Below are 57,671 nucleotides of genomic sequence, written 5' to 3'. Positions count from 1 at the left end.
TGCAGAAGTCATTTTACAACACTTAGAAGCCAATAATGGTGTTATTCCGTTTAGTGATAAGAGTGATTCAGATGATATACGAGGAACGTTTCAAATAAGCAAAGCTGCTTTTAAACGAGCCTTGGGTAAGCTAATGAAAGAAGGAAAAGTGGAGCAGAAACAAGGTAATACCTATCTAATTCAGTAATAAACATTAAAAAAGAGCGGATATATTATCCGCTCTTTTATGCTTTCGCATTCGCAAAAGAATCTGTTAAAGCTGTAATAATCAAGCCAATTGCAGCGGCAAATAATGATGCAATACCCCAGCCACCAAAACCAGCTCCCATAATGTCTACCTTGCCAGCCATCGTAGCTAACACTAGAAACACAATTCCTGCTGTAGCAACAACGAAACCAGGGAAGTAGGCAACATAGCTTTTCTTCGATGTTGCTTTAATAAGAACGAAACTAAGCGCAATAAGAATGGCTGCTAAAATTGCTCCAATTGTAAGTACTGGTTGAACCATTGTTTTCACCTCATACAATAAATATATTGCTTAGTATAGTCTACAATTGAACGGGAGTAAAGTCAATTATAGAAATGGATTTTCCGGTTGCGTTTACATAACCTATATGCCGCATTTCTATCTATATATTTTCTCCCTTAGTGTCTACATATGGCAAAGGGTTATACAGGTTCATGTTTCAACCAGTAAGGCACTAGGCTGTCTCAAGAATCTGATGCATACTTTCAATATAGTGTAATTGTTGATCCTTCCCGTTAACTAAAATCGAATGTGTTAAATAGTTTCCATTTCCTGTTTTTATACCATTTAAAAATAGATTGGCTGTTATTCCTGTCGCGGCAAATATGCATTCATCTGTTTGAACCAATTGCGAATGGGATAAGGCTTCATTCGGGTTCGTTATTCCCATTTCCAAACAACGTTCGATCTCTGTCTCATTTCTTGGTATCAGCTTCGCTTGCATCTCACCGCCAAGGCACCTAACTGCAACGGCACCTAATACCCCCTCAGGAGCACCACCAATTCCAAAAAACATATCAATATTTAAATCTTCCATACAAGTAGATGTTGCATAGATTACGTCTCCATCATTGAATAAATGTACATTCGCACCAATATCTCGGATTTCATCAATGTACTCTTGATGTCTAGGACGTTGCTGAATGAATACCGTTAAGTCACTAATCTTTTTATTTTGAGCTTTAGCCACTGCTATCATATTATCTTCCAAAGACGCTTCAATATTAATTTTCCCTTTTGCTCTTGGACCAACTGCTAACTTCTTCATATACATATCTGGTGCGTGAAGCAGCGTACCTTTTGGCGCAGCTGCAATAACAGTAATTGCGTTTGGTTGGCCATTGACCGTCGGGGTAGTTCCTTCAATGGGATCGACAGCAATATCAATTGCTGGACCCCCCCTCCCTGTGCCAACATTTTCTCCGATATACAGCATTGGAGCCTCATCAATCTCCCCTTCACCAATGACGATGGTGCCTTGCATATTCATCGCATTTAATTGTCTTCTCATCGCCGTCGTTGCGGCATCATCAGCAGCAATTTTATCCCCACTACCAACCCAGGGCTTCGATGCAATTGCAGCTAATTCGGTAACTTTTAAGAAATCGAATAATAAAGCTTCCATCAAATGAAACCTCCCATTTAACTACATTGATTACCTGCAGCTGCTTCTTGATAATGATCACGCAAAAATTTATTTTCATTTTCTATAATTTTATCAACTTTTCGTTTTGATCCGTTTGCCCATTCTGCATTTAGATAGGACTCAACCACCTTCTTACCAAGTTCAACACCAATAATTTGAGCGCCCATGGTAAGAATTTGAGCATTATTACTTAATTGAGCTCGTTCTGCTGAATACGTGTCATGAGCAAGCGCTGCCCTTATACCCGGGTATTTATTTGCTGCTATACATACACCAATGCCCGTTCCACATATTAAAATACCACGATCCAAATCCCCCTCACTAATCGCCTTCGAAACATCAAAAGCAACATCTGGATAATCCACTGCATTGCAGGAATGACAACCATAATCAACCACTTCATGCTCTGTACTTGATATGAATTCTTTAATCGCCTCTTTTAATTCAAATCCGTTATGGTCACTGCCAATCCCTATCTTCATGTTGAACATCCTCCCTATTTATTTTTTTCATTTTAAATTAATTTACAACAAAAAACAACTTTAATACTTTCGTTTTTAATCGTTTTTTTTCGTTTAGTTGGATTTGGACGAAAAAAAGAATCAGAAAAAAATCTCTGACCCTATTTTTTTCATTTCCTATTGTTTTCTCTTCTATTCATAATAATGTTTAACTTACTTTTGCTTTTCTTTCTTCAATAAAACTTAAGAAGGTCGCAAGTATGAAGTATACAGAAGTTGCCCCTGGATCTTGTGCACCAACAGAACGTTCACCTAAGCGACTTGAACGTCCTTTCTTTGAGATAAGCTTTTTCGTTGACTCCATCCCCTTTTTTGCATCGTTAACCGCAATTTGAAAAGCGGTCAGGAAATCTTGCGTGTCTGCAAATTGGGATGTCAATGATTCGGCAAATGGTTCCAGCGTATCCACCATTGTCTTATCGCCTACTTCTGCTTGCCCTCGCTCTTTAATTCCATTTGCAAAAGCTACCCAATATGCTGTTAGATCATTATCATGTAGTGTATTTTTATTTTTCAACGTTTTTGCCCCTCGCATAAAGCCGGTTGCATACAGCGGTCCGACAGATGATCCAACCGCACTTAAAAATGTCTTCCCAACAACAAGACTTATTTTCGCAGGGTCTTCTTCGTCAACCAACTCATTTACGAGCTTTTCATTTACAGCTTGCCAGCCAATAGACATCGTAACACCATGATCTCCGTCACCAATTTTACGATCAAGTTCACATAAATAATCCTTTTCTTCTTCAACCATATTTACAATTAAGTGGAAATAATCCTTTAAATCTCTAGATGTTAGCTCCATTATTTGATCCTCCTATTAGGATTTTATTTTTGAACAAACATTGGACAATTCACAGGATGATCAATCGTCTGTTTTAATTCCTCATCTAGCTTCATTACCGTAACTGAACATCCACCCATCTCTAAAGATGTAATATAATCCCCGACATAGGAACGATATACGACGATCCCGCGTTCAGCTAGTAATTGTTCAACTCTTCGATAAATGAGATATAATTCCATTCGTGGTGTGGAACCTAAACCATTTACTAAAACAGCTACTTGTTCCCCTTGATTAATTGGCATATCTTCCAATATATCTTTCACTAAACGCTCGGCAACATGATCAGCGGTTTCTAATGGCCCTTTTTCTATACCAGGTTCTCCATGATGACCCAATCCAATCTCCATCTCATTTTCACCTAATTCAAAACTGGGCTCTCCTGTTTGTGGTAAAGAGCATGGAGACAATCCTACTCCCATAGAACGCGTATTAGCATTTGCTTTTTCTGCCACTCGGATGACATTTTCTAAATCATAGCCAAATTCAGCTGCTGCACCAGCAGCTTTAAAGATAAACAGCTCTCCAGCAATTCCACGACGTTTCTCCTGCTCTTCTTTGGGAGCAGATGCTACGTCATCCGTAGCCAATGCTGCTTGCACTTGAATCTCCTCTTCTAGATCAGCCATTTCAGCCGCCATACCAAAATTCATTACATCACCTGCGTAATTCCCATATAAGTAAGCAACTCCTGCACCCTTATCAATTGCTTTTGTTACTTCTAAAATAGGATCTGGTGAGGGTGATGCAAAAATATTACCAACTGCTACACCATCTGCCATCCCTTCTCCAACATAACCCATAAAGCCTGGCTCATGCCCGGATCCGCCACCAATAAGGATACCAACTTTATCATCTCTTGTTTCCCTTACTGTGACGAGTGAACGTTGGTTTTCAGGTAATTGTTTGATATAATCCGGATGTGCTTTTACATATCCTTCTAGCATCTCTTCTACCACATTCGTTGGGTTATTTAACAGTTTCTTCATCGATGCACACCTCTCATTTAAATAGTTATAATTAAACGTGCAAATACTTCGCTATTATACTTTTCTATTTTTATGAAAAATCAATAATTTTACTATCTATAAGTTTATCATAATTGGTTTATATCCTGTATGGAGAGGTCAAATTTGGGCTCTCCATACAATACTATTATTCCATTACACAACAGAGTGTGCTTCCTCTTTATCTGAACCTTCCAATTGATCTTCTGGTAATTTCAAGAATTTAGTTGAAAATGCTGCCACAAAGTATAATGCAGCTAGTAACCACATTAATCCTTGTGTACCAATCAAGTCATAGAATAAAGTAACTAGAGCTGGACCAACAAACACGCATAATCCTGCCCCTAAATTCAAAATGGACATTGCCGCACCTTTATCCCCATCACCAACTAGAGAAGGAGTTAAAGCAGATAATGGGACAAAGCCAGCTAGACAAGCTCCCCATAACATACCAATTGTCCCAATTAAGAAAACGTTACCTGTAAATACCTGTGGTACGTAAAACATTAATAGCGTAAAGAACCCACAGCCAACAGCTCCAAACCACATAACCGTATTTCTCCAGCCTAATTTGTCGCCAACATAACCAAATATCAAGTTAAAAGCAATATTTGAAATAAAGATCGTTCCCCAAATATTTAACCATACCGTCGTTTCTATCCCTTGATCAGCTAAATAAATAGGTAAGAACAGTGGAAAAGCGTATTGAGAGGCTTGGTTAACAATCCTAACACAGCCAGCAATTGCCACTTTTGGTTCTCTTTTTAAAATGGTTATTCCGTTGATTAGCTCTTTAAATTTACTATCCGCACTATTCTTTTCTTCCAATTCAAATTTATCCCGGTTAACGATCAGTGCAAAGAACGCTCCTACCAGCACCCAAAACACTGCTGTCCACATCGTAGGAATATGTCCAATTGTATTAATTGCAAAACTAGAATAATAAGCACCTAACACACTTAGTCCACCAGTAAATACAAACCAGAACCAACCTACAGCTGTGCCTAATTGATGCTGTGGTGTTCGGTATGTTATCCAAACGAGAAACGCATATGCAAATAATGGATATCCAAACCCACGAATGGCATAGGTAGGTATCATTAATCCGTAATTAAGGTTTGGTATCGCTAAGCCAACAAATAGCACATGGCCAATTAAGTATAAGACTAACCCCGCTGTCATAGTCTTCCGTGGTCCAAATGCTTCTACTAAAACCCCAGATAACCAGGCAGCAATTGCGATTGTAACACCATAAGAAGTGGTAAGAAATGCAGCTTGCTGCACGGAAAGACCTTGGTCAACTAAATATGGACTAATCCAAGCTAATTCTAGTCCATCACCCATCATAAAGATAAGTACCCCAAAGTATCCCCACGCTAAGTTAGCAGGGATACCAATCTTATCTAAAAATGTTTGGTTATTTAAATTTGGCATAACTTTCTCCCCCCTTTTGTCATGGAATCATTAAGGTTTTAATATAATCTTTAACGATTGCTCACCTTTCTTCATTAGTTCAAACCCTTCTTCAAACGCTTCTAAAGGTAATTGATGTGTTACAACACCACTAGTTGGAAAGTCTCCATTTGAAATTCCTTCAATGACAAGTGGATAACAATACGGTCCAAGATGTGACCCTAATAAATCAAGCTCTTTTCGGTCACTTATAATACTCCAGTCAACGGATACCGGTTCTCCAAACACACTGAACTCTACAAATCTACCAAGCTTACGAATCGCATGAAGTCCTTGTTCCACTGACTTAGGATGCCCAGTCGCTTCAATATAGATATCACATCCATACCCCTCGGTCATCTCTTTAATTGCTTTCACGACATCTGTTTTACTAGGATTCAATACGACATCTGCCCCAAATTGTTTTGCTAATTCAAGCCGATCTTCTTTCATATCTAAAACAACTAATTTTTTCGGACCAGCCTTCTTTATTGCTCCTACCATCCCAAGCCCTAACGTACCTGCACCTGATAATACAACGATATCCCCTAATTGCACTTGAGCCCGTTGAACAGCATGGAGACTACAAGCATATGGTTCAATCAAAATCGCATCTTCAATTGGTACATCTTCAGGTACTTTATAATTAATAGCTTCTTTCGTAAACTTCATGTATTCAGCCATACCACCGTTTACATTATTCTGAAATCCGTATAAATCATGTTTCTCACACATCCAATATTGACCACGGTTACAGAAACGGCACTCCCAGCATGGGACAATTTGCTCTGATATCACACGATCACCAATGTTAAAGTCGGTTACTGCATCTCCTTTTTGGACAACATGCCCAATAAATTCATGCCCTGGTATCATCGGTGCTTTTATATAAGCTGGTTGTGTTTCATCACCCCAAAAACTAGGTGCACCGTCATATGCTTTGATATCACCAGCACATATTCCGCAAGCTTCCACCTTGATGATAACTTCTTTGTCATTTTCTAATTTTGGTGTTTCCACTTGCTCCTCAAATTTATAATTTTTTGGGCTATATGCAACAATAGCCTTCATATGTTCAGGTATTTCTTGCTGTTTCACAGCATGTTTCTCCACTGCTTTTTCCATACTTCCATCTCCCTTTAAATCAAATTTTTGGAGTATAAGACATCATTGGAATGATTGAAAACTTTGAAATCGTTTTCAATCTCTAGTTCTATGTTATCATTCATTTTCACATTGTCAATATTATTTTTTGATTTTTTTCGATTTCAATTATTTTGTTTAATTTATATTAAAAACGACAGAAAACAAAAACATAATTGAATTTATATTGATAAATGCAGTGAAATACAATAAGATGAAGGTAGAATAAATATAAGGGTGAAACTTCATGAAAATGTTTGCTAGTGAGCGAAGAAGTAAAATTATTGATCTTCTTCATGAAAGGAAGCGAATTACAGTTAAAGAAATCGCTTCCCAAATCGGGGTATCTGAGGCAACGTTACGAACAGACTTGAATAAAATGGAGAACGATGGGTTGTTAACAAGAACGCATGGTGGGGCAGTAATTAATGAAGATAAAGAAAATGATACAAGCTTTAATGTAAGACAAAAAAAGAATAAAAAAGAGAAAATACAAATTTCAAAAAGAGCACTAGATTTAATAGAAGAAAAACAATGTATCTTACTTGATGCAAGTTCTACCGCTCTGGAATTGGCTCGATTATTAAATTCCACCTCGTTACGGTTAACTGTTGTCACAAGCGGCCTGCAAACAGCGATCGAGTTAAAAGATAATCCGGATATCACTGTGATATTAATTGGTGGTGTCGTTACCAAAAAATCAACATCAATTGAAGGTACTTTAGGAATTGATATTCTTGATTATGTAAATATTGATATTATGTTTACGTCTGCAAATGGATTTTCCTTGGAAAACGGACTAGAGGACTTTAACTTATATGAAGTTCAAATTAAAAAAGAGATCGTAAAACGTGCCTCCAAGGTAATAGCATTGGTCGATTCTTCTAAGATTGGTAAATCATCCAGTGCTGTATTTGCCAAATTTGGTCAAATTGACCGGTTAATCACAGATCAACCAATTGAGTCGCCATTTCTAAACAAGTTAGACGCACATCATATTGATACTATTATTACGAATGAGACTTGAATAGTGGGATAACAAAGCCCACTACTTTTTTGATGAATATTATCTGATTATTTAAAAACTCTCTAACCGATAGTGCTATTTAAAAATTGGTATTCCTTTCTGATATTGATTTCTGCTTCAACGGTCACTTCCAAAAAGGAATGATTTCTCTATGAATTTAAACACACCTTTTTAATTACTTAAAGAGGATTTACATGGAATACAATTTAGAGTAGGACAAATCCCTTGCTTATGAATGAGCGCCAGTTCACATCAATATAAATACAATCTCACCTATTGTTATTCTTACAGAGTTAGAAAAAAAGGGATGGACAGGGGAAAAAGCGAAAAAAGAAATAGAATTTAATTACAGGAGAACAAATTGTCATGGATGGTGGCGTTACCATTAAATAAGCTTCTCCCATTTCATACGAATTGACAAATGCTTTTCGTATTTGAATAATAGAAGGAACAAGCAATGATTAAACAAGCAAAGGAGAAGTCCATGAACTATAAAATTCTATTCCTCGATATTGATGGTACCATCTTAAAGCCAGACCATACATATACACCCTCTACAAAAGAGGCAATTAAGCAAGTACAACAACAAGGGTTACTTGTGTTTCTATGCACAGGAAGACCACTTCATGAAGTCAATGATTTAGCGCATGAATTGGGAGTTGATGCATACATTGGTTATAATGGCTCCTATGCCGTGTATCAAGATACACCGCTTGTCAATGAACCGATGAAACGTAATACTTTAGAGGAATTTCTATCAATTGCCAGCAAGCATCAACATGAACTTGTATGTTATACAACGAAAAAAAATTATTTTACTTCCTTATCCAGTCCAGCTACCAAAGACTTCATAGAAGTTTTTCAGCTAAAACAAAATGAAAAACTCACAGATGATTCACTTGACCATATTCTCGGGGCTTCCATAATGAATGTCAGCCCTGAACAAGTGCAATGGTATGAAGCGATTGAGGAAGATATTCACTTATCTGGAGTCAATGTAAATGGAGTTTCTAACTGTTATGATATTATTCGCGACAGCGTAAATAAAGGAGAAACTGTGAAGAAAGTGCTTGATCACCTTCAGCTATACAAAGAACAAGCGATTGCTTTCGGAGATGGGATGAACGATAAAGAAATGCTGCAAACAGTTGGTGAAGGATTCATTATGGAAAATGGCGATCCTCAACTTTTCCCATATGCCAAACATCAAACGACTTCTGTTGATAATTCAGGTATCTTTAATGGCCTGAAAAAGCTAGGGTTAGTGAAATAAAAAGAGAAAGGTTAGCTAAAGAGCTAACCTTTCAGGCTGTCGAGAACGTATTTGACAGTCTTTTCTAATGGGTGCTAATGTCGTCACCCCCTTCCCCTGGGCAATACGTAAGCCACCGTTCTGTGGGACGAAAACTACGAGACTCCTGTAGAATAACGAGCGAGCCAAGACCCCGCAGCGTGAGTTTCGCGAGGAGACTTGGGCGTTCGCCCACGGAAAGCGAGTGGTTTTCTCCCCGGCGAGACTAAAAAAAGCTTGCAAAAAAACATCTGATTTCACTACAAGCTCTGAAAGGTTAGCTATGAAGCTAACCTTTCTATTTACAAGAAAAACCCGCCATAAATAAGTGCCCCACCGATGACAAATGCTGGGTGTAATTTTACCCGTTCAATTAACAAATAACTAACCACTGTTAGAATGACTGTCTGCCATAAGCCGATACCTTCATAGGATTCACTAAAGAAGCGCCAAGCCATTACTCCTAATAAAATACCAATAACCGGCCGTATATAGAGCGTCATTCGCTTTACTTTCGGTGAGTTTTTATATTTATAAAGTATTCCTAATAAGACAATAATTAATAGTAGGGACGGGGCAACAGTAGCAAAAACACCTATGGCAGCACCCGGAATCCCCGCAACATCATAACCAATGTAACCAGCCATCTTTGTAGCGATTGGTCCTGGCAGTGAATTTCCCAGTGCAAGCACTTCACTGAATTCCTGAACATTCATCCAGCCGTAGCGTGTAACCACTTCATTTTCTACCAGAGGAATAGAAGCCGGCCCACCGCCGTAGCCTAAAATTCCTGGTATGAAAAAGGCCAGAAATATTTCCCAGTAGATCATTAAGAATCACCTTCCCTTTCGGTGACTGCCGTATCTTGCTCAGGATTTTTATCTTTTTTAATAAGCGCTAAGATTAATAATGTTGCTATGATAATTCCTGGATGTATTTGCAGAAATTGCAGCAAAATGAACACAACTAGCAACAAGATACCTGTTTGTACCCATCCCATCCCTTTTCCTGCTTTTTGGACGAATTGCCAAGTTAACGTAGCAAGCATAACTGCAACAACAGGTATTACCGCTGCCGTCATTCCTTGTACCCAGTCATATTCTTTAATAGATGACAAGGAAGATAATAAAATAATCATAAGGACAACCGTTGGAAAAATCGTTGCTAAAACAGCATTGATCATTCCCCATATACCAGATACACGATACCCAATATAACCAGCAAGTTTTGTAGCAATTGGTCCTGGCAATGTATTGCCTAATGCTAATAAATCACCAAATTCCTCTTCACTCATCCATTTGTATTTATCGACTACTTCTTTGTGAACCAGCGGTATGGAACTGGGTCCACCACCATATCCCAACATACCAACCCGAAAGAACGCAATAAAGATATTCCAATGTGTTTTCATATGTCACGTACCTCTTCTAAGTTGTTATTTTTATTTACCAAGCCGCTACCGTGCCATCTGTACGAGATTCTGTTCCTCCAACGAGGACACCTGTATCAGGATCCCTCCAAATAACCTGCCCTCTTCCAAAGCTATTCGGTTCTAATTGGATGCGAATATCATGTCCTTTTTTGGCTAAATCCATTGCGATATGATGTGGGAAACGGTGTTCTACTTCCACTTGTTTATCTTTCATCCACTGCCAACGAGGTGCATCTAATGCTGCTTGTGGGTTTAAATGAAAATCAATCGTATTCATGATGACTTGCACATGTCCTTGCGGCTGCATAAAACCACCCATAACTCCAAATGGGCCAATCGGTTGCGTATCTTTCGTTAAAAATCCAGGAATAATGGTATGATACGTTCGTTTATTTCCTGCTAATACATTGACATGATTCGGATCCAAAGAGAAATTATGACCACGATTCTGCAACGCAATACCAGTTCCCGGTACTACAAGACCAGATCCAAATCCCATATAATTACTTTGGATAAATGAAACCATATTCCCCTCATTATCTGCAGTAGCTAAATAGACGGTACCGCTTAATGAAGGTTCACCCGCTTCTGGCTGCATGGCTGCATCACCAATCAAGCTTCTTCGGTCATTTCCATAAGTTTCACTTAGCAATTCTTCTGCTGAACGTTTCATATACCTTTCCTCTGTTACATGTTCTTGCCCGTCAGAAAATGCCAATTTAATCGCTTCGATTTGTTTATGGTATGTATCTACTGAATCTTTGGCTGTGAAATGAAAACCTTTTAAAATAGTTAAAGCTTGTAAAGCAACAATTCCTTGGCCATTAGGTGGAATTTCCCATACGTCATAACCATGATAGTTGACTTTGATCGGACTCACCCAATCCGGCTGATAGGATGCTAAATCATCCAGATCTAAAAATCCACCATTTGCCTGGGAGAAGTTACTTATTTTCTCAGCCAATTCTCCACGATAGAAAGATTCTGCACCTGTTTCTGCGATTTCCTGCAATGTCTTTGCATGATTAGGCGAGCTCCAAATTTCTCCAGGTTCCGGTGCACGATCATTTGGTGCAAACGTTTGAAACCACTCACGGAACATATCATCTGTTAATTGCGCTTTAAACACATCGTAAGCCTTCTTCCAGAACTTGCTTAATGTTGGTGACACAGGAAATCCATCTTGTGCATAGAGAATGGCAGGCTTTAGCACCTCTTGTAAAGGAAGTTTTCCAAATTGCTTCGAGAGTTCTGCCCAAGCTCCTGGTGCACCTGGGACCGTAACTGGAATCCAGCCATATTTTGGAATTGCTTGATGTCCAGCTTCTTTTACTGCATCGATTGATATTGCTTTTGGAGATCTACCACTAGCATTTAAGCCATGTAGATTTCCCTTCGTCCACACCAAAGCAAATGCGTCCCCACCTATTCCATTTGAAGTAGGTTCTACAACTGTTAAACAAGCTGCTGTTGCAATGGCGGCATCAATTGCATTACCTCCTTGTTTCAAAATAGCAAGACCTGCTTGTGAAGCAAGTGGCTGAGATGTTGCAACCATACCGTTTTTCGCATATGTTGCTTGCCTTGGAGCAGCATATGGGTACGTCTGTGAATTAAAAAATTCCATGTAAGTCATACTCCCCTTCTCTTATCATTGACCGAGTGAATCTTCTCCTGTTTTCTTTCTGTTTTTCATATTATTATAAATTCCATATCCCATTGAAATAATAGAAAGCACAATTAATACTGCAGATAGTGGGCGTGTCAAAAATAAAGATAAATCAGCACTTACAGATATAGCCTGTCGTAAATTTTCTTCAATCATCGGGCCTAATATAATACCTAAAATAAACGGGGCTAGCGGGAACTTATTGGCTTTCATCCAAAATCCGATTATCCCAAAAAACAATAGAACCCAAACATCAAAGATTCGATTGTTTACTGCATAGCTACCTAAGACACATAATAGTAAAACAATGGGAACTAATAGGTGATGCGGTATTTGATTAATTTTCATAAATGCTTTGATTCCAAAACTTTGTACAACCAACATTAAAATGGCTGCTAAGAAAAACGAAATAAATATTCCATATACCAAGACTGGTTGATTCTGCATTAATAATGGTCCTGGTTGAATTCCATGTATCAATAAGGCACCTAACATCATTGCTGTGACCGCATCTCCCGGAATTCCAAATGATAGCATTGGAACAAGTGAACCACCGATAGATGAATTATTTGCAGATTCAGCAGCAATTAAGCCATCTTTGTTCCCTTTTCCAAACTCATGCGACTGCTTTGAAAACTTTTTAGCAATATCATAACTTAATATATTAGCAATACTACCACCTGCAGCAGGCAGAATACCTACCAATGTACCAACAAGACTCGAACGCACAACATTAACTCCAGATTTCCATAAATCGCGTATTGTTTTAAAAATGGGATAAGAAATCGGTGCAGTACTGTCTAATGTTAATTGATTCGGTGGTTTCCGGATATCGTCCATTAACTGAGAAAAGGCAAATATCCCTATTAGTACCGGTAAGAAGTTAAAACCTGCCATCAGTTCTGTAAACCCAAATGTAAAGCGCGATACTGCAGTAAGCGGGTCAGAGCCAACCAGGGCAAACATAATACCTAAGCTTCCTGAAATTAATCCCTTTAACATCGACCCTTCACTTAAACTAGCTATAGCACTGATTCCAAATAACATTAATGCAAACATTTCCCATGGGCCAAATTCTAATGCCCACTCTGCTAATATCGGTGCAGTAAAAATCAAGATGATTCCAGAAATAATGGAGCCTATAAAGGAAGACCATAAACCAATGGCTAGTGCTTTACCTGGCTGACCGTTTTTAACCATCGGATATCCATCAAACGTTGTTGCCATCGCGGATGGTGTCCCCGGAATTCCTAATAAACAGGCGGTTATTAAGCCTCCTGAACTGCCACCAACCTGTACCCCCATCATCAGCGCAATCCCATTCACTGGTTCCATTCCAAAGCTAAACGGTAACGTCAAAGCTACCCCCATCGTTATAGTGAACCCAGGTATACTCCCTACTATAATACCAGCAATGACCCCAATGAATAAAATAAGGATGGTTTTTACATTTAAAATTGCTTCAAAACTTAATAGTATTGATTCCATTTACACGATGCTCCTTTAAAAGAACATTCCAGGAGGTAGAAACACGGATAATGCCTGTTGAAATATTACATATAACAGCAAAATTAACCCGATCATCCCTAAAATGACTAATCCTAATTTATTTTTAGTTGGTGCAAGTACTATGTATAAACTGATCAGGAATAATACAGATGCAATAAAATATCCAATATATGGCAAAAGAAAAACATAGCCTGCAAATAATCCGAAGGTTGCCACCACTTTTTTATTCCGTTTAATCACTTTACGAATAGCTACTTTCTCCATTCTTTTTTCTTTTGTCATACGATACATGCTTATAATCAGCAAACAAATACTTAAAATCGCTAATACAGAAATAACGATCGTTGGGAAAAAGTCTGCTTCTGTTTTCCCAAGACCTTGAATGGGTATTTGTGTTGACCCGAAATAGGCAAACCCACTAAATGCTAACAAGATAATCGCGTTTATAAAATCACGTTTAGCATTTGCCAATGCACAACCTCCTATTTATCTAGTAATCCACTTTTTTCTAGTGAACCTTTCATATCTTCTTCACTTTTTTTTAAGAATTCAATATATGCTTCTGTACCTTTAAAGTTAACCTCCGTACCTAATGAAGCTATTTTTTCTTTAAATGACGGACTATTTGCAACTTTCTCCAATGCTTCATTTAATTTTGAAACAATTGCTTCTGGTGTATCTTTCGGTACAACAATTCCCCTGTTCGCTGCGTTTATTACATCAATTCCTTGTTCCTTTAATGTAGGAACTTCTGGCAGTTCTGGACTTCGCTCCTCCCCTGTATAGCCTAATAATTTCATTCGTTCATCTTCCATATAATCTTTTCCTGCTGCGATCGAAACGCTTCCTAAACTGACATCATTAGCAACAACTGCTTTCATTCGTTTTGCCGTACCATCATACCCGACAATATTAAATTGAATATCTGCTGCAGTTTGAATTAGCGCTGGTTCTAGTTGTGATGTAGAGCCAATAGATGCTGCATAGGTAATCTCTCCAGGTTTTGCTTTCGCATCTTGGACAACGTCTTCCATTGAATCCCAGGGGTTAGATGGATTAGTTGCAACAAGCTGATATGTAGAAGTCATTAAAGAAACAGGCTCAAAATCAAAGTATCCAAAATCAGATTGTCCGGTTAATTGCGACATCGCTACCGAATCATGGATGGCAAGTAAGGTATATCCATCATTGTTTGCTTGCATTGCTTGTTGTGCCCCAATCACACCACTTCCACCAGCAACATTTTTTACAACAACACTTTGGCCAAGTTCCTTTTCTAATTCTTCAGCGACGATGCGATTAATTGCATCTGTATCCCCACCAGCATCCCAAGGCACGACGAGTTGAATATCCTTTGAAGGATAATTTGCAGCTGCTTCTTCTCCACTTCCGCTACTTGGGGAACTACATGCAGTTAATAGAAATAAACCAACTAGAGCGATTATACAAGTCAAACGACTGTACATTTTATTTCCTCCTTTTATTTTTCAGTAATTTCATACTTTTGTTAAATTAGTTAATATAATAATAAACAATTATACAGCTGTCAATATATTTTTCTGACATAAATAAACCTAAATAAAAATTATTCTTCCTATTGAAATTGTAAAGGGATATTTTTCTTACTTTATGTTGCTGTTTACATTTTCAGTATCATCTAGTTTTTCTTACCAAGATATTCTGGTAAACTAGATTTAGCTTGAAAATAAATGTAGGAGCCGAAAACGATGAAACTTGATAACATTGATAAGAAGCTGTTAGAAGAACTTGCTGAAGACGGCCGTTTATCCTATGTCGAACTGGCAGAAAAAGTTGGTTTGTCTCGTGTGGCTGTAAAAGATCGCATTCAAAATTTAAAGGAAAAAGGTGTCATTGAGAAGTTTACGGTTGTTATCAACTCAGAGAAATTCGGAAAACAAGTATCTGCTTTTTTCGAAGTAGATGTAGAACCGATGCAGTTGCAGGAAGTTGCTCAGAACCTGGCTGATCACCCCCAAGTTGCTAGTATCTACCAAATGACTGGTCCAAGTACCCTGCATATGCATGTCCTGGTAGAGGATTTTCAGAAATTAGAAGTTTTTATAAATGAGGAGTTATACTCAGTAGAAGGAATTACTCGAGTTGAAAGCTCCATTATTCTGAAACGCTTTAAGAGTCGAACTGGATTTAAGCTATAAAATAAGCACGTAATGAATGATTTATATTCATTACGTGCTTATTTAACTTATTGAATCATGGTTTCAATTAGACGAATATCAACATTTCCTCCTGACAGTACACAAACAACATTTTTGTTATGGACTGAGATTTTATTGAACATCGCTGCAGCTACCGTAACAGCACTAGAAGGCTCAATCAGCTGTTTCATTCTCTCTAATACTAGCGAAAGCGCCGCTTTTATCTCCGGCTCACGAACTAACACAACATCATCAATATAATGTTGAACGATGGGAAATGTTACATGGCCAGGATGGGTTGTCCGAAGCCCATCTGCAATAGTCCTGGTTGGGGGGATACTAGTAATTTGTCCAGATTGCAAGGAAAGAAATGTATCTTGGGCTGTGTCCGGTTCTACGCCGATGATTTTAATTGACGGCTTCTTTTCCTTTATTGCTGTTAATATGCCGGAGATTAATCCACCACCACCTATTGGTACAACAACGACATCAACGTCCTCTAATTGTTCCAGGATTTCAAATCCAACGGTCCCTTGACCTGCAATTATCAATGGATCATCATATGGTGGAATGACTACTCCTTGGTTTTCTTTTGCTAATGCTTCAGCCCTTGGTAAGCGATCAGCTGATGTATAGCCACATTTTTCAATACTTCCATGGTAAGCCTTAATCGCATTCAATTTGCTTTGGTTTGCATCTTCTGGCACAACAATTGTAGCTGGAATTCCTAGTTGATTTGCAATATAGGCAACTGCTTGCCCATGATTACCTGAAGATGCAGCCGTAACAAGGGAAGCTCCATCCTTCACTGCTTGTTTGACCTTGTTTGTTGCTCCTCTAATTTTAAATGACCCAGTCTGTTGTAGATGTTCCGCCTTAAAGAACATATGATTACCAAATAACTTTGACAGCTGCGTCGAACGTAAAATCGGTGTAGAATTTATCGTATCGGCAATGGTATGTCGTGCAATTTTTATCGCTTCGAATGTGACCATCAACTTCCTCCATATCCAGTTATAATAAATGTCCAACTTTGCATCTCAATTTTTTTAAATATCCTCGGCAATTAACTGCCGAGGATCCATCTTTTACTGCTTTTTTCCAAACGATCTTGTAACAGATTGATAAACTTCATCGAGGTTTTTTTCCATACCCGCTTCCACAGCAGCTACATACGATCCTTCCACAATTGGCGCCTCAATTAATTTCAGATCATCACGACCTGTTATCTCAATCGCCATTTCTGCATTCATTTTCGCACTACCGATATCGTAAAACAGTAAAACTCCTTCACCTTGGTTGGCTTGTTCAATGGCAGCGTTGATTTTTTCAATACTTGTCCCGATCTCACCTTCGTCCGTTCCACCTGCTGTTTCAATTGGAACCTCCTTCATCACTTGACGAATGAGTTCTTTTGTTCCTTCGGCAATGTGGGAACTATGTGAGATGAGTACAATACCTACGAACGCCATATTAGTTGTCTCCTTTCCAAACATCAGCTAAAGCTTCAAATAGATAAAAAGTAGAGACAGCACCCGGATCTAGATGACCAACTGATTTTTCTTTAAAATAGGCTGCCCTGCCTTTGGTTGCCTCTAATTCTTTTACACTTTCTAATGCGGCTTGGGCTGCCTCCATCATATCTTCTGGACGAAAGTCACTTGCTTGTTGGAATGCTTCAGATATGGGCGACCACATGTCAATCATTGTTTTTTCACCCTCTGTGGCTTTCCCTCTTTGCTTTATGCCATTAACAGCTTCGGTTAAAGCTTTAGCAAATAAGTCTCTTTCGACAGTGCCTGCCCCTTTGACTGCTGTAGAGATCTTTAAAAAAGCAGTACCGTACAATGGCCCTGAAGCACCACCTACTTTTGACATTAACGTCATTGCAACATCCTTCAGTACAGCAGAAACCTCATTATATTCGGTATCATTTAATTTATTGACTACTTCTTGAAACCCTCTTGCCATATTAATTCCATGATCTCCATCACCAATAGGCTGGTCAAGTGTGGTTAATTCATCTTTTTTTGCTTGCATTTTCTCATTTGTTTGTTCCATCCATTCTACAGTTTTTAAAACATCTAATTCCATTTTATCCCTCCTACCTTCGAAATGCAGGAGCTTCAGACGGTGCATCAAGTAGTGGCTTTAATTCATCATCTAAATGCAATACCGTAATCGAGCAGCCTGCCATTTCTAATGAAGTCATATATTCCCCAATATAAGTTCGATAAACCTCTATCCCTCTATCACGAAGAATGGCTTGAACTTTCTGGTTTACTATATATAGTTCCATTTCAGGGGTAGCTCCTAAACCATTAATTAAAACAGCAATTTCATTTCCATTGGAAATATCGATATCATCAAGGATACGGTCTGTTAGTTCTTGGGCAATCGTATCCGCTGAAGCAATTGGCTTTCTTTCTATACCTGGTTCTCCGTGAATACCAATACCAATTTCCATTTCATTATCTTCTAATTGGAAACCCGGTTTGCCTGCGGCTGGAACGGTACCTGAAGTCAAGGCCATTCCCATCGATCTTACATTTGCAACTACTTTATCAGCAACTTGCTTAACCTCTGATAACGATCCACCAGCTTCTGCTTTAGCCCCAGCAATTTTATGCACGAAAACCGTTCCAGCAATCCCTCTCCTACCAGTGGTGAAGGAGCTATCCTCTACTGCAACGTCATCATTTACGATTACTTTTTCAACTTGTATCCCTTCTGCTTCTGCTAGTTCTGCAGCCATTTCAAAATTTAAGACATCCCCTGTATAGTTTTTGATGACTAAGAATACACCCTCTCCCGCATCCACTGCTTTAATACCTTCTAAAACTTGGTCCGGGGTAGGAGATGTAAACACTTCTCCAGCAACAGCTACATCAAGCATTCCCTTTCCTATATATCCCGCATGTGCAGGCTCATGTCCACTTCCTCCACCACTGACAAGACCAACCTTCCCAGTGATTGGAGCATCTTTTCTAACCACTGCTAGTGTTTCAGGTATTAATGTCACCTTGTCAGGATAAGCTGCAACAAAACCATTTACCATATCTTGTACTGCTTGATTTGGATCATTTATAATTTTCTTCATATGCACGACTCCTTTCCTTTCTTATTATTGTAATACATTTCGATTAAATACGAAAAAAAGAGGTCATTCTTACCATTTGCGATAATCATGACCCCTTTTTATATCAGTCGTATGTTTTATTTAAATACACGTGTTGCTTCAACTGCCTTCTTCCATCCTGCATATAAATCTTCACGTTGCTGGTCTTCCATGTTGTTTTCAAATGTCTTTTCAACATTCCATTGCTGTGCGATCTCATCTTTGTCCTTCCAATACCCAACAGCAAGACCTGCTAAATAAGCTGAGCCTAGAGCTGTTGTTTCTTGTACGACAGGGCGCTCCACCGGAACTCCTATAATATCACTTTGAAATTGCATCAATAAGTTATTTTTAACTGCTCCACCGTCAACACGTAGTGTTTTTAAATCAATTTCTGAATCAGCGATCATTGCATTTAACACATCTTTTGTTTGGTACGCTAGTGATTCTAATGTGGCACGAATGAAATGATCTTTTGTGGTACCACGAGTAAGACCAAACACGGCACCTCTAGCATCACTATCCCAATAAGGTGTACCTAATCCAACAAAGGCAGGAACCATATATACTCCATCCGTGCTATCAACATTACTTGCATAGCTTTCACTTTCTGGAGAATCTTGGATTAATTGAAGCCCATCGCGAAGCCATTGAATCGCAGATCCCGCTACAAAGATACTTCCTTCAAGTGCATATTCTACTTTTCCGTCTACTCCCCATGCAAGTGTCGTCAAAAGACCATTTTCGGAATTAACGCCTTCTTCACCTGTATTCATCAACATAAAACAACCCGTACCGTAAGTATTTTTAGCCATTCCCTTTTCGAAACATGCCTGACCAAATAACGCTGCTTGTTGGTCACCAGCTATTCCAGCAACCGGGATTTCTTCACCAAAGAAATGGTAAGATACCGTATGTGCATAAACCTCCGAAGATTGTTTTACCTCGGGTAACATACTCTTAGGTACAGTGAGAATTTCTAGTAGCTCATCGTCCCATTTCAAATCATAAATATTAAACATTAATGTACGGGAAGCATTTGAATAATCAGTGATATGCGTAGTTCCACCAGAAAGTCGATAAACTAACCAACTGTCAATTGTGCCGAACATAAGGTCACCATTATCGGCTTTTTCTCTTGCTCCTTCTACGTTATCTAAGATCCATTTAACCTTTGTACCAGAGAAGTATGGATCAATTAATAAACCTGTTTTTTCTCTAAATAGATCATTGTATCCAGCTTCTCTTAACTCTTTACAGATAGCTTCTGTCTGACGCGATTGCCATACAATTGCTTTATAAATAGGTTTACCAGTATGTTTATCCCAAACAACTGCTGTTTCTCGTTGATTGGTAATACCGATACCCGCAATTTGATTTGCTTCTAAATCTGCCTTGCGTAGCACCTCAGCAATACACGCAAGTACGGAGGTCCAGATTTCATTTGCATCATGCTCTACCCAGCCAGGATATGGGAAGAATTGCTCAAATTCCTTCTGAGCTGTCTCTACAATTTCACCATTTTGGTTAAAGATGATCGCACGAGAGCTTGTAGTACCCTGGTCAATTGACAAAATGTATTGTTTACTCATCACTATCTCCTCCTTAAACAGCCTTATTATTTATTTTATCAGAAACCGTTTGCGATTTCTTTAATTCCATACTAGCAGCGCTTACAATTAATATAGCCATGATAACACTTGTAATCCAAAAACCTACTGTAAAATCACCCATGAAAAATGCATTATAAAAGAACGCACCATAGACGCCTCCTAGTATTGGACCTAAAACTGGTATCCATGCATATCCCCAATCAGAGCCACCTTTTCCGGGAATTGGTAGAATCGCATGAGCAATTCGTGGACCTAAATCACGAGCAGGGTTAATTGCATAACCGGTTGCTCCACCTAAGGACATCCCAATCGCAATAATTAATACCCCTACAATAATTGGGTTTAACCCTTCTGTGAATTCGTTTGCACCAATGAATAAAAGACCCATCACTAGTACAAATGTACCTACAATTTCACTTAATAAATTTGAAAAAGGACTACGTATTGCCGGATCAGTTGCAAATACACCTAATTTTGCTGCTTGATCATCCGTTTTCTTCCAGTGCGGTAAGTAATTTAAGAAAACAATTGCCGCCCCAATAATTGCGCCTATCATTTGTGCAGTTATATACATTGGTACTTTTGACCATGGAAATTCTCCTATTGCTGCAAAGCCTAACGTAACTGCTGGGTTAATATGAGCTGGTGAATAATTACCAACCGCATATACACCTAATGCAACCGCGAGTCCCCAGCCAATGGTTACGACTATCCAACCAGCACCTTCTGCTTTTGATGACTTTAAGGAAACGCCTCCAACAACTCCGCCCCCAAAGATAACTAGAATCATCGTGCCGATTAGTTCTGCTAGAAATTCAGACTCAGCCATGTATAACACCCCTTATTTTATTTTCTCAAAGCTAACTATGTTTTAAAAAAACGTTTACATCTCCAACATATGATTGATGGTATGCAAAAAGACCCGCACTTTAAATGATATACTCCCCCCAAGGAAGATACGATTAAAGTGTGGGTCTCCTATTCTCCGCCACATAATTAACTTGTAAACTAATCATACTTTAGTATGCAAACGCTGTCAAGATTTAAATAATATTCTAAATTTTCCATCCTAATCGAATGTGCTTTCTGATCACGTTTGGAAAAAAAAACCATAGTCATTTTACCCAGCTTATTTTCTATTTCGAGCTTTTCCGTGAAACAAAATCATTTTTCGATATTTCCCGGGTAATAATATTGTCCTACTTTAGCATTTAGACCAATCTATTATTTATTCTGGTTGGAAAATCAACAAATTACCTTGTGATTGCGAAAGTGTTGTTTCATGATAACTGCCATGAACCCAATCTGTTAATTGATCATGATACCAATCACTTTTGAAATGACCAGACTGTCCTGGGCCCACTATATGATACCCTTTTTTTGGTTCTTCCATATCGACAACAAAACGCCAAGAAGCTCCATGATTCACGATACCTGTCTCTGTTTTGTAGGCAGCAGCCATAGGTGTTACTTTGCTCCCTCCAACAGGTAAAGGGGCTTCATTATTGAAAAAGAATTCTAGTACTGGATTGATTTCAGATAATGGATGACGGAAAGAGACTTGATGATAATCTCCCCACTGCCAATCATTCATCTTCTTTCCAAAGTCATTTTCAAGTTTATTCAATGAATTTGTTAGTGCATCCTTTACTACCTGCTGTAATCCACCTGCGTTCTCTACCCATATTGCATCTTTTCCTTCAACAGATTTTCGAATTAGCTCATCTGTTGTTTGACCGCGCGAACCAAATAAATCCATCATATTATCTGGTATATCTTGATAGATAATTGCTTCTAATTCATTCATCCAATGATGGAAGATTAATGGTTGTACTGCTGTTGCTTCATCATGGTAATCCCATTTTTTCATGACATTGACCGCTTGTTTTTCTTTTTCTGAAATGTTCATATTACGCAATATCGATAAAAAAACAGGGACAAACTCTTCTGCTTGCATGTTCTTTGTATCCATTTGCAAATCTTGCATATCACGAACGGTTAATGCATTACTAGATTCTAATACTTCTGCTATTCGTTCATACCGATATGGTTGTGCCCAAACATTACTTATATGATAAGGATAATCTTCTGTTGTAATTTTGTTATTTGCTGTAGCAATATAACCTTTCGCAGGGTTTACAATACGTGGTAATTGTTCAAAAGGGATATACCCTTTCCATTCACTTTCTTTCTCCCACCCTGGTAATGGTAATAACGCATCAGTCCCATCCTGATAGATTGGTATGTTTCCATTTGCCTTATAAGCAATGGTTCCATTTTTCTGTGCAAACACAAAATTTTGCGCAGGTACGAGAAACTTTTCAAGCCCTTTTTCAAAAGAAGACCAGTCACTTGCCCGGTTTATTTCAAGAATGGCTTCCAATTCTGTGGTAGGTTCGAGTGCTGTCCACCTTAAAGATAGCATTGTATCTTTTCCGCTTTCTTCAGCGAATTCAGAGATAATTGGCCCATGCCTCGTTTCTACTACATGATAATCTAGTGTTTCCTCATTTTTTACTTTAATCGGTTCTTCTATAACCGTTGCCTTTTCCCATTTCCCTTCATAGTAAAATTGATTTTCCCTCTCAGGATGCTGTTTTTCTAAATACAATTGCTGTACATCTGGGCCTGTATTTGTAACCCCCCATGCAATGGTATCGTTATGACCTAAAATAATTCCAGGAACACCTGCAAATATAACACCACTTACATGATTCGTATCTGATTCCAATTGCATCTGTAACCATATAGATGGGGTAGCTAATCCTAAATGAGGATCATCTGCAAGTAACGGTAATCCGGATGCTGTTTTATCCCCACTTACTACCCAGTTATTACTTCCATTAAAAGCAGGGGGGATAATCGCCTTATCAAAGCTTTCTGGTATCGATACATACGGTTCTTCCATAATTACTGGCTTCTCTTCAGGATAATCAGGAAATAGTTCATACGCTTTATTTTCCGGATAGTTTTGTAATAAGTAGTAGTTGAATGCTTGTCTTTCCCAATGCCCGCCTAAATCAAACGCCATATACTTCCCAATGGTTAATGAATCTATTGGTGTCCATGCTTCTGGTTTTATTCCCATTAAGGTAAATTCAATCGGCAGACGGTTGGTCCGTATTGCTTCATCCACGTAGGCATTTACGCCATCGGAAAAGTATTGTAATACCTGCTTTGCTTGTTCGCTATAAATGTCGTAGGATTTGGTAGCTGCCCTTCTTAGACCCAATGTTCGAAAATATTTATCTTGATCAATCGCTGCTTCTCCTACTACTTCACTTAATGTGCCAGATGCTTGTCTTCTCGACATCTCCATTTGGAACAACCGATACTGTGCCTGAACATATCCTTGTGCTACGTACAAATCATGATCATTCGCAGCTTTAATATGTGGAACACCATTTTCATCCGTTATTACCTGTACTTGTTCTTTCAGGATTGGTAAGTTGATCGTACCATTCACTTGTTCAACAGATCGTCCAATGAATGCGTTTACAAAAAGGATCAAACTACCGATCGTTAGCAATAAAATGCCACTAGTAATGAAGGCAAATTTTTTCTTCTTTCTTTCCTGCCTATGTGGCTGTTTATCAAATACACGTTCTTCCATGTTCCCCCTCCTATATTCTTCGAAGACAAATCCATCTTTTTCTCTAATCAATATCTTCTTATTTCGGCAAATCCTTATGGTTTTCCTCTTAAAGGCTGCCTCCAAGCAACAGATTTTTTAATTTGTCTGCATTGATAGGAGATTATCAGATTCGAAATAGTATTTTGTTCAAAAAATACTATTCTTGTCTGAAAGGAATGGATACCATTATCATAGCAAATAAAATATGGGTGACTCCTGCGGAATCAGCACGAGTCCGAAGATCCAATCCGGTAAGCGATTTTTGCTTACCGAAGTTAACTGAGTCCATGCCCGCGGAAAGCAGCCCATATTTCAGTTTGCCATTTAAACAATAAAAGATTATTCAACTTGGGAGTTACTCACTACTTAAGCTATATCCGCGCCTTAACACCTTTTATTCACTCACTGTTACGTTATATTTCCGCAGCCAATAATCAATTTGACAGAGATGGGCAATAAGTTGGGGGCCCTTCATTAGTTGACCATACCAAGGGTCTTTGAATTCTTTCCCTTCACTTTGTAAAATCGCTTCAACCTTTTCACGCTTAAGAAACTCAAATAACCGTGCTTCTTTATCATCTAAAATCTCTTGCATCCATGTCGTTACTGCTTGCGTATATTCGGGTTGAAAGGTTTTCGGATATGGGCTTTTTTTACGATATAGCACGTCATGAGGTAAAATCCCTTCCATTGCCTTTCGTAAGATGCCTTTTTCTCTTCCTTCCGCCATTTTCATATCCCAAGGAATATTCCATACATATTCAACCAATTTATGGTCTGCATACGGCACTCGTACCTCAAGACTGGCTCCCATACTCATACGATCCTTACGATCTAGTAATTGGGCCATAAACCAGTGCATATTTAAATAAAACAATTCTCTTCTTCTCGCGTCCGTATCATTCTCGCCATGTAACCGAGGTGTTTCACGAATCGTTTCTTGGTAACGATCAAATACATAGTTTTTTAAGTCTAGCTTTTCTTGCCATTCGGGGTGCAATAGATGAATTCGCGAGTCAAGGGAGCGCATCCACGGAAATCCTGATCCTGCTTCCTTTGAAGGATCATGAAACCAAGGATAACCTCCAAAGATTTCATCAGCACATTCCCCAGAGAGACTCACCGTCGTATGCTTTTTTATCCGCCTGCAAAACCAAAGCATCGATGAATCAATATCAGCCATACCTGGCTGATCACGTAGATCAACGGATTCTTTTAAATGATCTGCTAACTCCTTCCCTGTGATTATTTCATTATGGTGATCTGTTGCAAAAGCCGCAGCCATCTTATCAACCCAGGGCTGATCCATCGATGGTTGAAATTTACTTGCTTGGAAATGCTCTGCATTGCCTTCATAATCAATGGAGAAGGTAGTCAAAGGAGCATTTCCTTGCTTTGTAAAATAATTGGATGCAATCGCTGTAATTGCACTGGAATCTAAGCCCCCAGATAGAAATGTAGATACAGGCACATCTGCTACGAGTTGACGCTGAACCGCGTCGACAAACAGCTCTCTTACCTTTTTTGTAGTATCCGCTAGTGAATCGGTATGCGGATGGCTTTCCACATTCCAATATCGCCATACCTTTAATCCATGAATAGAAAAGGTAAGCGCATGGCCAGCACGAAGTTCTTTCATACTTTTAAAGATACCATGCCCAGGTGTTCGTGATGGTCCTAACCCAAACACTTCCGCTAGGCCAGAACGGTCTACTTCTGCTTTCACATCGTTATGTGCTAAAATTGCTTTTAACTCTGAACCAAAGATAAACTGCTTCCCCTGCGTCAGGTAAAATAATGGCTTTACGCCAAGCCGATCTCTCGCCATATATAGTTGATTCTTTTGTCCATCCCAAATACCAAACGCATAAATGCCGTTTAGATAATCTACACATGTTTCTTTCCACTCCATATAAGCAGTTAACAATACTTCCGTATCAGAAGTAGTTGCAAAGCGATACCCCTTTGTCAGCAGTTCTTTTCTAAGCTCATCCGTATTATACAACTCTCCATTATAAGTAATGGTATACGTATAACCATCTTTCGCCTTCTGCATTGGCTGTTTTCCACCTTCTAAGTCAACAACAGAAAGACGCTTATGTCCAAAGGCAATATGCTGATCCATCCAACAATTTGTATCATCCGGCCCCCGTAATGACAACGTTTCTGTCATATCTTGAAGCATTTGTTTATTCGCTCGAATATCGCTTCCCCAGTCTACATAACCCGTGATCCCGCACAAATATCGTCACCCTCTCTAAGTTGCATAAATAGCCTACGCAGCATTTTATGCAGAAACAGTTGTAAATATGACAGATTCACCATCTATTACTATATGATTGCATGTCTAGCAGTATTACTATTTTATTTGGTTCTAGTTAAAGTTGATCGAATAGCAAGCCGGATTCATGAAAAAAAGCCCCTGGTCAGAGGCTTCCTTTTCAACTAGATTTATTCTGCTTTCATTGGTTCTTCTTGGGTAACAGAAATCTCATGTCGTCCATACCAATTAAAGGCAATGGAATAATTCTGAACTCGATTGTTAACCGGTACTAATTCGGAACGATAAAGGGTTGGGAATACTGGAATTTCTTCAACCATTAGTTTTTGCCACTCATTATAAACTTCCTTACGATGTTCCACATCAAAGGATGCTTCAGAAATTCCTTCTTCCAGTAATTTATCATTTTCCTCACTTGCATAACGTGGGAAATTAAAAATAGCATCACGGCCGTATAAGCCGTCTGGGTTTACATCATTACCCACAGTCCAAGCACCTTGGAAAATATCTACTTTTGGATCGTCATCGCCATTTTGTCCGACACGATCATAGAAGGTATTGAATTCTTGTAAGCGTCCATCCAATAGTTGGACATTCAGACCTACCTTTTTCCATGATTGAATATAATAGTTTGCTAATGGCTCTGCAGTGTCCCCACCTGACATGGAGGCGAAATTAATTACTAATTCTTCCCCTTCCGGATTTTCACGCATACCATCGCCATTCACATCTTCGTAACCGGCCTCATTTAGAATTTCCTTTGCTTTCTCTGGGTCATAAGCTAAACCCGGATTCTCAGAATCATGGAATTCTGGGTGAGATGGCGGAATTAATGTAGTTGCATTCCAGCGAAGTCCATTATAGAACTGTTCACCAACGGCATTATTATCCACAGCATGCCACATCGCTTTACGTAGGTTAACATCCGCCATTTTCATATTAGGATCAGGTTTCACTTGTTTCTTCTCTTTATCCCATGTACCTAGTTTAAAGCCAATATACGTATAAGCCATATCGATCTGTCCTAAGAATTCAACATTGGACATTTCTGCATTGTCCGGATATTGATCAACTGGAAAACTATGAACAGTATCGACTTTTCCAGTTTCTAATGCTTGCACTACTGTGGTCGGATTAATTACTGATAGAGTAACTTTATCTAGCTTTGGCTCCCCTTGCCAATAATCCTCATTTTTCGTATAAACAACTGATTCACCTGGTGTAATGGTTTCGACTTTAAATGGACCAAATCCAATCGGATGTTCTCTTACTTCAGGTGATTCAGCCATTTTTGCAACTGGAATATCTTCAAAGATATGCTTTGGCATCGCATATGGCCAAATTCCACCAGTTAGAAGCGAAGGTGTCGCTTCTTTGTAAGTAATTTTTAATGTTTTTTCATCAACTACCTCAATACCGGAAATGCTGTCAGCTTCCCCATTATGATAAGCTTCCATTCCTTCTACATTCGTGAAGTCCTCTCCATAGCGAACGCCATTATAATCCGGGTGACCAATTACTTCATAAGAGAAAGCCCAGTCTTCTGCAGTAACTGGTTCGCCATCATGCCAATTGACATTATCACGAATCGTAAATGTGAATACTCTGCCATCCTCAGACGTTTCAAATGTCGCAGCACCATCTTGGGTATACATATAGTTTTCATCATCCGCTAATAAAGGTTCATCAAACCATTTAATTACCTCTGAATCGTATGCCCCTGAATAGAAGTTCCAGTTTAATGTACCTTCAAACGCTGTATCGGTAACGAGGCCAAATTTTAAGTGACCACCGTCAATTGCTTCTCCTTCATTTGTTTTCTCCGCACTAAAATCATCAATCGAATATAATTTCTTTCCACTATCTTCTGATTTATTGGAATCAGATCCACCACTATCTCCCTCTGCTTCTCCCTCCTCAGATCCGCCACTGCATGCCGCTAAAGCAAGCAGCAAAACTAGCAACAGTGCGAGAAGTGCTTTGCTCCAACTTGTCTTTCTCATCCTTATAACCTCCCCTTTTTTGTCTTTCTTGTTGCGTCAACAAAGATGTTGACAGCATTTATACTTAACATCTGAAGATGCAAGTAACAATTAGTAAACTGTATTACTAAATGATCGGATTTATGCTTATCCTCTCCGCTGTCTTGCGTCAGTAGCACGCTTTAATGCTTCCCCCACGTTTCGAACAGCCAACATCAGTAAGAAGATAAGAACTGCTGCTGGTACCCAGACCCACCAGTGAAACTCCAATGTTTGTGGATTTCTTGCATAGCCTAGTAGTGTTCCAAGACTTGGTGTTGTTTCCGGGAAACCAAATCCTAAAAAGGAAAGCCCAGACTCTAGGCCGATATTGGCGGCCAGATTTAACGTCATCGTTACAATAATAAGCGAGCTAAGGTTTGGTAACACCTGGGTAAACATAATTTTAAAATTAGATGTTCCTAATGTTTTAGAAGCCTGTGCATAATCCAATTCTCTTTCTTGCAATGCTTTCGAGCGAATGAGGCGGGCAATTCCCATCCACAGAAAAGCAGTCATGATCAAGGAAAAGGACCATATGCTGTACTTCGGTACAATTGCAACAAAAACAATAACAATCATTAAGAATGGTAGAATTAAGAAAAAATCAACAATCCGCATCATAATATTATCGACGGTTCCCCCATAGTAGCCAGAAACCAGTCCATAAACGACGCCGATAACACCGGTCATTAGTGTAACGAGAATACCTATCGATAATGAGTTCCTCGTCCCAATAATTAACTGTCCAAAGATATCCCTTCCCCCGTAATCAGTACCTAGCCAAAATTGTTCAGATGGCGCTTCATTGATTGCAAATAAATCGACGGTTACGATTTCTGATTGTTCCAAAAATATTGAAATACCATATACAAACCCAGTTGTTCCAACAAGAAAAATGAGTGATATAAGCGCTACTTTATCCCTTACAATTTCCCTCCAAATAATGCTCCATGTAGAAGGGGTTTTTACTTCCGTGTCTGTTTGAGCCGTATCAACATGTGCATTGGCCATTTGAATCACCTCCATGTTTATCAAGTTATTATTTAATACGAATACGAGGATCCACAAGACTTAGAATGATATCTGAAAGTAGCGCTCCTAGAATGGAAGCTATCCCAAATAACAGAACAACTGCGGTTACCACACTGTAATCACGCTGCAATACAGAATCCATAAATAATAGTCCCATTCCTGGATAACTAAAGATCGTCTCGATAAACACTGTTCCCCCAATTAAACCGGTAATTTCAAAGCCAAAATACGCAGCGATTGGCAAAAGCGAATTTCGTAAAATATGGCGGTTATAAACACGTGATTCAGAGGCTCCTTTTGCTCTTGCAGTGACAATAAAATCTTTTTGCTTTGTATCAATAATTTCACTGCGTAAATACTGGACCGTATTAACCGTAGTAATTAATGCCATCGATAAGCCTGGCAATAATAGATGTTGAAATTTGCTGAGCGCATATTCAAATGTTCCGGGTTCTAATCCTGGTGCCACACTTCCACCTGTTGGGAACCATCCCAACTGAAATCCCCCAACCCAAAGCATAACAAGTGCAAAGATAAATAATGGGGTTGCGAAACCGATATACGTATAGCCAGTAATTAGCTGGTCGCGCATTGTATCATTATAGCGGCCGCTCGTAATACCAAGTGGAATTGCGATGATATAAGTAAAAATAAGGGTAACTAACCCTAACCAAAAGGAATTTATCAGGCGTTGTTCTACTAAATCAGTGACAGGCATCTTGAAACGAAACGATTGTCCTAGGTCTCCCTGTAATGCCGAAGATATCCAATCACCGTATTGGATATACCACGGGTCATTTAACCCCATTTTCTCTCGTTGCTCTTCAATAGCAGCGGGGTCAATATTTGGATCAATTAACCCGGTTAATGCGTCACCTGGCATCATTTGTGCCATAACAAATACTAAAATACTAAGTAAAACAATTTGCGGCAATGTAATTAAAAGTCGTCGAACGATAAATTTCCACATATTATACTCAACCTTTCTCTGGCAAAGCTACGAGATGTGAATCAGAAATGTTCCGTAATCTATAAGCCAAGCCCTCATTATCAAAGTAGTCGTTATAATATTGTTGATATTCCATTTGCACTTCATCACGCAAATGTTTCTGCTTTTGGCGATTCTGTGGGTCAATATCAGGAATAGCTGCCACCAGACGTTTTGTATAAATATGTTGCGGGTTATTAAATATGTCTTGCTTCGTACCTTCTTCTACGTAACGACCTTTATACATAATGCCAATATCATCACACATGTGTTTGACAATCCCTAAATCATGACTGATGAATAAGTAAGTTAAATTTAATTCTTTTTGAATTTCCTGCATAAAATTCAAAACTTGTGCTTGTACCGAAACATCTAATGCCGACACCGGCTCATCAGCAATAATCAGTTTTGGTTTTAAGGCAATTGCTCGAGCAATACCAATTCGTTGTCGCTGTCCACCAGAAAACTCATGGGGATATTTCAATATACTTTCAGGGTTTAAGCCAACTTGTTCTAATAATTCTTGCACCCGTAGCTTTTCTTCAATTTTAGTTAGCTTTTCATAGTTTCGCAGAGGCTCTGCAACAATATCTAGCACGCGTTTTTTTGCATTTAATGAAGAATAAGGGTCCTGAAAGATCATTTGAATGTCTTTTCGAACATGCTGGGTTTTACTTTTCTTGCTAGTTAAATCTTTCCCTTCAAACATAACCTGGCCCGATGTAATATGATTTAATCCAATAATTGCTCTTCCAGTGGTTGTTTTTCCAGAACCAGATTCACCAACGAGACCATATGTTTTCCCTTCTTCAATTGAAAAGGACACACCATCAACCGCTCTAATTGCCCCAATTTTTCGATTTAGAATACCGCCCCTAATCGGAAAATGTACCTTCAAATCGTTCACTTCAAGAAATCCCATCCGCCTGCTCCTCCTTCTTCTTTTCATCTGGGAAGTAAAATTGATTATGGCATGTACAGCGAACAAAGTGCCCAGGCTTTATTTCATGTAATTCTGGATTCGTTTCGTGAGCAGAAGTGTCTATCCATGGAATACGGGCAGCGAACCGGCAACCCTCCCGAGGTAATTTATGTAATGGAGGTACAATGCCTTGAATAACATGTAGTTTATCGTTTCCTCCATCTATATTTGGTATTGCATGCAATAAAGACCTTGTATAAGGATGCCTTGGATTAGCGAACAATGTATGAACATCAGCGATTTCTACGATTTGACCAGCATACATGACAGCTACACGATCGGCCATTTCTGCAACAACACCCAAATCATGTGTAATTAAAACAATTCCAGCATTCATGTTTTCTTTCAAATCATTAATTAAATCAAGTATCTGCGCTTGAATGGTTACATCCAATGCTGTTGTGGGTTCATCTGCAATAAGAAGTTCAGGATCATTTGCAATTGCAATCGCAATGATGACACGTTGCCTCATTCCTCCAGATAATTCATGGGGGAATTGATCACATGTATGTTCAGGACGTGGAATCCCTACTTGATTTAATAAATCTATTACTTTCTCTCTACGTTTCTTCTTCGAGAGATTCTTATGATGGAGTAAAAGTGTTTCAGCAATTTGTTCTTCTATTGTCATTAACGGGTTTAGTGCTGTTAGTGGGTCTTGAAAGATCATAGCCATATCATCGCCACGCAGCTTATTCAGCTTATTGGCTGGCAGATTGGCAAGATCATGATCCTTAAAATAGATATTCCCTTCTATTTTTGCGCGATTATGTAATCCCATGACCGAAAATGCTAACGCACTTTTTCCTGATCCAGATTCTCCGACAATGGCCAATACCTCATTCTTATTTACAGTTAGTGATACATCATCCACTGCCGCATAATAATCATCGCGAATGCGAAAAGATGTCTTCAGGTTTTTAATTTCTAATAATGCGTTGTTCAAATTAATCCCCCTAGTCTTGTTTTATATTCATTTGTATAGTTATCCCTAGGCCAACAATGAACGAAACTTCAGAAAATTTATCTTAAAATAAAAATAATACCCTATTATATTTAATTATTCTGATATTTCTAAACTTATTACTCACTTTAACGACACACCCTCAAAAAAATGGCGTGTTCATCGAATATAAATTATTTATTGAGAATATTATCAATGTTAATATATTGTGATTATATGGGAATGTTTTCGAAAAAGCAATATTATTTTCAATATTTCATAGATAATCCGGTCTATATTCTGACGAAAATTGTCAGACAAAAGTCATTAATATCTAGTTATATCAACGTTCTACGCCTCTAAAGCTAGTATATTTAATAGATAAATAATTTGTCGATTTATGCAGGTATTTTTTCTTAGTTTTTTCCCTTTTCACATGGTGAAATTCTTAATGTAAAAGAAAGTTTCCCAAATTGATCTTACTACAAGAATTATGCCATAATATATCTTACTAATCGGATAAGAATTATATTAGGAGGATCGGAATGAATTTATCCCAATTAAAAACAGCGGAAGAACGATTACAAGCGTTAGAAACAACGGTTAAACCATTCACGGAACGAGGCGCAAAGCATGATCAAGCAAATACTTTCCCTCACGACAATTTTAATGATTTAAAACAAATTGGCTACCCTGCATTAACCATTCCTTCCAAATATGGCGGAAAGGGAATATCTTTAACAGAATTAATAAAGTCGCAAGAAATTATTGCAAGAGCAGATGGGCCAACAGCCCTAGGTATTGGCTGGCATATGGGGATTACCAAACACCTTGGTGAAAATGAGATTTGGGAATCAACCAAGTATCAAGCTTTCGCTAATGATGTTATTCAAACTGGTGCCTTACTAAATAATGCTGCTTCCGAACGTGCTACCGGAAGTCCTACACGTGGAGGCAGACCAGAAACAACAGCAAAACAAACTTCACATGGTTGGGTTATTCACGGTCGTAAAACATTTACAACATTAGCACCAGTTCTAACCTATTTCGTAGTTAGTGCATCGATTGAAGGTACAACAAAAACTGGCAACTTTTTAGTAAAGCGTGACCGTCCTGGTGTTTCCATTGATGAAACATGGGACTCTATTGCAATGAAAGGTACGGGCAGTCACGATCTTGTTCTAAATCACGTTTCTTTAGATAAAAGTGACTATGTGGAAGAGCTCACACCTGGAAAAAAAGCAGCTGCAGGCTGGCTCCTTCATATACCTGCTTGTTATTTAGGAATTGCTCGGGCAGCTCAGAAGTATGCATTGCAGTTTGCTACAAGCTACTCACCAAATAGTATTGAAGGAACCATCTCTGATTTACCAAATGTTAAACAAAAACTAGGGGAAATGGAACTTCAACTAATGGAGAGTGAACAATTTCTTTACGGAACAACCGAGCAATGGGATCATGGAACAGCATCCAAACGCACTGACATGCAACCTTTACTAGGGGCAGTGAAATTATCTGTAGTGAATAAAGCCATTGAAGTGGTTGATTTGGCTATGCGAGTTGTTGGCGCACGCAGCCTTTCCAACAGTAATCCACTTCAGCGTTATTATCGTGACGTAAGAGCAGGATTGCATAATCCACCAATGGATGACATGACAATAATAAAACTTGCTGACACTAGTTTAAAAGACCTTAATGATTAATCTCATTCTTTGAAAATAATGCATTGTTGTATTTTGATAAGCTATCGATACGAAGACCAAAGTAACTTATTCCTATAATCATCCGAACGATTCCATTCAAATCCGTTCGGGTGATTTGGTTACATAAAACAGGTTCTACCATCACTCCGTCAACATACTTCGCTTTCAGTTTCCTTGCCCCGGTAAGGATATCCCAATGTGGCCCACAAAGGATGAGTTTCGTTGGCCCTCATTAGAACACATTCCTTCGAGATCTTCAACTCTTGCTGTTCCCATGTTCCCACAGGAGTCTGAGTCTACGTAGGTTGATTGTACGTATATTAGCTTTTATTTCATTCCTGGCTTAGTTGTGTTTCTGCCTCTCTTTTTATACTTCCTCAATAATTAGTAAAAATTTTACAAAACGAAATATATTTGAAATAGAAATGTAAGATTATAATTAGCCTATTTAAGGGTAATAATATATAAGATTCCTATGTTTAAGGTTAGGATTAGGAAGTATCTTCCAAGTACAAGGGGTGTTACGATGAAAGGTATTATTTTAGCAGGTGGAAGTGGAAGTAGATTATCTCCAAGCACAGATAGTATTAATAAGCATTTACTTGCAGTTTATGACAAACCAATGATTTACTATCCGTTATCGGTTCTAATGCTTGGAGGAATGAAGGACATTATGATTATTAGCACGCCCGAGGATAAACCGAGATTTGAAGCTTTATTAGGAGATGGATCATCGCTTGGAATTACATTAACCTATAGCGAACAAAAAGATCCCAATGGTATTCCTGAAGCTTTAACTTTATCGGAAGATTTTGTTGGTGATGATGATGTGACATTAATTCTTGGCGATAATATTTTCTATGGTCAAGGATTTACAACATTACTTCGCAATGCAATAAAGCATCATAAATATGCGACTATTTTTGGTTATCGCGTCAAAGATCCACGTCGGTTTGGTGTAGTAGAATTTGACCACCGACAAAAAGCTATAACGTTAGAAGAAAAACCAAATGATCCAAGATCTGATTTTGCCGTCACTGGCCTTTATATCTATGATAATCAAGCTGTGAAACTAGCAAAGAAATTAAAACCATCTGCACGAGGGGAACTAGAGATTACTGATCTAAATAGAGCGTATTTAAAACGTGGACAATTAGATGTTGAACTTCTTGGCAGAGGTTTTGCTTGGATGGATGCAGGCACCCATGAATCATTATTTGACGCAGCTGAATTTGTTAAAATCACACAACAACGCCAAGGATTTAAACTTGCATGTCTTGAAGAAATTGCCTATTACCTTGGTTATATCTCTAGAGAAGCATTATATAACAAGGGAAAATCAATGGAGAAAAACGATTATGGAACGTATCTCCTAGAAATAGCGGATCGCAAGCATACACAACAATATTGGGATTCCATTGATCGTAATCCAATGCTGGGACTGGTTGAATGATGAAAACAAACGAAACTACCATTTTAATTACCGGTGGTTCGGGGTTTATTGGTTCTAATTTTATCCCTCATTTTATGAATAAACATCCAAATTATAAAATTATTAACCTAGATAACCTTACGTATGCTGGTAATCCATTACATTTAACAGAAGTCAGTAATTTATCTAACTACCATTTTATCCATGGCGATATTGCAGACGAACAACTAGTTACCGACATATTCGAGCGTTATGACATCCATGGTGTAATTCATTTTGCAGCTGAATCACATGTTGATCGATCTATTAATGATGCAAAACAATTTATCCACACCAATGTTAAGGGCACAATGGTTTTACTACAGATTGCTAAAAATAATTGGGAACAGAAGCACGAATTACACAACCGAAGATTTCACCATATCTCAACAGATGAAGTGTACGGATCACTTGGTAAAACGGGGAAATTTACAGAAGCAACACCTTATAACCCCAGAAATCCATATAGTGCGTCCAAAGCTGGTTCAAATATGCTAGCAAAAAGCTTTGGATATACGTATGGAATGAATGTCATCGTAACAAGTAGTTCAAATAATTATGGTCCGAAACAGCATCAGGAAAAATTAATTCCCACGATTATTCGAAAAGCTCTAAACGGAGAAGCAATACCAATTTATGGTGATGGCTCCAATATTCGTGATTGGATCTATGTATTGGATCATTGTAAAGCACTTGACCTTGTCTACCACCATGGCCAATCATTAGAAAAATATAATATTGGGGGCTCTAATGAACAATCTAATATTGCAATTGCGCAGCAGATTTGTAGCATCTTAGATGAACTTGTTCCGGAGTTAAAAACGGAGCACGGGATTTCTAGGTATGAAGAACTTATCACCTTCACAAAAGATCGGCTTGGACATGATCAACGCTACGCCGTCGATGATCAAAAACTACGCACAGAATTGGGCTGGCAACCTGTGGAAGAATTCCATACAGGTCTTCAGAAAACAGTAGAATGGTACGTTAATCAATGGTCGAGAACAAAAACCCATTAATTTCTGTTGTTATTCCGGTCTATGGTTGCCAAAAATGTCTACATGAACTATGCAACCGAATCAAATCGACAATAGAAGCAATTCCAGCCCAATACGAAATAATTCTAGTTAATGATGCTAGTCCGGATAACGCTTGGCCAACCATTAAAGCATTAAGCAATGAAGATAAACAAATACGCGGGTTTAATCTAGCTCGTAACTTTGGTCAACACCACGCAATCACAGCAGGTTTAGATTATACTAATGGAGACTTTATTGTCGTCATGGATTGTGATTTGCAAGACCGTCCAGAAGAGATAAAAAAATTATATGAGAAAGCATTAGAAGGCTATGAAGTCGTTTTTGGAAAACGAATGGAACGAAAAGACACTTGGTTTAAGCGAATTTCATCAAGAGCCTTCTATCGAATCTATGATTATTTTACTGGAGGAGCTTCTGATCATACGGTGGCCAATTACAGCATGGTAACCAAAAAAGTAGTGGAAGGATATCGCCACATGCGAGAACAGAATCGTTTCTTCCCATTATTCCTACAATGGATGGGGTTTGAAAGTACTTCTATTGCTATTGAACATGATGCACGTAAAGAAGGGAAGTCTTCCTACAATTTAAAGAAATTGATTACACTTGCCACCGATGCTATTATTTCACAATCCAATAAGCCTTTAAGGCTATCTATTCAATTCGGATTCCTTATTTCATCCGTGTCATTTATTTATGGCATGTACTTATTTGGCAGGTATTTTTTCCTTGCTGAACCAGTACAAGGTTGGACCAGTGTAATGGTATCTATTTATTTCATCGGTGGATTGATTTTTTTTAATTTTGGTATTCTAGGATTGTATATTGGGAAAATCTTTAACGAGACGAAAGATCGACCGCTCTATTTGATAAAAGATACGACAGACAAGGAAGAAAATCAAACGAACAAACGGAGCTGATAGAATGAACACATTTTTGAAACCAACCCCTTGGGATAAACGGAACTTTCATATTAATACCTATGAGCTTACAAGTGCTTCAGAGGAAGCCCTACAAGAGACAAATCAAATCGAGGGGCATTTTACATTAAAGATTGATCCTACCGTCAATACAGAGAAGTTGCATAAATATGGGTTTTACTATACAGATACGTTAATGGAACCAGTATGTAAAAAAGATAGATTACAATTATTTGAGCAAGAAGGTATCGAACTTTCTAGAGAATATGATAAAACACATATATTAGAAATCGCTGGAGATGTTTTTACGAATGGACGTTTTCATCGCGACTTTCATATCCCTAACTTCATGGCCGATCATCGCTATAAAAACTGGGTAAATGACCTCATTCAAGCGGACAAAATTGTCGCGCTAATTTATGAGAATCATTTAGCTGGGTTCTTTGCCTATGAAGGAGATAAAGTCTTGCTCTTAGCAATGGATAAATCCTACCGAGGAAAAGGTCTTGCTAAGTCGTTTACAAGCCATTGTGTCGCAGAATTATTTCGTATAGGTAATTATGATGAGGTACGTACATCGATCTCCCCTTCTAATTCGGCATCGTTAAATGTGTTCATTTCTTTAGGATTCCGATTAAATGGAGCAGTCGATGTCTATCATAAATTAAATGGTACGTTACCAGTAGGAGTGTAACCATGGGTTATCTATATATTTTAGGAACCATTGGATTCACGGTGTATGGTCAATTAATTCTAAAATGGAAAATTGACCAATATGGTAGTCTGCCAGATGCCTTCATGGATAAAGTTATCTTCTTACTTCAATTATTACTAAATCCGTGGATTCTATCTGGATTATTCTCTGCTTTTCTAGCAGCGCTGTGTTGGATGGCGGCGATGACAAAGTTCGATATTAGCTATGCCTACCCTTTCATGAGTCTTTCTTTTGTGCTCGTGTTTATCCTATCTGCGCTTTTCTTCGGGGAACCAGTATCTGCACAAAAAATTATAGGATTTTCCCTCGTAATTGTAGGCATAATTATAATGAGGTGATAGGATGATTCCGTTTAATAAACCTTGCGTGATTGGTTCTGAGATACACGCAATTCAACAGGTTATAACCGCTGATAAACTATCTGGGAATGGAGAATTTGGGAAGAAGTGTATGAAGTGGCTGGAAGAACAGCTAACATGTGAGAAGGCATTACTTACCCCCTCTTGTACTGCCGCACTAGAGTTGACGGCATTACTAACAGATATACAACCAGGTGATGAAGTAGTCATGCCTTCTTATACATTTGTATCAACGGCGAATGCCTTTGTACTACGTGGCGCTTCCATTCGATTTGTTGATATTGAGCCATCAACAATGAATATTGATCCACAAGCTATCGAAAGAGCGATTACCGAACATACGAAAGCAATTGTGGTTGTTCATTATGCTGGTGTAGGCTGTGATATGGATACCGTTTTAACCATAGCAAACAACCATAATTTATGGGTGATTGAAGATGCTGCCCAGGGCTTAATGAGTACGTATAAAGGCGAATCACTAGGTACAATTGGCCACCTAAGCACGATTAGCTTTCATGATACAAAGAATTATACTTGTGGCGAAGGCGGGGCATTACTGATTAATGACGCTTCCCTTATTGAACGAGCAGAAATGATTCAGGAAAAGGGAACAAATCGCTCCCAATTTATTCGTGGAGAAATTGACAAATATACGTGGAGGGATGTAGGTTCTTCCTACTTATTAAGTGAATTAAATGCAGCTTATTTATCCGTACAGTTCCAGCACGCGAACGAAATTAATCAGAATCGACGACACAGTTGGGCTCAATACAACCATGGATTGATGAATTTACAACTAGATGGTGCAATTGAATTACCAACCATTCCTAATGTATGCGAACATAATGCACATATGTATTATATTAAATTGGAAAATGAAATGGAAAGAAACCAATTACGACAATTTTTAAAGCAAAACCATATTACCGCAGCTACACATTATGTGCCTTTGCACACTGCACATGCTGGCAAACAATTCGGTTTATTTGTTGGAGAGGATAGGTATACAACAACGGAAAGTGATCGCTTATTGCGGTTACCGCTTTATTATGGAATAGGAGAAGAGGCAATAAATGATGTGGTCAACAAAATACAGCAATACTTCCAATCCTAAACTATGGGTAGGCATTGCTTGTTTCGTCATCATCGCCTACCTCATGCCTTACTTTATATTAGGGGAAGATACTCATATTCGTGTCCATGACAATTTAGATTCGAATATTGTATGGTATCAATTACTTGCAGAAAGCGGACAAATTTTTAGTTTAACGGACACAGTACTTCCTAACGCGATTAACGGCTTACCAAGAAGTGCTCTACCATCTGGATTAGATGCAATGGTTTGGTTATACGCCATTTTTGAACCAATGACGGCATACACGATTGGACAAACCATTATGCGGTTTACAGCTTTCTTCGGTATGTACTTCTTACTAAAGCATTTTACCTCGTTTGGGAAAGAGATACCAATCATTACAGTTGGGGCCTCGTTAGGCTTTGCGCTTTTGCCATATTGGCCATCCGGTATGCTATCCATTGCTGGATTACCACTAGCATTATTTCTTTTCCTAACGATTCGGAAATATGGGAAAGCAACACCGTGGTATTATTGGCTAACGTTACTGGTTATTCCATTTTTATCTAACTTTGTTTTAACCTTCGTTTTCTTTTTAGCCATGATGGGAGTATTTTGGCTTCTCGATTGGCTTCGCAGGAAGCACGTGAATTGGCCATTTTTTATTGCAATTGCAGCCATGACAAGTGTTTATGTAATTAAAAACTACCTATTAATTACTTCGATGTTTTTTAGTTCTGGGTTTACTTCTCATCGTGATGCGTTAGATTTAGGTCATAATTCTTTCCAGCGAAGTATTGAATTATCATTGGAGAACTTCCTCCATGGTCATACCCATGATATGGCACAACATTATTGGATTATTTTTCCGGTTATTGGTATCGCCTTAATTGTTGCTGGTTATCGGAATGTAAAACCAAACTGGCTTGTCGGGTTATTTTTCTTTAATTTACTGCTTTCTATCTGGTATGCGTTCTGGTATTGGGAAGGTTGGCGTATTGTTAAAGATAACTTTATGATAGCCAATACCTTTAACTTTGCACGAATACATTTTTTTGATCCGGCAATCTGGTATATTTGTTTTGCTTTGGCATTGGCTATATTTTGGAAACATTTACGATTTGGCAGGGTAATTACCATTATTTTAATAATTGCGCAATGTGGGTTGGTTTTATTTCCGTTAAACGAAGAAACCAAATATAATTTAATTGGAACACCCACATTTAAGGAATTTTATTCAGAAGATTTATTTGACGACATCCAGTCCTATATTGGTCAAGACCCTAAAGATTATCGAGTGGTAAGCATCGGAATGCATCCGACTATCGCTCAATACAACGGGTTCTATACGCTGGATACATACAATAATAGTTTTCCATTATCGTATAAACATACGTTTCGAGAAGTTATCGCAGGTGAGCTCGATAAAAACCCATCATTAGAAAATTATTTCGATACGTGGGGTGGCAGATTGTATATGTATGTTGCTGAACATGGCGAGAACTATCTCTATACAAAGCATCGCAATGATCCAATTGAACAACTGGATATTAATACGGAAGCATTAAAGGATCTTGGCGGAGATTATATTCTGTCGGCTGTTCCTATTGGTAATGCAGAGGAATTAAATCTCACGTTAGAGCGTACATTCGAACAATCTGACGCTGCTTGGAAAATCTGGCTTTACCGTGTAGATTAATGGAATCGCGCGAGTCAATAAGACTTGCGCGATTGTTGTATAAAATCAGACACCTGAATCATCCTTAACAGCACAGCTACTCGTAGTGGGCCCAATGATTAACTTTGCTGGAATACGTTCATTTACAATTTGACTTTCCCCGCTATACATCGCTAATAACCGTTGGGTGGCAAGTTTTCCTAGTTCATTTTCATTCTGTTTCAAATGTGTGAAGTTCCATTCAATCGTATTCCATGGTGGACTATCAAAACAAATAATGGACATATCATTAGGTACCTCTATGCTTAATTCTGTTAAGGCGACTTTTGCTAATACTGCTATTTTATATTCTAAAGCAAACAATGCCGTTATATCCTGATGTTTTCGAATAAAATGTTTAATAACCTTAATATCTTCTTCCTTCGCTGCCAGTGGTGTTGGCAACGTACTTTTTAAATCATAACACCATATTTTTCGATTAACACGTAACTGTTTTTCTGAAAAAGCTTCGACAATTCCATGTAACCTGTCATCTATAGTAGTTGTCTTAAAATAATATGGCATTAGAACACCAATTTCTTGATGCCCTTTATTAATTAAATAGTCTATCCCTTTTTTAGCCGCTGCTTTATTATCCGTTGATACAGAATTAGCAGCTATCCCCTTAAATGATCTATCAATCAAAATGAATGGGAATTTATTTATAACCATTTTCAAGATTTCTGAACTATAATGTTCAGCTTTAGCTGGAAATACTATTAAACCTTCGACCCCATCGTCTAATAATTCTTTAACTAGCTTCTCCTCATTTTCCGGAATGCCAAATGAACATTTTAATATAAAATGACATTTATCCCTCGATCCTTCTACAATTGATGTAATAAGGCCACTACCAAAACTGTCATCAAAAGCAGTTACGATTAAACCAAATAATGGTTTGCCCTCACTTTCAGCATGTGAACTTCTAGTTTCCATCTGATTGGAATCTTTAACGAAAGAGCCTCTTCCTCTTTTTCGGTAGATAAAACCTTCTTCCGCTAACTTCTCTAACGCTTTTTTACTAGTGATTCTACTAACTTGAAACGTGGTTGCTAGCTCTTTTTCCGATGGTACTTGATCTCCAGTTTTATATCGTTCGGATACAATATCTTTTTTAAGAGATTCATAAACTTGTTCATATAATGGTTTCATTTGTTCACCTCAACTAATAATTGTCCACATATATAACCGTTTCCTCATCGAAATAAAATATCCTCCACTACAGTGGAGGTATGTTTAATTAAATGAAATGATTTGATTGATTATACTCAAGTTCCTCCCTAGGAAAGAAATGTTTATTTCATCCTATGTTTCTAAACCGACTTGTATTGATTATCCTTTTGTCGCCCCGCCTAAGCTGAAGCCTTGAGACATAAATCGCTGGGAAAACAGATAAAGAACAACTGCAGGCATGGTATATATAACAGAGAAGGCGGCTAACTTCCCATATTCCACCATTCCATAAGTTCCAAAGAATTGATAGATCGTTACAGAAGCAGGAAATTTATCTGGAGTTTGAATCAAAATGTACGGCACAAAGAAGTTTCCCCAACTCATTGAAAATGTAAAAATGGCGACAGTACAAATTCCTGGTATCATTAACGGGGCTACAACTTTCCTAACCCCTTTCCATATAGAAGCACCATCCACCCATGCGGATTCTTCTAAATTAATTGGAACGGAATCCATAAAATTTTTTAACATCCAAATGCTATAAGGCAGACCTGAGGCAGTTAAGAATAACATGGTTCCAAATAAGGAGTCTTGTAGATTCAAAAAAACAAATAATTGATAAACTGGCACCATTACTGCTGTTATTGGTAATGAAGTCATAAATAAGATCGTATACATAAATGGCTTCTTATACTTTTGTGTATACCGAGATAATGGATAAGCAGCTAATACGCCTACAACAACAACTAATATAGATTGGCCTAATGATAATCCTAAGCCAATCATAAAAGAACGAATATTTGCTGGGTCTGATAATATAGAAGTGTAATTGGTAAATGTTATTTTATCTGGTAATGTTAAAGCTTGTTGTGCATTTTCATCAATAGAAGCGAAAATAACCCATAATAGCGGAAGAAGGAAACAAACCCCTATAACAGATAAAATTATATAAGGAACGGCTACTTCCAGTTTTATCTTTTTCATGTTTATCCCTCCTTATATCTGAACTTTCATAGATCGGATATAAAATAAGCTTGCGATTATTCCAATTACAAGTAAGACTAGTGAGATAGCCGTACCATATCCTAATTGATAATTAACAAATGCTTGATTATACATAAAGATCGGTAATGTTTGAGTCGAGGTTCCTGGTCCTCCTCCAGTCATCGTGTAAATTAACGTAAATACACCAAGCGTTTGAAGGGTAACTAAGATCATGTTTGTTACAATCGTTCCTTTTACAATTGGGAGGACAATTTTAGTCAAAACTTTTATCTTTGACGCTCCATCGATACGTGCAGCCTCCTCTAATTCTGTTGGAACATCATCTAAGGATGCTTGAAACACCATCATGGAAAATGCGGTTCCATGCCAAATATTTGCAATACAAACACTTATCATGGGGAATGTATATAGCCAAGTAACTGCACTTAGACCAATTGCGTTTAATATCATATTCAATGTGCCGCTATCATTCAAAAATGCAACCCAACAAAATGCCACTACAATTTCAGGGGTTACCCACCCAGCGATAATGATAATACCGATAATTCTTCTAAATGATTGCTTTCTCCCCTTCATTAGAAGTGCCAACAGAAATCCTAATACTTGCTGACCTATAATTGCTGATAAGAATAGGAAGACAATAGTTTTTAAAACGCTTATTCTAAAATTCGCATCATCAAACATTGCAGCAAAGTTTTGAAAGCCTACAAAATCTATGTTCTGTGCCTGTGTTCCAGTTAAAGCAAGATTCGTAAATGAAAAAAACACGGTTAACAAAATCGGACCTACAAAGAAAAGTAATAATAATAACCAAGAAGGAAGTAAGAATACGATGGAACGCAGGGCCTGTGGTCTTTTAAGTCTCCCTTCTTTCGTAACATAGTTAGATGCATTCATATTCAAGCCTAACCCTTCTCTCCAAATCTTATTTTGCTTATATTAAAAGCTTCCTCCCGCGCTATAGAAGGAAGCTTTAAAATCTATCTCTCTGTGACATTGTCCTTCCCAACAATTTTTGTAACTTCTTTTTTATACATCTCTGTCGCTTCCTCAGGCGTAATTCTATCAGTCACTACATCTTCTACCAATGATTGAATTACTGTTGATACATTAGGATATTTATCAACAGCAGGGCGAAAATTGGTATGTTGAAGAAATTCTGTAGCTTCTTCAAACATTTCTATCTCCAAATAAGATTTTTCTTTAGCGACATCCTCTCTTGGAGTTAGGTTTCTATCGATTAATTGAAGCTTCAAATTATTTTCTTTTGTTGATGCCATTTTAATAAATTCCCAAGCCATATCTTTATTATCTGAATTTGCTGGTATAGATAATGCCCATCCGCCAGACATTGACGTCGTACCTGGAGATTGACCATTCTCTGTTGGCATAGCAGCAAAACCTAATGTTTCAAATGCTTCAGGCCATGGAGCAGGTCCACTTTCATGCCATGTACCTGCCTGCCATATTCCATCAAGACCTATTGCTAGATTCCCATTTGGCATTAATTCTTGATAGGCAATACTACTACCTTGCCCATTTAACACTTGAGAAAGATCTGGACCTAGATCTTGTTCGTAAACCTTATCAATAAATTTGAATGTATTTAATAATCCATTACTCTTTACAATCCATTTTTTATTTTCACTATCATATAATGGATCGCCTGTTCCATAGAGCAGCATTTCAAATGTTTGCATGGATGTTGCTTCACCGGTAGCCTTTCCAGAATTCATCCAAATTGGAACTACTTCATCTGACCCTTTTTCTTTTATTGCTGTTGCAGCATCTAAAATATCTGACCAGGATTTTGGTTCCCACGGGATAGAAATACCAGCCTGCTTTAATAATTCCTTGTTATACCATAATCCCCTAGAATCCGTATTATAAGGGACACCATAAATCTTTCCATCTTCAGCAATCACGCCGTCTTTTACATTTTCGGTAAAATTATCCCATTCTCCCCACTTCTCAATACGACTATCCAATGGCTCAAGATAACCGGCACTTGCATCAGAATTAACCATAAATGTATCTTCCGTCACAATATCTGGAGCAGCGTCTTTTGATTGTAACAGTAAAGATACTTTAGCAAAATAATCCCCTTCACTAACTTCTAACGGGGCTAAATTCACCGTCACATCTGGATATTTTTCATTAAATTGAGGTATTATTTCGTTATTTAACCAATGTATTAACCCACTATTCGTACCGCCACCTGAGCGAAATGTAATACGAAGTTCATTATCTGAATCCGTATTATCTTCATTGGAACATGCAGCAATTAAAAGTAAGCAAACAAGCAGACAGCCATATCCAAGTATCCTATACCACTTTCTCATAAAATCCCCCTTAAAGCCTATTTGGTAAACGTTTTCATTTAAGTGGAATAATTGATATATCAACTCCTTTAAATGATATATGAATAACATATTATATATATATTATTAGTACTGGCGAAAATGAATCAATTTAAAATTATCCAAAAAAAAAAGACCACATTTAGGTCCGCAAAAGGATAATTATTTATTGAACGTTAAAACGAACTGGTTAGGGCTAACTGTCCATATTTTCATAATCCCATAATAGCTTCCATTCTCCTTCTACTTCAGTCATATACACATCTTGTATCAATGTAGAGTTTCCATATTTCCCGTTAAAATGTTGCGAAACGGTAATGCGATAAACGGTGGGAATTGGTTCTTTATCAACAGCAGGTAACCAATTTTTTATTTCTTCTACGTCTTCGAAACTATATGTAAAATGCAGAACGCCAAAGTAGTTCATAATCACATCTGAACGATCTTGAATGTACGTTCCTTTTGGGAATTTTTCTTTCATTAATGGATGCAACATTTCCCATGACTCGGCAAAGGCACCGCTTTGTTCATAAGCATAAAATTCCTCTGCTGCTCCCTCTGCTTGATTTTCTGGTGATACTAGAACGATAAAATAACTAATGCCAGTAGCAAGGGTAGCCAGAATAATTAATGGAATAAGTAATTTTTTCAACCGTCCCATCTCCTTTTTATCTCTGCTATCATCTTATTCTAGCTAGTCTCAAATTATTATAGAATCTCTGGCAAATAAAAAGCTGTTACATCTACTGTAACAGCTTTTTCTATTCGTTAATCTGCAGTATAGATACTATCGATAAGCGTCCGTTCAAATGGAAAACCGGAACGAGTCTCTCCTTTCACATCAATGGTTATATTATAAGATTGGTTCTTTTTTAGGTTAGACAATTCACTGCTAAAGTCGAGCGTCCCGCTTTTTTTCCATGTATTTGCGGTTGAACGATTCCCAGATTCAAGCACTGTATAGGTTGCTTGCAAACTATCTTGTTTTACTTGCGCTGAATCTGCTTGTATTTGGTAGTTAAATGTAGATGGCTTACTTTTCTCACTGATCTTTTTTATTAATGGAAGATCTTTTTGTTTATCAAACTTGGTGACTAGTAAATAAGCACTGTCTTGATTACTGCTTAATTTCACTTTCCAATTCCCCTCAGGAGGATTTTTCACTGCAATTCGATACGACTTTGCCCCATAAAATATTCCACCTGTATCATGTGTCGTTACTTTTTTTGCTGAGTAGGATCTTCCGGTCGGATCAATTAATGTTAAATCTTTGAGATTATGTCCAGCATACACAAGTAAATCAATACTTTCTACACCATCTTCAACGACTAGTTCCTGTTGTTCGGGATTCCCTTTCGTGATGGCATTTCCTCGTATCAATTGATTCGATACTGGAGCCGATGTCGGCTTTACAGCTTTCGTTAGTTCGGGCCTTACTGCTACCTGTTCATCCATAATATAATCGTCCATAAACGGAAAAATAATTTCGGTTTTAATCGATAGATGATCCCATTCTCCAATCGCTATTTCTTGTCCCTCTGGCAAACTACTGCTTACCGCAGTAACAACCCCATCATTTTCACCATAACTGGACAGATAAACACCACCATACCATGTAACCGATAGAACACTACCCCAATCCATACCACCGAATGTGTAATAATCATTATAATACGCATAAGGCTGTTCATCTATTTCAGATCGAAAATGCGTCATACGACCGGTCTCTACCGCCGTCGTTCCTTCACCTTGAAAGCCTAGTAGATCTGCAAGCCATCCTGCCCAATTACTGTTTGCTAAGTCCGCCAATTGCGAACCATGATGAGGACTTGATAACGTAATAATATTGTCGACATAACGCCAAGCACCATAATAAGCGGCAGCAGTTTGAGCATCGACTCCCCCTTTACTATAAGCCACCAATGTAATTGGCCGTCCATTAAAATGCGCCGAAATCTCCTCAATTTTTTCAGCTAATAACATACCGTTGTCCCACATATCAGCTGATGCACCACCAGCATCATATAGTTGTACGAATGCTGTCTGATAACCAGCTTCATAGGCAGCATGATACAGCCCATCTTCCTCTTCCCAAAAGATTTGTGCGACATTGTTTAAACCAGGTACGAATAATAATATCGGTGCATTTTCAACCGGATTGACTGGTGCCTGGCCAACATACCAATCGCCAGGTGTTTCTTCATTTCCATTACCACCCTTTCCCATCAATACGTTTTCTTCCCCCTTGCCGACTAACCTTGGATTAGCTAACCCTTTCGACTGGGCAATTACATAACACGGAATGGATAATACGATTAAGCTGAAAAGCAGCATAACGACAATGCGAATCGTCATCTTTTCTCCTCCATTCTACTTTGTAATGTATATCGAAACACCATTTTTTAAATGATGGGATTAGAACTGTTAAATGAATATGTTATAACAAGCCCTGTTAAGAACTTCTCTATTCTAAAAAAACAGCTGAATCTATGAGTAGAGATTCAGCTGTTTTTTCTAAAGATGGATCATCGTCTGCACATAGATTTGTACCATGATATAAAAGACAATCGCATATTTAATATTAAAGCGAATACCATTTTTAAACCCATTTAATCCATTTGATGCACTTAACATAATGACTGGCATAATGAGTGGTGAAATTAAAATGGAAATCACACTACCAGAAGTAACAGCTAACACGATTAATTCCGGTGGGTATGGCAATGCTATATTTTCTAATATTCCAGCAACCAATACCATGACGGTTAATGGCCCCATTCCTAGAAACCCTAGTAAAATGACGATAAACGGAAGTAAATATAAAAAATTAATAAACGGTAATAACTCTTGTAGTGCATAGACCCCATCTACCACTTTCGTGGCAAAATTGGTTTGGTTAAGGGCAAATATTAACACCCCAGCAGCCAGCATAATACTGAGCTGGTACGATTGATTTGCCAAGCTTGTTTGAAAATAAATTTTTGCTTCCTTTGCAAATTTTCTTGGTTTGTTTTTAACTGCATAATATAAGCAGGTCCATACCAAGATGGTTAATGGAATGACGATCATCAAATCAGCAGAAAACAAACCATGGATGATAAAGATCGACCCGAATAAACTAAGAAATAAAACGACAAATTCAATAACCTTTCTCTTTCGTTCTTCTAATGGATCGGCATGACGTAACACTTCATCAATTTCTTGCTGCAACTCATACGTCAAATTTACACCATAATGCTTTTCTTGGAAATAAGAAAATAGAACCGCGATCATGATCCCACATATGGCAATAAGAAAGCCTTGCAGAATACAAATCCAGAGGGAAGCATTCATTGTTTCTACTGCAAATATAAAGCTAGGAATGCTAATTACCCACATCGTAGATAAAGCGAAAGCACGTAAGAGTGCGGTCCCCTTAAAGTTTTCCCATGCTTCGTTTCTTTTCTTCTTCAAAATCTGATTAATAAATTGATACATCATGGGGATTGCACCGAATAAAAGAAAATAGGAAAATATTTGGGTTAACGACATCATCCCCAAATAGAACTTCCGACTGGTATTTAAAAATCGATGCGCCATTCCCATAATGTCTTCAATATATGGCTCCTCTCTTAATACCCAGCTAATCATTGGTACAATCACAAGTAAACCGACAATACTTCGCATCTGCAAGAATCCGCCATACAGTCCTTTCCATACAGAACCTTCAGCAAAAAAAAGAATGATAAGTCCAGCTGCAAATAAGAAAAGCGGCAATTTAAATTGGCGTAATGTTTTCGAAAGCCCTGCAAATAGAAGGATCAAAAATCCTAAGACAGCTAAGATAGAAAGCAACGGTTCTACTTCAAGGAAAGTCGTTACAAAGTGGAGAAGTGTATAGGAAATAATGGAAATCCTTAACCCCCATTTGATGACTGACTGCATACACCCCATCTCCTAATCTAATTAATATTATTTACCTTCATTAGGATAGCGTTTATCTAACGATTACACAAGCTATTTCGACTTTCGAATTATTATATAATTGATTCACCTTTCCTTTGCAAACAGCTAAGATTCAATATAAGATGTCCTGTCCTATCCCACATCCCATTCCTTCCACGCTAATGTGCCACAAGTAGTTTTTTCCTATCATCGTTAATCCTAGTCGATAACTCTACCATTTACCACTTCTGACTAAGATATTTTTCAAGTTGTTTATGTAATAGAAAACTAGATGATAGGAGACCATGATAAGGAACACCCATGTTACTACATTGCTTATTATATGGTTTGAAATTTGATTAACCACCCAGTTACCCAGGTAATATAGCAAAAAAGTTGCAGCTATAATGATGCCCATAAAAGAACCGAACACTTGTAACATATTACCGAAAGTAAGTTTTTTAATTATATCCCTATTTTTAATTAAGCTTTGAATTAGTACAATCAATGTTAATATAACCATTACAATATCGTTCATCATGTCACCCCATAAAATAATGTCCTGCAGACCGCTCAGATTTTCTGACGTATTTGGTAAGCATCAGACCATCCCCTTATTCAACGATTTCCATGTTGGTAATTATTTCAAAATCTTAAGCATAAAACAATTCCGTCTTTATCATCTATTATGCTGACAGGCATCATTCATAAAAAATAACTTCTAATGCCACCATCTCTGCATATACATGAAAGGGTGTGTAACCATCGTTGATTAACAGGGAGGTTTTGGATTTGCCGAGCGGTATTTGTGAACGTCAAGTTAATATTCCTATTGAAAACATATGGCGCTTTGTTAGTGATATGAATAACTGGGCTCCTCTTGTTCCCGGCTATCAGGAACATCGCATTATTAATATGAAACAATCGATTTGGATCTGTAAAGGTGATCTAGGTATCATCCAAAAAACCGTTCGTTTATCCATTTGGATTACCGAGTGGAAACGTCCAACCAAAGTTGCCTTCACTCTTTCTAGCGGAAATGAACAAGTAATGGGTAACGGCTATTTTCAAGCAGTAAAGATTTCAAAAGATAAAACAAAAATGATTGGTTCCCTAACAATTACTGCAAAAGGCATAAAAGGAACGATGATCAACTCTGTACTACGCCCATTTATTCCGAAAGCAACTGCTGATCTTACCGATGCAGTCATTAGACAAATACAGAAGAAAGAAACCGTTGTTATGCATTGATTGACAGGTTTTTCCTCTCTTAAGTTCGACAGTTTAGATCCTTCATGTTAGAATATAGCCGTCACAAGGCTATCAAGAAAGGATCTATCGTTATGACAGGATTAACTAAAAATATGAATAAAACCGTTTTGTCTTATACTCAAATTATTTTTGGAGCCACACTTGTTGCATTATCCTATAATTTATTTTTACTCCCATCAAAATTAGCGGCTGGCGGAATCTCAGGAATTAGTACAATTCTTTATGAGGTATATTCTTTAAGCCCGGCTTATAGTCAATTTCTAATTAATATACCTATCTTTATTATAGGACTACTCACCTTGGGAAAAGATTTTGGTTGGAAGACCTTAGTAGGTACGTTTTGGGTGCCGTTTATTATCTGGTTAACTGGCGACATCCCTTTTACCGTAACAAACCCTTTACTTGGTGCCATTTATGGTGGAATTATTCTAGGTACAGGGCTAGGAATTGTGTATAAAGGCAATGGTTCGACAGGTGGGACAGCAGCGATTGCCCAGATTGTAAAAAAATTCACTGGTCTATCGAGCGGCTACTCCCAATTAATCGTTGATGGATTGGTCGTTATTTCTTCTATCATTGTCTTTAATCTTGAATTAACATTATTTGCCTTAATGTGTATCTATATTACTAGCAAGACCATTGATATTGTGCAATTACAGACTTCAGCATCCAAGTTAGTTATGATTATTACAGAAAATGAAGAGCACATTCAGAACATCATCCGTACCGAAATCGATCGTGGATTAACAAAAGTACGCTCCGTTGGTGGATACTCTCATACGGATAAAACGATGATCCTATGTGTAGTCGAACAACAAGAAGCAGTCTACCTTAAAAAGATACTCCAAAAAGAGGAACCAAATGCTTTTGTTATCTTCTTAAATGCTTCAGAAATATTAGGTCGGGGATTTTCTATTGATAAATATTACGGACAAAAACTATAGTTAGTTGAAAGCTTCTAATGACAGAAAACGGACTAAAAAAGATTCATCCACGAAGAGATGAATCTTTTTTATGTTTAAAGAGTTATGAATTAACTAATATTGGGTGATGCAATCGATCGGCGAGTTGTTGAATTTGCGGCATTGTACCAATATCCATATTACCGCCACTAACAATGACGCCACAATGTCGGGACTTAATTTGCTTATTGTGAGCAAATAATGCTGCTAAAGCAGCTGCACCTGCACCTTCCATTAACGTTTTATTCCGCTCTAACATATAAACAATAGAGGATGCAATTTCCTCATCAGAAACGGTAACCATCTCATCTACATATTCTTTAATAAGTGGTAATGTGCGTTTTCCCGGCTTCTTCACAGCAATCCCCTCTGCGATGGTGTCGACTGATTTTAAGTTTTGACTTCGACCGGTATGGTAACTGGAATGCATAGCTGCTGCTCCAGATGCTTGCACCCCAATTATTCTCAAATTGCGGTTGACATATTTGGCAGCAACTGCAATCCCACTTATTAATCCACCACCACCAACTGGAACTAGAATCGTATCGATTCGATCTTCCTGTCGAAGCATTTCCATGGCAATCGTTCCTTGACCAGCCATTACATCATAGTCATCAAATGGGTGAATATATTCTGCTCCTGTTTTCATTTGATGTTCTACCGAGGCTTCATATGCCTCTTGAAATGTTTCTCCAGTAAGCACAACTTGCGCTCCATAGTTCCTGGTTGCATTCACCTTAGCTAAAGGAGTTTTTTCTCCCATAAATATGGTTGCCTTCGCACCTAATTTCGCTGCGGCATAGGCGACACCTTGAGCATGATTGCCGGCTGAAGCAGTGATTACGCCTTTTTTCAATTGCGCTTTGGTTAATTGCATTAATTTAAACGTGGCCCCTCGAAATTTAAAAGCACCCGTTTTTTGCTGGTTTTCCATTTTAAAATAGACATGTTTTCCCAAAAGATTATTCGTTGTCTGCGATGTTAATAATGGTGTTCGATGCACGAGTGGGACCAGCCGCTGCATCGCGGTGTGAACCTTTTCACCTGTTAAGCAATTCCCAATTCCGTCACTCTCCTTGTTCAGCTATTCCTATTATTTCTTCATACTTGTTTCATAGTCTGAGATTCTATCTTCATAATGAAGTGTTAGCGAGATATCATCCCATCCATTCACTAGTTTCTCTTTATGATATGCAGGGATCTCAAAGGGATATTCCTGATCATCTTCAATAATTAGTTGTTTTTCGAGATCAACTTCTAGTGCTAGATTCCCAGTTTCTGCATCTTCCATCCATTGCCTTACTTGATCTTGGTCTAGTCGAATCAAGATGATTCCATTTTTTAAAGCATTATTATAGAAGATATCTGCGAAACTTGGAGCAATAATAACACGAAAGCCATAATCTAACAAAGCCCAAGGTGCATGTTCTCGTGAAGATCCGCATCCAAAATTTTCTCCGGCAATCAAAATAGATGCATTCTGATACCGTTCTTTGTTTAAATCAAAATCACTTCGTGTATTGCCCTCATCATCAAATCGCCAATGATAAAATAAAAATTGGCCAAACCCTGTTCGTTCGATTCGTTTTAAAAACTGCTTCGGAATAATCTGATCTGTGTCGACATTGGTTCGATTCAATGGGTATACGAAGCCCTTATGCTCTTTTATTGCTTCCATTTCACTCCTCCTTTACAACGGAACACCTGCGTAGTCACGAACATCAACAAACCGTCCCTCAATAGCTGCAGCTGCAGCCATTTCTGGGCTTACTAAATGGGTTCTAGCACCATTTCCTTGCCGTCCTTCAAAATTACGATTTGATGTAGAAGCACATCTTCCTTCAGGTGGTACAATATCATCATTCATTGCTAGACACATGCTGCATCCAGCTTCACGCCACTCAAAACCTGCCTCTTGGAAAATTTTATCAATTCCTTCTTTTTCCGCCTGCAATTTGATACTAAAAGAACCGGGTACAACAATCGCTCTTACATTCTGATGTACCTTTTTTCCACGGACAATTTCAGCTGCACGCTGCAAATCACTAAATCGAGAATTTGTACAAGAACCAATAAATACATGATCGATCTCAATTGACGAAATAGGTTGATTTTCTTTAAGTCCCATATACATCAAGGCGCGTTCAACATCGGCTTTATATTCCACTTCTTTTAGATTAGGCGTCGAGCCGCTAACAGGAACACACATAGAAGGATTTGTGCCCCAAGTTACTTGCGGTTCAACTTCATCCCCACGAATAATTACTTGTTCATCATATACCGCTCCATCATCTGTAGCTAATCCTAACCATTCCTGTGAAACTTTCGTAAAAGCCTCGCCATCTGGTACATGCGTTTTTCCTTTTAAAAATTCAACAGTTGTTTCATCCGGGCTTATTAAACCAGCTCGAGCACCAGCCTCAATGGACATATTGCAAATTGTCATACGACCTTCCATTGATAGATTACGAATAGCCTCTCCAGTATATTCCATCACATATCCTGTTCCAAATCGAACACCAAATTTTGCAATGATTGCCAGAATTAAATCTTTAGCCGTTACACCTGGTCCTAAATCTCCCTCTACATGCACATTTAATGTTTTTGGCCGTTCTTGCCAAATGCTTTGTGTCGCTAAAACATGCTCCACTTCACTTGTACCAATTCCAAAAGCCAATGCACCAAACGCACCATGTGTAGAAGTATGACTGTCTCCACAAACAATCGTTTTACCAGGTTGCGTTAAGCCCAACTCCGGTCCGATAACATGAACAATTCCTTGATCGGGATGAAACATATCCGCTAATGGAATATTATTTTCTTCACAATTTTTCTTTAATGTTTCCATCTGCTTTCGTGAGATTTCATCCTTGATAACATCTCTGTTTTTCGTAGGGACATTGTGATCCATCGTTGCAAAAGTCAGTTCTGGTCGCCGAACCTTACGACCGTTGATTCGCAGACCTTCAAAGGCCTGCGGGGACGTTACTTCGTGAACCAAATGCAAATCAATATAAAGTAAGTCTGGCTTTCCTTCTTCCTGATGGACAACATGTTTATCCCAAATTTTTTCTATTATTGTTTTTGGTTTTCCCATTATCTTCACCTCCAGCCATCAGGCATATGAGTTACAAATACAGTTGGAAACACTGTTGCTTGAAAGATTTCCAATTACGGTATCTGTCATTTCTTTCGTCCCTACTTTTATTCCATCCTTTATACTCAAATCAGGTGTATGATAACCTTGATCCAATGTCTCTTGAACTGCTTTTTCAATTTCATCTGCTTCTTCTTGCATATCAAATGATTGCCGAAGCATTAGAGCGGTAGACAAAATCATCCCTAACGGATTTGCAATCCCCAGGCCAGCAATATCTGGTGCAGAACCATGAACCGGCTCATATAGACCAACACCATCTGTACGTATGCTTGCTGAAGGCAGCATCCCTAGAGAACCAGTTAAAACAGAAGCCTCGTCACTCAGAATATCTCCAAATAAGTTTTCGGTTACAATTACGTCAAATTGATTTGGCTGGGTAATTAATTTCATAGCTGCTGCATCTACAAGTAAGTGATTTACTTCAACATCTGGATAGGATTTGCTTTTTTCTTCGACAATCTCTCTCCACAATCTACTTGATTCTAGTACGTTCGCCTTGTCAACAGAAGTAAGTTTTTTTCTTCTTTTTTGTGCTGTCTGGAAGGATTTATCAATAATTCGTTCCATTTCCTGTCGAGAATAATACAACGTATCTACCGCGGCATTTCCATTTTCTACCCGACTTTTCGGTTCACCAAAATAGAGGCCACCGGTTAATTCCCTGATAATTAAAATATCGCTACCTTCTATTATTTCTTGTTTTAAAGGAGAGGCATGAAGTAAAGGAGCAAATCCTTTAATTGGTCGTAAATTGGCAAATAAATCTAAAGCTTTGCGAATACCTAATAGTCCTTTCTCAGGACGTTGATCACCGGGAAGCGAATCCCATTTTTCTCCACCAACCGCCCCTAACAATACAGCATCGGACCCTTTACACGCTTTAATTGTTGTCTCCGGTAACGGCGTCTGATATTGATCAATCGCCGTACCCCCAATTGCATGTTCATGAAATATAAACTGATGACCGAAATTAGCTGCGACCGTATTTAACACTGATTTTGCAGATTCCATAATTTCTTGGCCAATTCCATCACCCGGAAGTAAAACAATCTCCCTCTTCATACACGCTCCTCCTCTTAATTTGATTTCACTGTCTTTTTCTTTTCGGTATTTTGATGAATGATAAACCGATTGATTGCATTTAAATATGCCTGAACAGATGCTTCCATTACATCTTGAGCAGAACCTCTGCCATTAACTGTTTTACCATTTACAATTAATTGCACACGCGATTCAGCTAATGCATCTTTCCCCCCACCAACAGAGTTAATTTGGTAATCAATCAACTTTGTTTCTTCCTCTGTCAGTGAATCCAATGTCGTATACAGCGCTTCTACGCTGCCTTGTCCGGTACATGCTGTCTTTACTGAATTTCCCGAAGGTGTAGTCAATTCAATAGCTGCTGTCGGGATATTGTTTGAGCCGTATTGAAGTTGGAACATTTTTAATTGATACTTTTCAATAGATGTCGTGTCTGTTTGTACTTCAGTAACAATGGTAAAAATATCATCATCGGTAACTTCTTTCTTATGATCTGTCAGTTGTTTAAATAGCTCAAAAGCCTTTTTAATATTGTCCTCAGAAACGTCCATTCCGAGTTCTTCTACTTTGTCTTTAAAGGCATGTCGTCCAGAATGTTTTCCTAGGAACAATGTGTTTGCGTTAACTCCGACCAGCTCTGGCGTAATAATTTCATAAGTGGATGCATGCTTTAACACTCCGTCTTGATGAATACCAGATTCATGGGCAAAGGCATTTCTACCAACTACTGCCTTATTTGCTTGAATATACATGCCTGTTAATTTTGCAACCATATCGCTAGTACGTTTGATTTCCTGTAAATTAAGATTCGTTTGATACGGATAGAAATCTGAGCGGACTTTTAAGGCAACAGCAATCTCCTCCAAAGATGCATTACCAGCACGCTCTCCGATTCCATTTATCGCTCCTTCTACCTGGGTCGCCCCATTTTCAACAGCAGCGATTGAATTTGCTACCGCCATTCCTAAATCATTGTGACAATGGCAAGACAACGTTACCTGATCAATATTCGGAACCGTCGACCGAATAAATTGAAACATATTGCCATATTCTTGAGGAGTGGTATAGCCTACAGTATCCGGTAGATTAATGACAGTTGCTCCAGCATCGATAACTTTCTCAATAATTTGTGCAAGAAAACTCCAATCTGAACGCGAAGCATCCTCAGCAGACCATTCAACTTGCGGGAATTTTTTCTTCGCATAAGCTACCATTTCCACTGCTGTTTCAATTACTTCGTCGGGTGTTTTCTTTAATTTATACGTCATATGAATCGGTGAAGTAGCTAGAAAAATATGCACACAAGGCTCATCAGCACCTTTTAATGCTTCCCAAGCAATATCAATATCCGATTTTGTTGTCCTTGCTAATCCTGTAACAGACGTATTTTTGATCGTATCCGCTATCGCTTTA

The 57,671-nt window shown here is 38.2% G+C and carries 52 protein-coding genes (2 of these 52 cut by a window edge); 14 read left to right on the top strand and 38 right to left on the bottom strand.

Annotated features, from left to right (window positions below; translation table 11 throughout):
- A protein-coding gene (locus BN990_RS05665) for a CvfB family protein (protein ID WP_021289201.1) crosses the window boundary here: on the top strand, window positions 1–187 show its end. It extends 668 nt beyond the left edge of the window; 187 of the gene's 855 nt are visible here — the last part of the coding sequence; its start codon lies beyond the left edge, outside the window; its stop codon occupies window positions 185–187.
- A gap of 37 nt (window positions 188–224) precedes the next feature.
- Here BN990_RS05665 and BN990_RS05660 read toward each other — a convergent pair whose 3' ends face one another.
- The 7 genes from BN990_RS05660 to BN990_RS05630 all read right to left on the bottom strand — a co-directional run bounded on the left by BN990_RS05660 (window position 225) and on the right by BN990_RS05630 (window position 6,623).
- Window positions 225–509 carry a hypothetical protein gene (locus BN990_RS05660; protein WP_021289202.1) on the bottom strand — a complete coding sequence of 95 codons (285 nt, stop codon included), beginning with the start codon at window positions 507–509 and terminating at the stop codon, window positions 225–227.
- Window positions 510–702: 193 nt separating this feature from the next.
- Complete coding sequence (gene glpX, locus BN990_RS05655) at window positions 703–1,653, bottom strand: class II fructose-bisphosphatase (protein ID WP_021289203.1); 951 nt, start codon at window positions 1,651–1,653, stop codon at window positions 703–705.
- A 17-nt stretch (window positions 1,654–1,670) separates the two neighbouring features.
- On the bottom strand, window positions 1,671–2,156 hold the full coding sequence (rpiB, locus tag BN990_RS05650) for a ribose 5-phosphate isomerase B (protein ID WP_038242873.1): 486 nt from the start codon (window positions 2,154–2,156) through the stop codon (window positions 1,671–1,673).
- Window positions 2,157–2,343: 187 nt separating this feature from the next.
- Window positions 2,344–3,000, bottom strand: coding sequence for a dihydroxyacetone kinase subunit DhaL (dhaL, locus tag BN990_RS05645; RefSeq protein ID WP_021289205.1), 657 nt, complete (start codon window positions 2,998–3,000; stop codon window positions 2,344–2,346).
- 23 nt (window positions 3,001–3,023) lie between these two features.
- Window positions 3,024–4,028, bottom strand: coding sequence for a dihydroxyacetone kinase subunit DhaK (locus tag BN990_RS05640; RefSeq protein WP_021289206.1), 1,005 nt, complete (start codon window positions 4,026–4,028; stop codon window positions 3,024–3,026).
- A 174-nt stretch (window positions 4,029–4,202) separates the two neighbouring features.
- Complete coding sequence (locus BN990_RS05635) at window positions 4,203–5,480, bottom strand: MFS transporter (protein ID WP_021289207.1); 1,278 nt, start codon at window positions 5,478–5,480, stop codon at window positions 4,203–4,205.
- A 30-nt stretch (window positions 5,481–5,510) separates the two neighbouring features.
- On the bottom strand, window positions 5,511–6,623 hold the full coding sequence (locus tag BN990_RS05630; RefSeq protein WP_187370448.1) for an MDR/zinc-dependent alcohol dehydrogenase-like family protein: 1,113 nt from the start codon (window positions 6,621–6,623) through the stop codon (window positions 5,511–5,513).
- 265 nt (window positions 6,624–6,888) lie between these two features.
- On the opposite strand from BN990_RS05630, the gene BN990_RS05625 reads away from it, so the two are divergent.
- A complete protein-coding gene (locus BN990_RS05625) occupies window positions 6,889–7,668 on the top strand; it encodes a DeoR/GlpR family DNA-binding transcription regulator (RefSeq protein ID WP_038242871.1) in 780 nt (259 codons plus the stop codon).
- Window positions 7,669–8,125: 457 nt separating this feature from the next.
- The gene (locus BN990_RS05620) at window positions 8,126–8,941 is read left to right on the top strand and encodes an HAD family hydrolase (protein WP_021289210.1); all 816 of its coding nucleotides are present in this window, start codon (window positions 8,126–8,128) and stop codon (window positions 8,939–8,941) included.
- Window positions 8,942–9,261: 320 nt separating this feature from the next.
- Here BN990_RS05620 and BN990_RS05615 read toward each other — a convergent pair whose 3' ends face one another.
- The 6 genes from BN990_RS05615 to BN990_RS05590 are packed head-to-tail and all read right to left on the bottom strand — an operon-like array spanning window position 9,262 to window position 15,035.
- A complete protein-coding gene (locus BN990_RS05615; protein ID WP_021289211.1) occupies window positions 9,262–9,789 on the bottom strand; it encodes a chromate transporter in 528 nt (175 codons plus the stop codon).
- Complete coding sequence (locus BN990_RS05610; protein WP_021289212.1) at window positions 9,789–10,370, bottom strand: chromate transporter; 582 nt, start codon at window positions 10,368–10,370, stop codon at window positions 9,789–9,791. Before BN990_RS05610 ends, BN990_RS05615 begins: the two co-directional genes overlap by 1 nt.
- A gap of 34 nt (window positions 10,371–10,404) precedes the next feature.
- A complete protein-coding gene (locus BN990_RS05605) occupies window positions 10,405–12,018 on the bottom strand; it encodes a gamma-glutamyltransferase family protein (RefSeq protein ID WP_038242869.1) in 1,614 nt (537 codons plus the stop codon).
- A gap of 24 nt (window positions 12,019–12,042) precedes the next feature.
- Entirely contained in the window at window positions 12,043–13,548 is a 1,506-nt protein-coding gene (locus BN990_RS05600; RefSeq protein WP_021289214.1) for a tripartite tricarboxylate transporter permease, read from the bottom strand.
- A 15-nt stretch (window positions 13,549–13,563) separates the two neighbouring features.
- On the bottom strand, window positions 13,564–14,040 hold the full coding sequence (locus BN990_RS05595) for a tripartite tricarboxylate transporter TctB family protein (protein ID WP_021289215.1): 477 nt from the start codon (window positions 14,038–14,040) through the stop codon (window positions 13,564–13,566).
- Window positions 14,041–14,051: 11 nt separating this feature from the next.
- Window positions 14,052–15,035: a tripartite tricarboxylate transporter substrate binding protein gene (locus BN990_RS05590; RefSeq protein WP_038242867.1), complete on the bottom strand. Its 984-nt coding sequence runs from the start codon at window positions 15,033–15,035 to the stop codon at window positions 14,052–14,054.
- 261 nt (window positions 15,036–15,296) lie between these two features.
- Between BN990_RS05590 and BN990_RS05585 the strand changes: the two genes are divergently transcribed.
- Window positions 15,297–15,746, top strand: coding sequence for an Lrp/AsnC family transcriptional regulator (locus tag BN990_RS05585; RefSeq protein ID WP_021289217.1), 450 nt, complete (start codon window positions 15,297–15,299; stop codon window positions 15,744–15,746).
- Window positions 15,747–15,793: 47 nt separating this feature from the next.
- Here the strand turns inward: BN990_RS05585 and BN990_RS05580 are convergent, their stop codons facing one another.
- The 13 genes from BN990_RS05580 to BN990_RS05520 all read right to left on the bottom strand — a co-directional run bounded on the left by BN990_RS05580 (window position 15,794) and on the right by BN990_RS05520 (window position 32,364).
- On the bottom strand, window positions 15,794–16,741 hold the full coding sequence (locus BN990_RS05580) for a threonine ammonia-lyase (RefSeq protein WP_021289218.1): 948 nt from the start codon (window positions 16,739–16,741) through the stop codon (window positions 15,794–15,796).
- Window positions 16,742–16,834: 93 nt separating this feature from the next.
- The gene (gene dhaM, locus BN990_RS05575) at window positions 16,835–17,218 is read right to left on the bottom strand and encodes a dihydroxyacetone kinase phosphoryl donor subunit DhaM (protein ID WP_021289219.1); all 384 of its coding nucleotides are present in this window, start codon (window positions 17,216–17,218) and stop codon (window positions 16,835–16,837) included.
- A gap of 1 nt (window position 17,219) precedes the next feature.
- Window positions 17,220–17,840, bottom strand: coding sequence for a dihydroxyacetone kinase subunit DhaL (gene dhaL / locus BN990_RS05570; protein ID WP_021289220.1), 621 nt, complete (start codon window positions 17,838–17,840; stop codon window positions 17,220–17,222).
- A 10-nt stretch (window positions 17,841–17,850) separates the two neighbouring features.
- Window positions 17,851–18,846, bottom strand: a complete 996-nt coding sequence (dhaK, locus tag BN990_RS05565; RefSeq protein WP_038242865.1) for a dihydroxyacetone kinase subunit DhaK — start codon at window positions 18,844–18,846, stop codon at window positions 17,851–17,853.
- Between the two features lie 116 nt (window positions 18,847–18,962).
- Window positions 18,963–20,456, bottom strand: a complete 1,494-nt coding sequence (gene glpK / locus BN990_RS05560; protein WP_021289222.1) for a glycerol kinase GlpK — start codon at window positions 20,454–20,456, stop codon at window positions 18,963–18,965.
- A 13-nt stretch (window positions 20,457–20,469) separates the two neighbouring features.
- Window positions 20,470–21,306, bottom strand: coding sequence for an MIP/aquaporin family protein (locus BN990_RS05555; protein ID WP_021289223.1), 837 nt, complete (start codon window positions 21,304–21,306; stop codon window positions 20,470–20,472).
- Window positions 21,307–21,705: 399 nt separating this feature from the next.
- Complete coding sequence (locus BN990_RS05550) at window positions 21,706–24,090, bottom strand: penicillin acylase family protein (RefSeq protein ID WP_038242863.1); 2,385 nt, start codon at window positions 24,088–24,090, stop codon at window positions 21,706–21,708.
- Between the two features lie 415 nt (window positions 24,091–24,505).
- Window positions 24,506–26,353, bottom strand: a complete 1,848-nt coding sequence (asnB, locus tag BN990_RS05545; protein WP_038242861.1) for an asparagine synthase (glutamine-hydrolyzing) — start codon at window positions 26,351–26,353, stop codon at window positions 24,506–24,508.
- A 209-nt stretch (window positions 26,354–26,562) separates the two neighbouring features.
- Window positions 26,563–28,395: an oligopeptide ABC transporter substrate-binding protein gene (gene opp4A, locus BN990_RS05540; RefSeq protein WP_038242859.1), complete on the bottom strand. Its 1,833-nt coding sequence runs from the start codon at window positions 28,393–28,395 to the stop codon at window positions 26,563–26,565.
- A 126-nt stretch (window positions 28,396–28,521) separates the two neighbouring features.
- Window positions 28,522–29,427 (bottom strand): ABC transporter permease, encoded by a 906-nt coding sequence (locus tag BN990_RS05535; RefSeq protein WP_021289228.1) that lies wholly within the window; start codon window positions 29,425–29,427, stop codon window positions 28,522–28,524.
- A 28-nt stretch (window positions 29,428–29,455) separates the two neighbouring features.
- Window positions 29,456–30,418, bottom strand: a complete 963-nt coding sequence (gene opp4B / locus BN990_RS05530) for an oligopeptide ABC transporter permease (RefSeq protein ID WP_021289229.1) — start codon at window positions 30,416–30,418, stop codon at window positions 29,456–29,458.
- Between the two features lie 7 nt (window positions 30,419–30,425).
- Window positions 30,426–31,358 (bottom strand): ABC transporter ATP-binding protein, encoded by a 933-nt coding sequence (locus BN990_RS05525; protein ID WP_021289230.1) that lies wholly within the window; start codon window positions 31,356–31,358, stop codon window positions 30,426–30,428.
- Window positions 31,345–32,364 carry an ABC transporter ATP-binding protein gene (locus BN990_RS05520; protein ID WP_038242857.1) on the bottom strand — a complete coding sequence of 340 codons (1,020 nt, stop codon included), beginning with the start codon at window positions 32,362–32,364 and terminating at the stop codon, window positions 31,345–31,347. The genes BN990_RS05525 and BN990_RS05520 overlap by 14 nt, the downstream gene beginning before the upstream one ends.
- 542 nt (window positions 32,365–32,906) lie before the next feature.
- Here BN990_RS05520 and BN990_RS05515 point away from each other — a divergent pair.
- From BN990_RS05515 to BN990_RS05480, 8 genes are all read left to right on the top strand, one after another.
- Window positions 32,907–34,064 carry an acyl-CoA dehydrogenase family protein gene (locus BN990_RS05515; RefSeq protein ID WP_021289232.1) on the top strand — a complete coding sequence of 386 codons (1,158 nt, stop codon included), beginning with the start codon at window positions 32,907–32,909 and terminating at the stop codon, window positions 34,062–34,064.
- Between the two features lie 526 nt (window positions 34,065–34,590).
- Window positions 34,591–35,517: a glucose-1-phosphate thymidylyltransferase RfbA gene (gene rfbA, locus BN990_RS05510; protein ID WP_038242855.1), complete on the top strand. Its 927-nt coding sequence runs from the start codon at window positions 34,591–34,593 to the stop codon at window positions 35,515–35,517.
- Window positions 35,514–36,554 carry a dTDP-glucose 4,6-dehydratase gene (gene rfbB, locus BN990_RS05505; protein WP_306465030.1) on the top strand — a complete coding sequence of 347 codons (1,041 nt, stop codon included), beginning with the start codon at window positions 35,514–35,516 and terminating at the stop codon, window positions 36,552–36,554. The genes rfbA and rfbB overlap by 4 nt, the downstream gene beginning before the upstream one ends.
- Window positions 36,530–37,495: a glycosyltransferase family 2 protein gene (locus BN990_RS05500; RefSeq protein WP_021289235.1), complete on the top strand. Its 966-nt coding sequence runs from the start codon at window positions 36,530–36,532 to the stop codon at window positions 37,493–37,495. Before rfbB ends, BN990_RS05500 begins: the two co-directional genes overlap by 25 nt.
- 4 nt (window positions 37,496–37,499) lie before the next feature.
- The gene (locus tag BN990_RS05495) at window positions 37,500–38,189 is read left to right on the top strand and encodes a GNAT family N-acetyltransferase (protein WP_021289236.1); all 690 of its coding nucleotides are present in this window, start codon (window positions 37,500–37,502) and stop codon (window positions 38,187–38,189) included.
- A gap of 2 nt (window positions 38,190–38,191) precedes the next feature.
- Window positions 38,192–38,548: an EamA family transporter gene (locus BN990_RS05490; RefSeq protein WP_021289237.1), complete on the top strand. Its 357-nt coding sequence runs from the start codon at window positions 38,192–38,194 to the stop codon at window positions 38,546–38,548.
- A 4-nt stretch (window positions 38,549–38,552) separates the two neighbouring features.
- On the top strand, window positions 38,553–39,683 hold the full coding sequence (rffA, locus tag BN990_RS05485) for a dTDP-4-amino-4,6-dideoxygalactose transaminase (RefSeq protein WP_038242853.1): 1,131 nt from the start codon (window positions 38,553–38,555) through the stop codon (window positions 39,681–39,683).
- On the top strand, window positions 39,643–41,343 hold the full coding sequence (locus BN990_RS05480) for a DUF6044 family protein (RefSeq protein ID WP_306465031.1): 1,701 nt from the start codon (window positions 39,643–39,645) through the stop codon (window positions 41,341–41,343). The genes rffA and BN990_RS05480 overlap by 41 nt, the downstream gene beginning before the upstream one ends.
- 45 nt (window positions 41,344–41,388) lie before the next feature.
- Here the strand turns inward: BN990_RS05480 and BN990_RS05475 are convergent, their stop codons facing one another.
- From BN990_RS05475 to BN990_RS05445, 7 genes are all read right to left on the bottom strand, one after another.
- Window positions 41,389–42,513: a GntR family transcriptional regulator gene (locus BN990_RS05475; protein WP_021289240.1), complete on the bottom strand. Its 1,125-nt coding sequence runs from the start codon at window positions 42,511–42,513 to the stop codon at window positions 41,389–41,391.
- A gap of 180 nt (window positions 42,514–42,693) precedes the next feature.
- The gene (locus tag BN990_RS05470) at window positions 42,694–43,518 is read right to left on the bottom strand and encodes a carbohydrate ABC transporter permease (protein WP_021289241.1); all 825 of its coding nucleotides are present in this window, start codon (window positions 43,516–43,518) and stop codon (window positions 42,694–42,696) included.
- Between the two features lie 12 nt (window positions 43,519–43,530).
- Complete coding sequence (locus BN990_RS05465; RefSeq protein ID WP_051739152.1) at window positions 43,531–44,436, bottom strand: carbohydrate ABC transporter permease; 906 nt, start codon at window positions 44,434–44,436, stop codon at window positions 43,531–43,533.
- Between the two features lie 83 nt (window positions 44,437–44,519).
- Complete coding sequence (locus tag BN990_RS05460; RefSeq protein WP_051739030.1) at window positions 44,520–45,881, bottom strand: extracellular solute-binding protein; 1,362 nt, start codon at window positions 45,879–45,881, stop codon at window positions 44,520–44,522.
- A gap of 214 nt (window positions 45,882–46,095) precedes the next feature.
- On the bottom strand, window positions 46,096–46,551 hold the full coding sequence (locus tag BN990_RS05455; RefSeq protein WP_101953528.1) for a hypothetical protein: 456 nt from the start codon (window positions 46,549–46,551) through the stop codon (window positions 46,096–46,098).
- Between the two features lie 116 nt (window positions 46,552–46,667).
- Window positions 46,668–48,254 carry a lipase family alpha/beta hydrolase gene (locus BN990_RS05450; protein ID WP_038242845.1) on the bottom strand — a complete coding sequence of 529 codons (1,587 nt, stop codon included), beginning with the start codon at window positions 48,252–48,254 and terminating at the stop codon, window positions 46,668–46,670.
- A gap of 159 nt (window positions 48,255–48,413) precedes the next feature.
- Window positions 48,414–49,823, bottom strand: coding sequence for a hypothetical protein (locus BN990_RS05445; protein ID WP_021289246.1), 1,410 nt, complete (start codon window positions 49,821–49,823; stop codon window positions 48,414–48,416).
- Window positions 49,824–50,615: 792 nt separating this feature from the next.
- On the opposite strand from BN990_RS05445, the gene BN990_RS05435 reads away from it, so the two are divergent.
- Window positions 50,616–51,074: a CoxG family protein gene (locus tag BN990_RS05435; RefSeq protein WP_038242841.1), complete on the top strand. Its 459-nt coding sequence runs from the start codon at window positions 50,616–50,618 to the stop codon at window positions 51,072–51,074.
- Between the two features lie 92 nt (window positions 51,075–51,166).
- Window positions 51,167–52,039 (top strand): YitT family protein, encoded by an 873-nt coding sequence (locus BN990_RS05430; protein WP_021289249.1) that lies wholly within the window; start codon window positions 51,167–51,169, stop codon window positions 52,037–52,039.
- Between the two features lie 82 nt (window positions 52,040–52,121).
- On the opposite strand, the gene ilvA is transcribed toward BN990_RS05430, so the two are convergent.
- From ilvA to BN990_RS05405, 5 genes are all read right to left on the bottom strand, one after another.
- The gene (gene ilvA, locus BN990_RS05425; protein ID WP_038242839.1) at window positions 52,122–53,081 is read right to left on the bottom strand and encodes a threonine ammonia-lyase; all 960 of its coding nucleotides are present in this window, start codon (window positions 53,079–53,081) and stop codon (window positions 52,122–52,124) included.
- Between the two features lie 69 nt (window positions 53,082–53,150).
- Window positions 53,151–53,735, bottom strand: a complete 585-nt coding sequence (gene leuD, locus BN990_RS05420; RefSeq protein ID WP_021289251.1) for a 3-isopropylmalate dehydratase small subunit — start codon at window positions 53,733–53,735, stop codon at window positions 53,151–53,153.
- Between the two features lie 12 nt (window positions 53,736–53,747).
- Complete coding sequence (gene leuC / locus BN990_RS05415; RefSeq protein WP_021289252.1) at window positions 53,748–55,154, bottom strand: 3-isopropylmalate dehydratase large subunit; 1,407 nt, start codon at window positions 55,152–55,154, stop codon at window positions 53,748–53,750.
- A gap of 18 nt (window positions 55,155–55,172) precedes the next feature.
- Window positions 55,173–56,279, bottom strand: a complete 1,107-nt coding sequence (gene leuB / locus BN990_RS05410) for a 3-isopropylmalate dehydrogenase (RefSeq protein WP_038242838.1) — start codon at window positions 56,277–56,279, stop codon at window positions 55,173–55,175.
- A 14-nt stretch (window positions 56,280–56,293) separates the two neighbouring features.
- Window positions 56,294–57,671, bottom strand: the 3' portion of a protein-coding gene (locus BN990_RS05405) for a 2-isopropylmalate synthase (RefSeq protein ID WP_038242836.1). It continues 170 nt past the right edge of the window; 1,378 of the gene's 1,548 nt are visible here — the last part of the coding sequence; the start codon falls outside the window, past its right edge; it ends in the stop codon at window positions 56,294–56,296.

The organism is Virgibacillus salexigens (assembly GCF_000723585.1).
GTDB lineage: Bacteria > Bacillota > Bacilli > Bacillales > Amphibacillaceae > Virgibacillus > Virgibacillus salexigens.
This window is presented reverse-complemented; position numbering and strand designations above follow the sequence as displayed.

Bases quoted from the DNA above. Each gene is read 5' to 3' on its own strand.
- BN990_RS05660 (WP_021289202.1), bottom strand. From the start codon at position 509: ATGGTTCAACCAGTACTTACAATTGGAGCAATTTTAGCAGCCATTCTT.
- glpX (WP_021289203.1), bottom strand. From the start codon at position 1,653: ATGGAAGCTTTATTATTCGATTTCTTAAAAGTTACCGAATTAGCTGCA.
- rpiB (WP_038242873.1), bottom strand. From the start codon at position 2,156: ATGAAGATAGGGATTGGCAGTGACCATAACGGATTTGAATTAAAAGAG.
- dhaL (WP_021289205.1), bottom strand. From the start codon at position 3,000: ATGGAGCTAACATCTAGAGATTTAAAGGATTATTTCCACTTAATTGTA.
- BN990_RS05640 (WP_021289206.1), bottom strand. From the start codon at position 4,028: ATGAAGAAACTGTTAAATAACCCAACGAATGTGGTAGAAGAGATGCTA.
- BN990_RS05635 (WP_021289207.1), bottom strand. From the start codon at position 5,480: ATGCCAAATTTAAATAACCAAACATTTTTAGATAAGATTGGTATCCCT.
- BN990_RS05630 (WP_187370448.1), bottom strand. From the start codon at position 6,623: ATGGAAAAAGCAGTGGAGAAACATGCTGTGAAACAGCAAGAAATACCT.
- BN990_RS05625 (WP_038242871.1), top strand. From the start codon at position 6,889: ATGAAAATGTTTGCTAGTGAGCGAAGAAGTAAAATTATTGATCTTCTT.
- BN990_RS05620 (WP_021289210.1), top strand. From the start codon at position 8,126: ATGATTAAACAAGCAAAGGAGAAGTCCATGAACTATAAAATTCTATTC.
- BN990_RS05615 (WP_021289211.1), bottom strand. From the start codon at position 9,789: ATGATCTACTGGGAAATATTTCTGGCCTTTTTCATACCAGGAATTTTA.
- BN990_RS05610 (WP_021289212.1), bottom strand. From the start codon at position 10,370: ATGAAAACACATTGGAATATCTTTATTGCGTTCTTTCGGGTTGGTATG.
- BN990_RS05605 (WP_038242869.1), bottom strand. From the start codon at position 12,018: ATGGAATTTTTTAATTCACAGACGTACCCATATGCTGCTCCAAGGCAA.
- BN990_RS05600 (WP_021289214.1), bottom strand. From the start codon at position 13,548: ATGGAATCAATACTATTAAGTTTTGAAGCAATTTTAAATGTAAAAACC.
- BN990_RS05590 (WP_038242867.1), bottom strand. From the start codon at position 15,035: ATGTACAGTCGTTTGACTTGTATAATCGCTCTAGTTGGTTTATTTCTA.
- BN990_RS05585 (WP_021289217.1), top strand. From the start codon at position 15,297: ATGAAACTTGATAACATTGATAAGAAGCTGTTAGAAGAACTTGCTGAA.
- BN990_RS05580 (WP_021289218.1), bottom strand. From the start codon at position 16,741: ATGGTCACATTCGAAGCGATAAAAATTGCACGACATACCATTGCCGAT.
- dhaM (WP_021289219.1), bottom strand. From the start codon at position 17,218: ATGGCGTTCGTAGGTATTGTACTCATCTCACATAGTTCCCACATTGCC.
- dhaL (WP_021289220.1), bottom strand. From the start codon at position 17,840: ATGGAATTAGATGTTTTAAAAACTGTAGAATGGATGGAACAAACAAAT.
- dhaK (WP_038242865.1), bottom strand. From the start codon at position 18,846: ATGAAGAAAATTATAAATGATCCAAATCAAGCAGTACAAGATATGGTA.
- glpK (WP_021289222.1), bottom strand. From the start codon at position 20,456: ATGAGTAAACAATACATTTTGTCAATTGACCAGGGTACTACAAGCTCT.
- BN990_RS05555 (WP_021289223.1), bottom strand. From the start codon at position 21,306: ATGGCTGAGTCTGAATTTCTAGCAGAACTAATCGGCACGATGATTCTA.
- BN990_RS05550 (WP_038242863.1), bottom strand. From the start codon at position 24,090: ATGGAAGAACGTGTATTTGATAAACAGCCACATAGGCAGGAAAGAAAG.
- opp4A (WP_038242859.1), bottom strand. From the start codon at position 28,395: ATGAGAAAGACAAGTTGGAGCAAAGCACTTCTCGCACTGTTGCTAGTT.
- BN990_RS05535 (WP_021289228.1), bottom strand. From the start codon at position 29,427: ATGGCCAATGCACATGTTGATACGGCTCAAACAGACACGGAAGTAAAA.
- opp4B (WP_021289229.1), bottom strand. From the start codon at position 30,418: ATGTGGAAATTTATCGTTCGACGACTTTTAATTACATTGCCGCAAATT.
- BN990_RS05525 (WP_021289230.1), bottom strand. From the start codon at position 31,358: ATGGGATTTCTTGAAGTGAACGATTTGAAGGTACATTTTCCGATTAGG.
- BN990_RS05515 (WP_021289232.1), top strand. From the start codon at position 32,907: ATGAATTTATCCCAATTAAAAACAGCGGAAGAACGATTACAAGCGTTA.
- rfbA (WP_038242855.1), top strand. From the start codon at position 34,591: ATGAAAGGTATTATTTTAGCAGGTGGAAGTGGAAGTAGATTATCTCCA.
- rfbB (WP_306465030.1), top strand. From the start codon at position 35,514: ATGATGAAAACAAACGAAACTACCATTTTAATTACCGGTGGTTCGGGG.
- BN990_RS05500 (WP_021289235.1), top strand. From the start codon at position 36,530: ATGGTCGAGAACAAAAACCCATTAATTTCTGTTGTTATTCCGGTCTAT.
- BN990_RS05495 (WP_021289236.1), top strand. From the start codon at position 37,500: ATGAACACATTTTTGAAACCAACCCCTTGGGATAAACGGAACTTTCAT.
- BN990_RS05490 (WP_021289237.1), top strand. From the start codon at position 38,192: ATGGGTTATCTATATATTTTAGGAACCATTGGATTCACGGTGTATGGT.
- rffA (WP_038242853.1), top strand. From the start codon at position 38,553: ATGATTCCGTTTAATAAACCTTGCGTGATTGGTTCTGAGATACACGCA.
- BN990_RS05480 (WP_306465031.1), top strand. From the start codon at position 39,643: ATGATGTGGTCAACAAAATACAGCAATACTTCCAATCCTAAACTATGG.
- BN990_RS05475 (WP_021289240.1), bottom strand. From the start codon at position 42,513: ATGAAACCATTATATGAACAAGTTTATGAATCTCTTAAAAAAGATATT.
- BN990_RS05470 (WP_021289241.1), bottom strand. From the start codon at position 43,518: ATGAAAAAGATAAAACTGGAAGTAGCCGTTCCTTATATAATTTTATCT.
- BN990_RS05465 (WP_051739152.1), bottom strand. From the start codon at position 44,436: ATGAATGCATCTAACTATGTTACGAAAGAAGGGAGACTTAAAAGACCA.
- BN990_RS05460 (WP_051739030.1), bottom strand. From the start codon at position 45,881: ATGAGAAAGTGGTATAGGATACTTGGATATGGCTGTCTGCTTGTTTGC.
- BN990_RS05450 (WP_038242845.1), bottom strand. From the start codon at position 48,254: ATGACGATTCGCATTGTCGTTATGCTGCTTTTCAGCTTAATCGTATTA.
- BN990_RS05445 (WP_021289246.1), bottom strand. From the start codon at position 49,823: ATGCAGTCAGTCATCAAATGGGGGTTAAGGATTTCCATTATTTCCTAT.
- BN990_RS05430 (WP_021289249.1), top strand. From the start codon at position 51,167: ATGACAGGATTAACTAAAAATATGAATAAAACCGTTTTGTCTTATACT.
- ilvA (WP_038242839.1), bottom strand. From the start codon at position 53,081: ATGCAGCGGCTGGTCCCACTCGTGCATCGAACACCATTATTAACATCG.
- leuD (WP_021289251.1), bottom strand. From the start codon at position 53,735: ATGGAAGCAATAAAAGAGCATAAGGGCTTCGTATACCCATTGAATCGA.
- leuC (WP_021289252.1), bottom strand. From the start codon at position 55,154: ATGGGAAAACCAAAAACAATAATAGAAAAAATTTGGGATAAACATGTT.
- leuB (WP_038242838.1), bottom strand. From the start codon at position 56,279: ATGAAGAGGGAGATTGTTTTACTTCCGGGTGATGGAATTGGCCAAGAA.